Raw genomic sequence first — 57,671 nt, 5'->3', positions numbered from 1 at the left:
CGCTGCATCGACCAGCTCACGGACGTTCGCAAACGACACGTAGTCGTTTTCGACGTTCAGGTCCTTGGTGATGTTTTCCCACAGCTCGACGGCCATTCCGGTGTAGCCGTCCGCGCTGCGCATGACGAATGGCGGACTCAGGTGGACGCCGACCCTTACCCGTTTGGGGGCGCCGCCGGTCGCGGTATCGGCAGATTCACCGCCGCCGCCTGTTCCACCCGTGTCCTGCGCATGGGCGAGTGGACCGCTTCCGGCGATCCAAATCCCGGCCAGGATGACCACCATGAACAGACGCGAGATCAGGTTCTTACGCACGGTCCAAAATCCTCATCAACAGCCGCTCTCTCACCAAGACCCGCCGGATCGCCAGCCCCGGGGTTCGATCCGCGAGCGGAAGGGCGAACCGGCGCCACAACGGCACCGGCACGCGTCTCCGCCCGATCGCTACCTCACTTGCCCAGAAACTTGAAAGGACGTGCCGGCTGGAACTTCCCGGTCGCATCGCCCGAATAGGTGTGGCTCTGGTCCGGGCCGAGATCGAGCTTCATCACCTTGCCGGTCTCCGCGGAGAGATCGAGCTGCTTAAGGTCGACCCAGAAGGTGTTGGGCGTCAGCGCGGACTCGAAGAAGTAGAGCTTGCGCGCATGGTCGGAGAGCGTGCGCCAGCGGGTCGAGGAGATGTTCGGCTGATCCGGGGTCGAAATGCCGTAGGGGACAGAGACGTTGCGGATGACGGACATCGCACCGGCGACCGCCATGTTCGGATCGTCGAACTTCGGGATCGCGTCGACATAGAACGAGGCGCGCGCGAAGCGGTCCGCGGCCCGGTTCGTCCCCGGCAGGAAGACCGTGCCGCCGATCTGGTTCCAGTAATCATCGAGGGCGAGCTGCTTGTCGAAGGTCGGCGAGTTGGTCATCACCTGATACGACCGGCTGTGGTGGATCACCTGCTTGCCGTCGATGTACTCGACGATGGCGCTGTCGCCGGTGGAATCCGACATCGAAAGGTGCAGGGTGGCGAGCCGCTGCTCGCCGGGCACGGCGTCGGTGACGATGGCGAACGGCTCGCTCTCCAGCGCCTCGACCGCCTCGGCCACGGTGGCGAAATTATCGAGCACGTACTGCGCCCAGGCGGCGATCGTCAGGCCAGGCTTGTCGCTTTCGGACGACGGATACTCCGACTCCACCAGCCACAGCACGTTCGCCGCCAGGCCCTTCTCGTTCAGACCGTCGGTCGTGGAAATATCGTATCCGGACGCGATGACGCTGCCGTATTTCGAGGTCCAGGTGATCGAGTTTTCGCCAGCTTCGCCGTTGCGCTCCATGCCACGCGGGAAGACCCACAGATTGGTGGCGACATCGACCTTCCAGTCCATCGACCGGGCCGTCAGAACGGTGTCGCCGGCACCGAGATAGACCAGCCGGGTACAGGCGATGGCCTGCATCGGCGCGGTCGTGACCGCCAACGCGAGACCGGCGGACACTGCCGCGTTGATCAGCCTGCGGGCTCTGGCGGTGTGGCGATTGGCTGGCATGCGATATCTCCGTTATTGCGCGAGAAAGCGGCTGCGGCCGCAGGCATCAGACTGCGGCGACATGACCGGTCGGGCGGCGGCTCGAGGGCCTGCCCCTGTAGCGTGTGGAAGAAAGCCCGACAGAAGGATCCGAATAGCGAACCCGACTGATATCGCAGCGCAATGCCACACGCAAATGACGAAGGCTTTCGTTCAAGCCGCCCCCTCACCCCGCTTCGGCATCGGCGCTTTCACGCATCATCAGCACCGCGCCGATCAGGAATCCCAGCGCGCCGAGCCCGAGGTGAAAATTCGCCACTGCCGCGATCCAGGCCGGCTCCGCTCCATCCGGAACATAGGCGAGAATGCCAGCCGTCATGAAGGCGATGCACCCCAGCAGATTGACGAAGACGATCCACCACGCCAGGTCGTTCGGCTTCCAGCTCCAGTAGCCGTGGCTGGTCTCGATGAAGGCCAGATAACCGGAGACCAGGAACAGGATCGATCCCACCAGGCCGGGCATCCAGATCGTGAGATCCTGCACGTACCAGCGGCTCGGCGCGTCGATGGCATCGAAGGTGTTGAAATTGAAGGCGACGGTACCGACGAACTGCGTGACCGAGCTCAGCCATCCCAGGCTGCCAGGGCGCCATCCGATCAGGGATACCGTCCGCCTTGTCTCCTGAGCCCCTGCATCGGCGGCGAACTCGGACGCGTTCGCGGCCTGAAAGTTCTGGAGAAAGCCAGCGATCGTGAAGGGGATGGACCCGGCGAAGAAGACGATGTTGATCGGCCCGTCGGGCGGAACGCCGATCTGGCCGTGAACGAAGGTGAGCACGCTGCCCAGCAGGAACAGGGACGCACCGACGGCAAACAACAGACCCGTGTACCAATTGTAGGCCTGCGTCTGCCAGAACGGGACACTCGTCGGGTCCAGCCCGCGGGCGGCGCGGTTCAGCCCCTTGCGATGCTGCCGCGCGCGCCAGACGATCTGCCGCCCGCGATGCCGGTAGCTTCGGAAGGTGACGAACGGCCAGGGTCCCGCGCTGCGCATCGGAACCCTGGCCGCGTGTTCACAGTGCGCGGTCATTCCAGGCGGAGGCGGCGACGGTGCACAACCGTCGCGTTTCTCAATGGTGGAATCCGCTCGCCTCGTCGCTGGTCAGCGGCGTGTGGATCGGATGGGCCTTGAAATAGGCCAATGCGGCCTTCATGTCGTCCATCAGCGCGGCGCACAGATCGAGGCTGACGCCGTTGCGCACGAGAATCCGCTGGATCGCCTGGTCCTGGCAATTCGCCGGCAGGGTGTAGGCCGGCACCTGCCAGCCGCGAACCCGAAGCCGGTCCGCCAGATCGAACAGCGTGAAGCCCGGATCGTTGCCCTCCTTCAGCTTCCAGGAGACCGCCGGGATGCCGCGGGTCATGTCGCCGTCGAAGACCACCTCGAAGGGGCCCATCTTCGAAATCTCGTCGGCAAGGTACGTCGCGCTGCGATAGCAGGCGGTATGGACCTTGCGGTATCCCTCGCGGCCGAGCCGGAGGAAATTGTAGTACTGGCAGACGATCTGACCGCCGGGCCGCGAGAAGTTCAGCGCGATATCGCGCATGTTCCCGCCGAGATAGTTGACCCAGAACACCATGTTCTCGGGAAGGTCCTTCTCCTCCCGCCACAGAACCCACCCCACGCCGAGCGGGGCGAGCCCGAACTTGTGGCCGGACGCGTTGATCGAGCGCACCCGCGGCAGCCGGAAGTCCCACATCAGATCCGGGGCGCAGAAGGGAGCGAGAAAACCACCGCTCGCCCCATCAACATGGATCGGAATGTCGAGGCCCGTTTCCGTTTCGAGCTTGTCCAGCGCGTCGCTCACCGCCTTCACCGGCTCGAATTCGCCCGTAAAGGTCACGCCCAACGTCGGAACGACGCCGATCGTGTTCTCGTCGCAGCGGCTCAGCACCTCTTCGGGCGTCATCAGCAGCCGCCCGTTCTCCATGGGGATCTCGCGATGCTCGATGTCCCAGTAGCGGGTGAACTTGTGCCAGCAGATCTGCACCGGACCGGTGATCAGGTTCGGCTTGTCGGTGGGCTTGCCTTCCTTTGCGCGGCGCGCCTCCCACCGGCGTTTCATCGCCAGGCCGCCCAGCATGGCGGCTTCGCTGGACCCGGTGGTGGAGCAGCCGACCGCCCCCTCCCCGTCCGGGGCGTTCCACAGATCGCCGAGCATCCGCACGCACCGCGCCTCCAGGTCGGCTGTCTGCGGATATTCGTCCTTGTCGATCATGTTCTTGTCGATGCATGCGTCCATCAGCCGATGGACCTCGGGTTCCTCCCAGGTCTGGCAGAACGTGGCCAGGTTCTGGCGGGAATTGCCGTCGAGCATCAACTCGTCGCGCACGGCCGCATAGACGCGCTGCGGATTGCGCTCGCGCTCGGGAAAGGTCGATTTCGGAAGCACCGTGGCGAGTTCGTCGGCACCGTAGGTCTCGTCGTTCGAAGCGTCCTGCTCTTCAAGAAGGTGATGTCGGTTCATTCCAGCGTACTCTTGGCGTGACGGGGGATGCGGGCGCCGCCCGCATGTCGAAGATATGGAAGGAGATGCGCCTCAGGCGCCCATCAGGAGGTCGGTGGCCTCGGCCTCTGCTCCGCCCAGACGATCGAGCGGAAGCACCTTGGGCTGTTTCAGCCCGGCGAGCGACTTCAGGTCGAACCGGGAGAAGTTCAGGCTCCGGTAGTCGCGCACGAAGAAGAGCGTGCGGGCAAGGTCCGAGAGATTGGTCCACGAGGTAAACTCGGTCGCATAGGCGGCCTTGCCGCCCTGGTCCAGCCCGGCCACCTCAAGATGCGAGCCGCTCCCGTCGGGATAGTCGATGGTGACGCCCCGCGGCCGGTCGAAATTGTTCATCACGTGGGCCAGCGTCTGCACAGCCTGGTCGGGCGTCGCCGCCTTCTCGGTGAACTGGGCGTAATACGCGGCGCGGACGAACCGTCCGACAGACGTATTGGACGCGGGCAGTCCCGCGGTCGCGATGCCGGAATCCGGCTGAGTGGCCTTGTAGGTCCCGAAGGTCGCGCTCGTTTTGTCGACATTCGTGAGGAACGTGTAGTTGTCGAGATTGGTCAGGTGCCAGCCGAACTCCGGGCCGTTGGTCATGACGCCGACCGGATTGTCGTGCACCGTCATTGCGCCCCGGTTGAACTCGATGACGATCGACGCGCCGGACGCGTCGTGCACGACGTAGTGGAACGGGGATTCCACGCCGCCGAGGATGGCCAGCGCTTCGAGCAGGACCGGCTGATCGGCGAGCGCGGCCTTCACGTCCTGCACCGTGGCGAATTGCGCCAGCGCCCAGGTGCCGAGATCGGACGCCGACAGAACGGCCCGCGTCTTGTCGACCGCCTGCTGGGTGCCGCCCGCCGCCGGATAGGACAGCAGGCTGAATGTCAGCCCCTTGTCATTGAGCCCTTCGAGAACCTTGAGGTCGCCGATGCCGATCGGCGCGTCGGCCGTCGGCACGCGATCGGGCATCGTCACCGCCAGAAAGCCGTGCGCGGAGGTGTAGGTCAGCGCGGGATGCCCCTCGGCCTGCGACGTGAACGCGGCGCCGGCGGGAAAGTAGGCGATCTGATAGGGCAGATCGACCGTCAACTCGAGCGTACGGCCAAAATAGACGTTGTCGGCCGCGTCTCTATAGGTAAGGGAGGTGCACATGTCGGGTCATCCTGGACGTCTGGGGAACGCTTCTCCCGCACGCGCGCCGACAAGCCCGATCCGGCATCTCGGGTGCCGCATCAGTGCGGCCCGGGTCTCGTCGGCGGTTACGGATTTCAAGTGCGCTGGAGAGTAGCTGTTGCAGTGGCGAGTGTCCTAAAGCTGTCGGCCATGACGGCAATCGGTGTCAAGTCACCGACGGGGAATTTCGACCGCGCCGCCGGATACCAACCGGGCGTTCGCAACGGGCTGCATGCGATGCGCCAGATCAATTCCGCAACGCCTGATCGGGAGATTCGCGCGATGTCATCGCACCGAGGGAAAAGGCCAGCGACGACGCCGCCACGAGCGCCGCGGCGTGCGCGTCCGACCGGGCCTGTCGCGCGTCCAGAAGGCCGGTTGCCGCCGCGGTCGCGTCGGTGATCGTGCCCACGCCGTTGCGGTAGGCCTCGAACGCGGCATCGTGTGTCACCGTCGCCGCACCAACCAGCTCGCTGGCGGCGACATAGGCCTCGAGCGCCGATCGCAGCGTATCGGAGGCGACCACGATCTCTCGCACCGCGGTGTCGCGGGTCTGTTCGAACCGGGCGTGCGCCGCCGCCGACGTCGATTCGGCCCGGCGAAGATTGGCCTCCCGGAGACCGCCGTCGTAGATCGGGATCGTGACGCCGGCCAGAACGCCCGACGTGCTCGCCTGGGCCCCGAACTTCGGCAGGTTGCCGGTCTGGAGGCTGGTGTTGTCGGTGGCGACCACGGCGCCGAGATAGACCTTGGGCAGGAAGTCGGCCTCCGCCGCGCGCGCATTGGCCTGGCTGGCCTTGACGGCGGCATAGCTGGCCAGGACATCCGGCCTGCGCGACAGCGCCGCCTCGATCACGTCGTCGGTCGGCAGCGATCGGGCCCGAGGGAGCCCGCGCCCCGCCGACGATGCGATCTTGATGGTCGACTTCGGCGAGATGCCCACGGCGCCGAGCAGGTCCTGGTAACTGTCGCGCAGGCTGTCCTGCGCCTGCACCAGGCGAAGATTGGACTGCGCCGCGAGCTGCCTGGCCTGGGCGACCTCGATACTCGTTCCGGTGCCGTTTCCGTATCGCGCCTCGGCGGCCTGCTGGAGCTGCCGGCTGTTCGCCAGGGCCTGTCGGGCGATCGCCAGATTGCCCTGCGCCGCCCCGTACAGATAGTAGCTTCGCGTCACGTTGTAGATCAGCGCCTGATGGGTGCCGTTGAACCCGACATTGGCGGCGTAGGCGGTGTGTTCGGCGGCTTCCTGCAGGGCCTGTCGCTGACCGAAGTCGAAAACCAGCCATTGCAGCGCGAGGTTCGGCGCTATCCCGTTGGCGGTGGTGCTGATGTAGTCGGTGCCGCCCACAAGGTTCGGCACCGGCGTGACGACGGCCTGCTCGCCGCCGATGACATTGGCCGTGATGAGCGGCAGGAAGCTGGCCTCGACCATGCCGACCGCCAAAGCCGCCTGACGGGCCTCCTCCCAGGCGATACGCGTCGCCGGATTGGTGCGCTGCGCCAGGTCGATCAGCTCCGGCAGCGTGTACACCCGACCGGACTGGATGCCCGCCTCGAGACTGGCGACGGCGGGGTTGGCGGGAATGGAGTAGTCCCCGCTGCGCACCGCCGAGGCTTCCGGATTCCACGGCTGTGTCGGCGACACCGGGACTTCCTTCAGGCTGTCGTTCATGCAGCCGGCAAGGAGCCCCGCAATCAGTAGCAGGCCGCCGGTTCGCGATACTCGGGCACAGACGATCTTAAGCACGACGTTCCTTCAAGCCCTTGCCAGCCGCTCGATCCGCTCAAGGCGTTCATCAAGATCGCCATGAGCGGCGCGCGATCCGGAATTTCCATTGGTGGAGATCCTCGCCGACGACGGATCCTCCTCGCCGACTTCGGCGGCGAGCGTACGGAGGCGGCCTGCCACCCCCTCCCCGTCCCCATCGGTCACGAACAACGACGTGGCAAGACCGCGCGTTTCGGCGATCAGTTGCCCGGTCCGCCCGACCATGTCGCCCGACGGCCGGAGCCGGCGGGGCTCGAAGCCGACCGTCTCCAGCACCCCCGCGGCGTCCGCCAGTTCGGCGTGCGCCGTTGCCACGTCCTCGATCCGGGCCAGCCGTGTTTCGCGCGGCCGGCTCGCGAGATCGGCGAGCGTATCGAGACCCGCGGCCAGCTTCTGCCGCACCGCCTTCATCGCGCTGACCGGCCAGACCTGGGTGAAGATCAGATAGATCACGGCGTTTCCGAGCAGAATACCCGCTATCCTGTCGCTGGCCTGGGACATCTCGAAACTGGGGCCGAACCCGTTCAGTATCGTCAGCAGGAAAGCCAGCGCAATCTGGACGCCGGCGTAGCTGATCCGCTCGTTGCCCGACGACACCCACGCGGCGGGCAGGACGCCGGCGAAGACCAGCACCATCAGCCCGCCGACGGAGGTCAGGTTCGGCATGACGAACAGCAGCGCCAGGACCCCGAGCGCGGCGCCGATCAGGCAGCCGCCGATCCGCAGCGCGAGCTTGCGGACCGTCTCCCCGGTGGAGCCGAGCGCGGCGACATAGCAGGTGATCATCGCCGTGTGTATCCCGTCCCACTGGACGCCCGTGTAGATGAGATAGCAGATGATCGCCGCGGCCGACGTCTTCAGCGCGAACCGTTGATGATCGGGGTTGGTGAAGGCATCCGGCGCCAGGAACGGGATCTTGCGCGGCCGCGGATCGCCGCCGCCGTTGGGGGCGGCCAGATGCGCCAGGGCCTGCCGGATCTGGCGTTCGGGCTCGGTACCGACACCGCCATCCGCCTTGCCGCAGCCCGGCGACGGATCGGGAAAGCGGCCGGCTGCAATGGCGTCAACGGCCTTTCGCAGCGCGTCGGCCAGGATCGCCAATCGCTCTCGCGGCGCGCAATCGGTGATCGCCGATACGGCCACGAGAACGCGATAGCTCGTCTCGACCGCGCCGTTCAGCCAGGTTGACCGCGCCGTGGGGACGAGATGCAGCGCCTTGACCAGCTGCATCTGCTTGAGCGCGTCGTCGTTGCCCTCCCCCAGCAGCTCGGCGACGGCATCCGCGCTGTCGGCGCCGTCCAGCCGATCCGCCGCGCGTCTCAGCCGCTCGACGATCTTGTTGCGAACATGCGTCTGCGCCGGGATGCCGAAGACCAGATTGAAGACGACCATCAGGATCATGGGCATGGACGCCATCTTCCAGGCCATCAGCAGGCCCTGGTCGGCGACCTGCCCGACCGGCACGTCGGTCACCAGCGTCATGATGAACGCGATGATGAGACCGACGATCGCGGCCTGTTCCCCCAGCGGCGTCGCCGAGCCGAGAAACAGGAAGATGTAGGACGCGACGAACATGACGGTCAGACGCCAGGCCGCGCTGTCGATCGTCGCGTCTATGATCGGAATCATCAGCACGACGACGAGCGTGGCCAGCAGGACGAGGCCGATGGCCGTCACGCTGGTCTGCACCGCGTCGGGCTTCATCAGGAAGATCACCAGATAGCAGCTGATCGCCGATTCCGGGATCTTGAGGACCATCGCCGTGGCCGCCACCAGCGAACACAGCAAGGCGACCCGCCAGGCCATCCCGGCACGACCGGGTGCGGGCTGAAGGTCGATCCAGGCCTGTCGGGCGACGGCGGGCCAGAAGGCGCTAGCAGCGTTCGCCATGATGCACGATCGACACCGCCGACGCCCCCACACGCATCAGTTCGACCGGCGGATCGACCAGTCTGATCCGCACCGGGAACCGTTGCTGGACACGCACCCAGTCCAGCGACTTGGGAACGATCGGCAAGGCGCTCGGCAGATTGATCTGCTCCTTGGAGCTGATGCCCCAGCCGATCCCTTCAACCACGCCCTTGATGGCATGATGTCGATCCGACAGCGCATAGACGGTCGCACAGTTCCCGACCGAAATGGCCGGCAAGGTGGTTTCCGTGTACGCGGCGCTCGCGAACCATGTTCCCGTGTTGATCAGCGTGAACACCGATTGCGCCGGCAGCAGGTACCCGCCGGGCGACACCGTGAGGCCGACGACGCGACCGTCGTGCGGCGCCCTGATGACCGTACCGGCCAGCTCGTGCCCGGCGATCGCCAGCGCCGCCCGGCGCGCCAGGACGAGGGCCTCCGCGGCGGCCTCGTCGCTCACCAACGCCTCGGCCGCCTCGACCTGCCGCAGGGCCTCGTTGAGGCTGACCTCCGCATCGCGTTTCGCCGTGCGGGCATCGTCGACCTGCTGCGCCGACACGTAGCCTTTCGGCTGCATCGGCAGGAGCCGGTCCAGCGTCTGGGTCGCCAGCTCGAGATTGGCGCGCGCCCGCTCGACCTGCTCGATCGCGATCGCCGCGTTGGCCTGCTCCGCCCGGATCGTCCGCGACTTGTCGTTGCGCGCCGCCTCGGCGATGGCGAGGTCCGCCCGCGCCTGCTCAACCGCGAGGCGATACGGTTCCGCGTCGAGTTCAAGCAGGACATCGCCCCTGGCGACGAAGTCGTTTTCCCGTACGTGAATCGACTTGATCCGGCCAGCCACCGAGGACGCGATCCGCACGACGTCCGCGCCCAGCGTGACGTCGTCCGACATCGGATTGGCGGTGGAGATCTCATAGCTCCGGAAAGCCGCGACGCCGGCCCCGGCGATCACCGCGAGGCTGACGACCGCACCGAGACCTGCCGCCAGGCGAGGAGACAGACGGGCCATCGGTTAGCGCCCGAACACGACGAGAGAGAGCACGAAATTGAGCCCGACGGCCATGGTCATGTAGACCGGCACCCGCCATTTCAGGATATCGTCCAGCCCGATCAGCACGAATACGGCCCGCAGCAGCACCGTCAGCAAGACGCCGCCGATCACGCAAAGCAGCCAGGCCGGAAAGAAACTGCCGAACATCGGTATGGACGGTGCGGCACCGACTGCACGGTCGGGGGCCAGAAGCAGCCCCCCGACTACCGGCGCCACCCACATCGTGCGTATCGAGAAGCCCGGCGCGGGCCGCATTGACGGTGGCGTCGTTTTCAGCATTTCAGACAACCGGATGGCGTTTGCCGTAGATGTTCGACTGTGAGATGGCGGGTTTGCGTTGGTCTGGCGGGCACTGACTTTGCGGAGACTTCGAGCACTCCGTATCGCATTTTCGGCGCCATTCTCCAATGCCGCAACCGGCATAGCGCGCATGCACCTTGCCGTGACGACGCGACCGTGATCCAACTGCTACGGCAAGAGAGCCCGCCCGGTGGCGGGCTCCTTCCATCGGTCCTGTATCTCTGGACGCTAACGGCGAACGACGTCGGCGGACGTTGTCGGCGGATGTTGTCGGCGGCGGCGGTCAGAACCGCAGGGTCGCGCCGATCACCGGACCGCTCATATCGACGTCCAGGACGGCGCCGTTGTCGCGGTAATCGAACGTCATGTGCCGATAGCCGGCGGACAGAACGAAGGTATCGGTCACCTGATAGTTCACCGTTCCCAGGACCTGCCATGTCGACTCGGCCCCGCCGCCACCGCCCACATCGGCATAGGCAACGACCGACCATTTCGGTGACAGCGCAACGCGGGCGCGCGCACCGACGATCGGATCGGCCCAGCTATTCGTGCTCGATGCCGACAGACCGAGAAGGGGCACGTCGACTTTCGCCTTGATACGCCAGGCCCGGACACCGGCCAAAAGGTCGACCGCAAAGGCCGGCTCGGCAACGACCGTGTAGCCGGCCGCGGCGGTGAAGGAGGCCTGCGTGACCTTGCCCTCTATGCCGATAGGAACCGGCACCAGGCCCGTGATCGTGTTGCCTTCGGACAGCTCCGCGCACGACAGATCCCCGAACAGCACGAAGCGGTTGTAGCGGGCGGTGCCGTTCAGGAAGAACGCACCGTCGAGATCGTCGAGTACATCGCCGATGGACTTGCTGACACTGAAGGTGGGACCGCCGGCCAACGGACGGACGTCACCGCTCATGCCGGACAGCCAGGCATAAGGCGTGATCTGGAACCGCCAGGTGTTGCTGGTCCATTGATCCGCCGCCGGGGCCTCGACCGGGCCCGACGTGTCGCCCGCGATATCTGCCGCCGTGGCGTTGCCAATCATCGTCAGGGCCAGGGCGGCCCCGAATATACCTGTCCTCAGCATCAATGCCTGCTTTCGTGGAAGAAGCCGTTTGTCGTGATGGCCCGAAGCCGGTTGCGGGGTTCAGCCGAAAACCCCACTTCCCCGCAGGAGGCGCAGGCAGGCGAGATCAGCTGAAAACCGGCTTGATGACGCCAGTTCGGCCTTAATAGGAAGTGCGCAGGAGGAATGTCAAACACCGTCCCGTCGCGCGCCGGTCGCACGATGCGACAGGGTGCGAAGCGGCGGCCCGACGTTGCCGGATCGGCCGGAGCGCCGGCCGGCCCGTCTGCCCCGCGCGGCGCAGACGAACGTCCGCTTCCGGCCCGACTTGCCGCTTTCCGCTCTCAATCCGGGATCCCGGCATCACGCAGGCTCTGGATCACCGTCGCCCGCCACTCCGGGTTCCGCATCGGCAGCGCCCGTTCATAGATGGAGGCGCGCGTGGCGGGATTGACCGCCATGAGCCGCCGGGCGGCGGCCTTCGCCTCGTCCGGTCGGCCGGCCACCGTGAAGGCCGTGATCAGCACCCAATAGGTCGAATCCCATTCGGGATTCAGCGCCAGCGAGCGATTCGCGTACTCCACCGCCTCTTCCGCCCGTCCGCCGAACAGTCGCCCGATCGCCGTCATGGTCAGATAGCTGAAGAAGCTCGGGTCCTTGGGACAGAGCATCATGGCCTGCTCGACGAAACGCAGCCCCGTCTCGGGATCATCGCCGAAGATCAGTCCGGTCCCGGCCATCGCGTTCACGAACCCGGAGCCCGGGTTCATCCGCACGGCGCGCAGGAGCGCATCCATCCCCGCCACATAGTCCTCGCGCAGCATCACCAGCACGAACCCGCCCAGCACCACCGCCTTGGCGTCGTCGCTGCCCACGGCCAATGCCCGGCGGGCGTAGAACACGGCCTGGCCGAGATCGTCGTCGCCATACGGCTCCCATGCGCGCGTGATCCGCTGCACCAGGCACCACCCGGCATGGGCCAGCGCCGGGGCGTAATTCGGATCCATCGCGATGGCGCGACCAAGCAAGTCAAGCGCCGCTCGATTGTCGTCCGGCTGGATCCTGTAGATATGGGGCAGAGCCTGAAGATAGAGGTCGTAGGCGCCCATGTTCTCGGCCGGCTTGCGGCGCGCGCGTTCGATCTCCGCCTTGCGCATCGTCGGCTCCAGGGCACCGACCACGTTTGCCGTAATCCGGTCCTGCAGTTCGAACACGTCCTCCAGCCGCCCGTCGAACTTGTCGGCCCAGAGATGCGCGCCCGTGGCCGCATCGATCAACTGGCCGGTAATCCGGACACGGTCGCCCGCCTTGCGGACGCTGCCCTCCAGCACGTACCGCACCCCCAGGTCGCGGCCGACCTGCCGGATCTCCACCGCGCGGCCCTTGTAGACGAACGTCGAGTTCCGGGCGATGACGAAGAGTTCCTCGAAGCGCGAGAACGCCGTGATGATGTCCTCGACCATGCCGTCGACGAAGTATTCCTGCTCCGGGTCGCCGGACATGTTGGAGAAGGGCAGGACCGCGATCGAGGGCTTGTCAGAAGCCGCGGAGAGCGTGGCCTCGGCCGGGGATAGCTCGGGCACGGCCGAGGCGCCGACGTTGAGAGCGAAGACCCGGACCGGCTCGGCGATGTTCTTCAGGTTATTCTCGCCCAGATCGGTCACCGCCACATCCAGGCGCGAGCGGATCTGGCGATAGGCGTCCTCGGACAGGCAGATGGCGCCGGGAGCCGCCAGCCCCTCCAGCCGGGCGGCAACGTTGACGCCGTCGCCCATCAGGTCGCCGTCGCTTTCCTCGATGACGTCGCCGAGATGGATGCCCATCCGGAAATCGATACGCCGGTCGTCCGCGACGCCGGCGTTGCGCTCGTGCATGGCGTCCTGGATCTCGATGGCGCAACGCACGGCCTCGACCACGCTGCGGAACTCCACCAGCGCACCATCGCCCGTCCGTTTCACCAGACGGCCGTTGTGGACCACCAGGGCCGGATCGATGACATCGCTCTGGATCGCGCGCACCCGCGCCAGGGAGCGCTCTTCATCGACGCTGGTCAGGCGACTGTAGCCGACGATGTCGGCAACCAGGATCGCGGCAAGCTTGCGGTGTCCGGACATGGCGCGCTCTCTCACCCACCATCATTCTGGGGCAAGATCGACGCGGGTGCGAACTGCCTCATTCAGGAAAAGCTCTTGATCAGATCCCAGAACTCGCCGCGGTCGTTGGTGCGCGGAAAGGGTTCGTCCGGGACAGGCACGCCGAGGAAGGCACAGAGGGGACCCCAGCCGTCCTTGACCTGATACACCAGCAGCCGGTCGGCCGGTATCTCCGCCTTGACCGCCGCGGTATGGGCGTTAAAGGCCGCTTCCAGCCCCTCCAGGTCCGCCCCCATCGGGATCCCGGTCTGCCGGATGACTTCGCCCCCCATCGCCAGCCATTCGCGCAGGTGCTCGGGGGCCTCGTCGGTCCCGGAAATCAGCTTGTAGATCGTCGCGTCGAAACTCTCGGCCCAGGTCCGCGGATCGCGGTGGCTCAAGACGAACTTCGCTTCGGGATAGGCGGCATTGAGCTCGCGAAAGAACCTGGCGGTCGGCCAGTCGACAGCGCTCTCGTATCCTTCATAGATCGCCGGCCAGTCGGCACGGCCCACCAGCGCCGCCTGCCAGAGCGGCAGTTGCACCGGCAGATGCTTGACGACCTCCTCCATGTGATGGCAGGGCCCGAAGCCCAGCGCACTGATGGCAAGCTTGAGCGAGTACGTGCCGGTCCGACCTATCCCCGCACCAATGACCTTGAGCGACATCCCTACCTCACTCCCAATGTTGACGATCGAACTCACGAAGCCGCGCGGGGAACCGCTCCTCGTGGCACCGCCTCCAGCGCGCCTGGATGCGGCTACCGGTTCTTTTCGAACCCTTCCATCAGCGCGGCGGACGGATTGTCGATGCAGAAATCCATGATTTTGTCGGTCGCCTCGCGGAAGGCCGGTCCGTTGAAGACCATGTCGGCTTTCGTGCCGCTGACGTAGCCGTGGAAGTACAGCAGGGTATAGGCCTGTTCGTCTCCGCCCATCTTGAGCATCGTCCGGCAGTCGATGTCCTGCATGTTTATGACGGGCTCGTCCTGCGCGGCGGCGGGCAAGGCGCACGCGAGGCCCGCGAAGGCGGCGAGCGCGATTTTCGGGAAACGTCCAGTCATTTCCGGTTCCTCCCCTCGTGTATCCGTGTGCCCGGGAATTCCGGCTCGGTATTCAGTAGCGGATCACGCCGTTCATGCATTCGCGGTAGGCGGTGTCGTAGCTGACGCCGCGCTGCACGCCGCGGGTCACGGCGCCGGTCGTGGCGCCGATGGCGGCCCCTCTGCGGGCGCCCTTGCTGCCGTTGACGATGCCGCCGACGATGGCGCCCCCTGCCCCGCCCCTGACGGCGCCACCGACGGCGCCGCCCCTCGAATAGGCGTAGGACGCCCGGCGGGCGTACTCACTGCAGTAGGATGCGGTATAGGCCTGCGCATAGGCGCGGTCGGAGTGGGTCGGAACCGCTATGAAGCCAGCCGACAGCACCGCGAGTACCACAGTCGAAAAGACCAGTCTGAAGACCGCGGACATGTCCCGTGCTCCCTTCGTTCGTCGAGGGCGAAGGCCGATGCCAATGGGGAGACGCAGCAGGCGGCGCCCGTCTCGACGCCCCCCGATTTCAACGCCTCGTTGCTCGCTCAGCGTTTCAACCTGATCGACAGACCTTCCAGGTTGATCGACAGATCGACGCCCAACTGCGTCCCGATCAGTTCGAGCGTGACGCCCTTGCCGTTGACCATCACCGCGGCCTTGCCGCCGGCCGCAACCGCCAGACCGGCGCCTGCAGCCGAGTAGACGCCCTCGATGTCCTCGGGACTGTTGATGTTCTTGACGTTGCCAGTGAGGTTCACCACCGACAGCGTTATCTGCCATCCGGCGCTGATACCGCCGATCGACAGCGGATAGGACTGCCCCTCGTACGTGAGCGTTCCCTTGCCGCCGGTCCCGCCGACCACCAAGGCGGCTTTGAGGAGTTCCATGGAGATCTTGCCGGTGCCGGCATGGGCAGTCATGGCGCCGGCGAGCACGCCGGACAACACCACGAATGCGCCCAAGGCCGCGAGAATCCTGTTCCGCACCATCGTGTCCTCCCTTTGCTCAACATCAGAAAAACGCAAATCGCGGCCGCCCAAATGCCGCCAACGATCTTCGGCGACGGCCGGACCGATTACTTTTTCAGAATTATCGTATTACTTTCAGCACCCGCAGTTTTTTGTCAACCGGCGTAGTTGTTGCGAGGACTTCCCCGCAGGGTGCGGCTTATGAATTCGAAGCAAGAGGCAGCCCCGGCAGAGATACTTCGAACGCCCCTGCGCCGTCGCAATGCCTCGAATACGGACATGGACGAAAGCGCCGATCGGACGAGGCGGGAATGACCTGCCGGCGACCTCGGATATCCGAGGTCAGAAGGACTCCTGGCTCTTTTTCAGGATTGATTTCCCGACGAGGAAGTCAAAATCCACGCCCAGATGCGCCTGTTGAACGGACCGGACGAACATCTGTCCGTAACCGCGTTCGAAATGCGGCTCCGGCAGCGTGAGTTCCGCTCGTCGCCGCTCCAGTTCGTCTTCCGCGACATCAAGCTCCAGGCGGCGGCCGGGAACATCCAGGACGATTTCGTCCCCGGTTCGGACAAGCGCGAGCGGTCCCCCGATCGCCGCTTCCGGCGAGACGTGCAGGACGACCGTGCCATAGGCGGTCCCGCTCATGCGTCCATCGGAGATACGCACCATGTCGGCGACGCCTTTGGCGATGAGCTTCGCGGGAAGCGGGAGATTGCCGACCTCGGGCATGCCCGGATACCCCACCGGCCCGGCGCCCTTGAGGACGAGCACCGTGTTTTCGTCGACATCGAGATCGGGATCATCGATGCGGGCGCGGAGGTCCTCGACAGTCTCGAACACGAGCGCCCGGCCCCGATGCGCCATCAGATGACGGGAGGCGGCAGACGGCTTCAGCACCGCCCCTTCCGGAGCGAGATTGCCGCGCAGCACCACGATTCCCCCCTGCTCCGAGACAGGGTTTTCCATGCGCCGGATGACGTCGTCGTTGTAGCACTCGGCATTCACGAGGCGGTCGGCGAGCGTACCATCCTCCACGGTCCGCGCATCGAGATAGAGCCGGTCCGCGATGCGCTTCATCACCGCCGGCAAACCGCCCGCATAGTAGAAGTCCTCCATAAGGAACCGGCCGGACGGCTTGAGGTCGACCAGACAGGGCATGCCGTTTCCAAGCCTGTCCCAGTCCTCGAGCGACAGCGGTACGCCCAGCCGCCCGGCCAGCGCCAGGAGGTGCACGACCGCATTGGTGGAGCCGCCGATCGCACCGTTGACGACGATCGCGTTTTCGAAGGCCGGGCGCGTGAGGATGCGGGAGATCGATACGCCGCCGCGCACCAGCGACACGATGCGCCGGCCGGCGTCCTCGGCCAGATGCCGCCGTCGGCTGTCGACAGCAGGAATCGCACCGTTCATCGGAAGCGCGATACCCATGGCCTCCGCGAGCAGTGCCATGGTCGACGCCGTGCCCATCGTCATGCAGGAGCCGGCCGACCGGCTCATGGCAGCCTCGGCCTCAGCGTAATCCGCCTTGCTCAATTGCCCGGTTCGATACTCCTCGTCGAAGCGGAAGACGTCCGTGCCGGAGCCGAGCTCACGGCCCCTGAAGCGTCCGTTGAGCATGGGCCCGCCGGAAACGAGAATGCTCGGGATGTCACAGCTCGCCGCGCCCATCAACAAGGCCGGCGTGGTCTTGTCGCACCCCGCGAGCAGCACGACGCCGTCGATCGGATTGGCGCGGATGGTCTCCTCGACATCCATGCTGACGAGGTTGCGGAACATCATCGTGGTGGGTCGCATCATCGGCTCGCCGAGGCTCATCACCGGAAACTCGAGCGGGTAGCCGCCGGCCAACAGAACGCCGCGCTTGACGTGTTCGGCGAGGTCTCTCAGGTGACGATTGCAGGGATTGAATTCCGACCACGTGTTGCAGATGCCGATTACGGGCCGGCCGTCGAAGAGCTCGGGCCCAAATCCCTGGCTGCGCATCCAGCTTCGCGGGATAAATCCGTACTTGCCTTCACGGCCGAACCATTCCGCACTGCGCAGTTGCGGATGGCCTTCGGACTTCTTTTCGGACACGGCCCCTCCTCCCGGAGGCGGCAGCCTCCGACGGTTTCATCATAGTGTGCAGGTATTGGCCGGGAGCAGCGCTCAGGCCACGGCCCCGCGCCTTCGCACACGCTTCACGACCATCATGATCAGAGGTGACAGCCAGATCAGGATGGTGATCACACCGATGGTTCCGGCGATCGGACGCGAGAAAAGCTGCAGGAAGTCGCCCTGGGCCTTGATCATCGAGGTCAGGAAAGTCTCCTCGAGCATCCGTCCCAGCACGATGCCCAGGAGGGCCGGCGCGATCGGGAAGCCGTTCTCCTCCATGAACCAACCGACGACACCGAACACGAGCATGGTGACGATGGCGACGAGCGTATTGTCCATCGCGAACGCACCGACCACGCAGAAAAGCAAAATCACCGGCATCAGATAGGAGCGCGGCACGTCGAGAAGATAACGCGACAGCTTGATGGCGGTGTAGCCCAACGGGATCATCAGCAGGTTCGCCAGGATGAACGACAGGAAGATGCCGTAGATCAGCGTGGGCTGATTTTCGAAGATCTGCGGGCCCGGCGTCAGTCCCTTCATGAACAGGACGCCGATGACGATCGCCGTCATGGAATCGCCCGGGATGCCCAGCACCGTCGCCGGCACGTAGCTTGTCGACACGCTCGCGTTGTTGGCGCCGCCGGCCGCGACAATGCCCTCCAGGCTGCCCTTGTCGAATTCCTCGCGATTGCGCGTGGTCTTTCGCGCCAGGGCGTAGGAGATCCACGCGGCGATATCGGCACCCGCGCCGGGAAGCGGCCCCGTTACCGTTCCAACCACGATGCCGCTCGCCAGATTTCTACGACTGCGCCAGAGTTCGGGCATCAGTCCCTTGAAGATATTGCCGATCTTGGTCGTCGCCATGGGCGGCAGGGGATCACGCGACAAGGCGAAACGCAGGATTTCGGCGATCGCGAACATGCCGATCAGGGTGGCCACCAGCCCTACCCCGCCGTACAGCGCGGTGCTGCCGAAGGCGAAGCGCGGCTGACCCGTCACGGGAAACAGGCCGATCATGGCGACCAGGAGACCGAGAAGGAGCGAGATCATCCCCTTGAGCGTACTGCCTGGCGCGATGAACGCCGCCGAGGTGAGGCCCAGGCATACAAGCCAGAAGTACTCGTAGCTGCTGATGTTGAGGGCGAAACGGGCGACAGCCGGCGCGAAGAACATCAGGAAAATCGCACCGACCAGTCCGCCCACGGCCGAGGTGACGACGCAGGCGCCAAGTACCAGTTCGCCCTTTCCGCGCATGGTGAGCCGGTAGGCTGCGTCGGTATAGGCCGCGGACGACGGGGTGCCGGGGATGCGCAACAGCGCGGACGGGATATCGCCGGCGAAGATCGCCATCGCACTGACGCTGACGATGGCGGCTATAGCCGGCAACGGGGGCATGAAGAACGTCACCGGCACGAGAAGCGCCACCGCCATCGTTGCGGTAAGGCCCGGAATGGCGCCGACAAACAGTCCGAATATCGATGAAAGCAGAATGACGAGCAGGACGTCGGGGGACATGAGCGCCAGGAAAGCGGCGTAGATCACCTCCATGAAAGGACTCCCGCGTAGGGCTCGAGAAGCCCCCACGGCAGAGGCACCAGCAGCATGTCCTGAAAGGCGAATTTCACCACGAGCGTCGTCACGCCCGCAAGGATCAGCGAACGGACAGGCGACCGGGTGAATTGAAGCAGCGTCGCGAAGACGACCACGAAGCCGGCAATCACGAAGCCGAGGAAATTCGAGAAGAGGATGTAGAAGACGAGCACGCCGAGAACCACGGCGGCATTTGCCATGTGGGTCGGGGAGCGGACCCAGCTGCCCATGACCACGAGCGGCTGCACGTCGCGCTGCCGCCAGCCGTTCACGAGGAGTAGCCCCCCCGCCACGACGAGCGCGTACCCGATGATGGAGGGGAAAAATCCCCCTCCATAACCGGTGCCGAAGAAGGGTTTCGGCTGCATCGAGGCGGCGACGATAGCCAGGATGCCGATGCCGGCGATGATGGGGCCCATGATGATGTCGGACACTTTCATCGAAACCTCACTTCGCCACCCTGTTGTCCGCGTTCGAGGATAGGTGCGTGTCCTACTGGATTGCGCCGGCCGCCCGAAGAACGGTTTCGGTGTCCGCCTCGTGGGTCTTCATCCACTCCAGCAGACCTTCCCTGTCGGCATAGCGAAGGCCGAAACCGCGCTCGGACATCTTCTTCTGGAAGTCCTCGCTGTCGTAGATTTCCTTGGTGGCGGCCTCAAGCTGGACAACGATCTCGTCCGGCAGGCCCGCCGGTCCGGCAAAGGCGCGGAAGACACCACCGGGAGCGGCACCGGGAATCTGCTCGCCCGCCGTCTCGACGTCGGGGAACGCGTCGAGACGCTCCGGCGACAGAACGGCCAGAGGCCTTACTTCTCCCGCGTCGATGAGCGCGGCCGCCTCGGGCAGAGACGCCGTCAGGATGTCGACGCCGCCGGCGACCAGTTCCTGCAGGCCCGCGGCCGCGCCGGCGCTGGGGACCCAGCGCAGCGTCTTGATGTCGATATCGTTGTCGATCAGGACCTTCGAGAGGGCACTGCTCCAGCTGCTGGGGCAGACCGCGCCGCAGCCGATGGTGATGGACTGCGGGTCTGCCTTGAGCTTTTCGACGACATCGGCGAGCGACTTGAATTCGCTGTCGGCCTTCGTATGCACCGCGGCGTAGTCGAAATTGTACTGCGCGATCGGCGTATAGGAGCCGCTCGACAGGTCGCCCATGCCGAGCAGACGGAATGGCGCGTAGTTGAACAGGATACCGATCGTGTAGCCGTCCGGCTTGGCGTTCGCCAGTTCGGTGATGCCGGCGATGCCGCCGCCTTCGGCGCGGTTGACGACGTTGAACGGCTGCCCGAATTTCTGCTCCAAGTCAGCGGCGAGCCACCGCGCCGTCGCATCGGTGCCGCCGCCCGCGCCTGCCGCGACGATCACCGTGACCGGGCGGTTCGGCCAGTCGTTCGCTGCGGCCGCGGTCACCGCCACGCCGGCGGCCATCACGCCTGCAATCGTGATGCCGAGTATGTTCTTCATGTAACGTTCTCCCTTCAGGTTATTGATTCAGCTGGAAAATCCCCTCAGACGGACAACGGACTGTGCCACCAGTGGTCGAAGGGGTTTGAGTGAAGGATCGCGTCGATGGTCTCCTGCGAGATCCGCGGCAGACGGGTGCCTTCGACGAGATGATTGATGTTGCGCAGACCTTCGATCGACTCGCCGACCTGGGCGAAGGGGAAATCCGTGCCCCAGAAGATCTTGTTGCGGTCGGTGATCACGTACTCCTGGGCCGAGACCAGGGCCTGGTAGAACTGCCACGGGCGGTAACAGAGAGCCGAGACCTCCGTGTAGACGTTCGGACGCTTGCGCGCGACGACGATGCATTCGTCGATCCACGGATGGCCCATATGCGCCATGATCATCTTGAGATCGGGGTAGCGCTGCGCGACCGCGTCGACATGGATCGGACGGCCGGCATCCAGCAGCGTGTCCCGCGCGAACGTGGTGCCCATGTGCATGGTCAGCGGCAGGTCGTGCTTCTGGCAATAGGCGTAGACGGGATCGAGCCGGGGATCGTCAAGCGGCACGCTGTTGTAGATCGGGCCGAACTTCACCCCCTTCAGCTTGAGGGTTCCGATCGCGTGCTCCAGCAACTCCATACAGTCGGGGCGGCGCGGATCGACGCAGGCGAAACCGACGAACTTGTCCGGATACTTCTGGACCGCGGCAGCCGTCACCTCGTCGTTGCCATCGACGCCGACCGAGTCGCCATAGCGCAGGGAAAAGATGATCGCCTTGTCGACGTCCCGCATCGCCTCGTAGAGCGTGTCTGCATCCGCAGCCATGGAAACACCGCCGGGCCGCGCGCCACCGCTGAGGTCGACTTCCGGTGGCGAAAACTGATCGGCGTTGAAGACGTTCACATGGCAGTCGACAATCATGGGAGCGGGTTCCGTCGAGATGGTTTCCAGGGAATTCGTGGCCGGCTTTTCAGGGGTCCGCGTGGGGCGGCCCGCGGGACCATGCGCGGCCCGAAGCCAGCTCCCCCGCGACTGAACTTGATGGTCAGCACCATATTGCCCCCCTGCTGATTTAACGATACACCGATCTCACGGCTTGTCAAACGCGCGATGCACGGATCTTGCAGTCCGGCAAAGGGGATTCGGGTGTCAGGAGGGCATACGTGTCGATTTTCCAGGCTGGAAATCAACCGGCAGGACGATCTCGCGTTTTTTGAAGTGTCCTGCCTGCAGGCGGGCGATCAGTTCCTTGGCCGCGCGCTCTCCAAGGGCGTGGGCAGCGGACCGGACCGTCGTCAGGATCGGGTCGACGTAGCGCCAGATTTCGAAGGCGTTGAAGCCGGTGATCTGTATCTCCTCGGGGACGCGAAGGCCGGTCGCCCGGCATGCCTTGATGGCGGCGATGGCCATCTGGTCGTTGCCGCCGATGATCGCGTCGGGAACGGGGCCGGCCTCAAGCGCGGCGAGCGTCGCCTGATAGGAGACGTCGAAGCTCTCGTCGCCGCAATCCACGATCCTCAGCTCCGGCAGCCCGGCGTCCGCGAATGCCGACGCGGCACCGTCCATGCGCGCGCGCATCGCCGGCCATTCCACATGCGGCATCAACATCCAGCCGGATCGAACGCCCCTTTCCACGAGATGGCGCCCGACCTGCCGGCCTCCGTCGAAATCGTCCTGGCTGATGATGGCGCAATCGGGCTGGTCTGGAAGGTGGTGTTCCTGCAGCAGCACCAACGGAACACGCAGGGCCGAAAGCTCGCGCACGAACCAGTCCCGCTGCACCCGGTCGCCCGACAGGATCGCCACCATTCCATCCGCCTCGATGTCCTGGAACAGCCCCGTCGTGCGGAAGTCGGACGGCTTCATGCCGCGCAGGATCAAACTGTAGGAATTGGCCGTCAGATAGTTCGTCAGCCCCGTCACCTGCGCGGTGATGAACAGGTCGCTGAGGAAGTCAGGATCCTCCACGACGATCAGCATGCCGATGGTCCATTGCTGCGACAGGCGCAGCCGGCGCGCGGCGACGGACGGCCGGTAGCCGAGTCGTTCCACCACCTCGCGGATATGGTTGGCCGTCGCCTCGGAAATGCGGCCGCGCCCGTTCAACACGTTCGAGACGGACATCGCGGAAACGCCGGCCTCGCGGGCAACGTCCTTGATGGTCACCGCGCGACCGGTGGCGGGCTTCGTCGGTTTTCCCACGTCTTTCATCCTTTTCGGCGCTGCGGTGCAATCATTCCGCCCCGCGGACGCCATTCCTTCTTCCGGCCACCAGGAGCGTACCAATGAACGACACGACTATCACGACCGTCCACTGCCACCTCTTGACCCAGGATCTCAGCCGCTCCGCCATCCGGTGGGCCGGCGGAAACATGCGCTACTGGAACACCGCGCTCATCGAGGTCGCTACGGCCGGCGGCCTGCGCGGCTTTGGCGAAGCGTATTATCCCGGGCTGAGCGCGCCGTTGGCAACACGCGCCCTGACCGAAAACTTTGCGCCGCTCCTGATAGCCGAGGATGCCACCGAGGCAACCGCGCTTTTTCACCGGATGCGTTCGAAGTCGCTTGCGTGGGGCAAGTCCGGATTGCCGCTGATGGTCGCCGGCTCCATCGAGGTCGCGCTGTGGGACATCAAGGCCCAGGCGCTCGGGGTGCCGCTCCACCAGCTTCTCGGCGGCAAGGCCCACGACGCCATCACCGTCTATGCCAGTGGCGGCACCGATGCACCGCGCGATCAGCTCGTCGCGGAGATGGAGAGCTACCTTGAGCGCGGTTTTCGCGCCGTGAAGATCCGGATCGGCCGGTCCGTCGCCGAGGATGTCGAGAAGGTGCGTCTGTGCCGCGACGTCCTCGGGGCGGATGTCGAGCTGATGGTCGACGCGGTCATGGGGCACAACCCCAATCCCTTCTCGGCAAAGGAAGCGCTCGCCCGAATCAATGCGATCGAGAAATTCGACATCACGTGGTTCGAGGATCCGGTCGCCAACAGCGACTACGCGGGCTGCGCCTACGTTCGGCAGCATTCCCCGGTTCCCGTCGCGGCGGGCGAAACGGCCGTCGGGGTGAACGATTTCCTCCCCTATTTCGAACATGGCGCGCTCGACTGGGTACAGCCCGATCCCACCCACTCGGGCGGTATCGGCGAATGCATGGCCATCGCCGCCCTGGCGCGGGCACACGGGGTACGCGTGATCTACCATTCGTGGGGCATGGCACCGTGCCTGGCGGCGAATTACAGCCTCGCCTTCGCCGATCCGCACGCGCGCTATCTCGAGTATCCCACGCATGGCCTGCCGCTGGTCGAGGAACTGGCGGAGACGCCGTTCCGACTTGTCGACGGCAAGTTCGCGGCACCGACGCAGCCGGGCCTCGGCGTCAAGCTGACCGACGACATCCTGGCCCGCTACGCCTTCGTCGAGGGCAGCACGTTCTGGCCATGACGCCGGCGCCATAACACCGGGTCCATGACCCCGGGGCCATGACGCCGCCCCACCCGACCCACCAGCAGACCAATACAAGCACGATATGAGCATCCACCTCCTCCAGACCTTCGCCATGCCGGAAAGCGCGGAAACGGCGCTCGCGGACCGGTTCGTCGTCCACAAGCTTCATACCGCCGATGACCCGGAACGCCTGTTCGACCGGGTTGGCACCAGCATCCGCGCGATCGCGGGTGTCGGTGTCCCCAAGCCGCTCATGGACCGGCTGCCGGCCCTGGAGATCATCGCCAATTTTGGTGTCGGCTACGATTCCATCGACGTTCAGGCCGCGAAGGCGCGAAACATCAGGGTGACCAACACGCCCGACGTCCTGAACGACGCGGTCGCCGAACTGACCATCGGTCTGATGCTGTCGCTGGCGCGCCGTTTGCCTCAGGCAGACCGATATGTTCGCGAAAACCGTTGGCCCCTGGGCAATCTGCCGATCTTTCGAGAACTGGGCGGCACTACGCTCGGTATCGTCGGTCTCGGCCGCATCGGCAGGGAGATCGCAACACGCGCGCAGGCCATGAAGATGCGTGTCGTCTACCACGGGCGCTCGCACCAGCCGCGCCAGCCCTACGTTTTCTATCCGGACCTCGTGGACATGGCGCGCGACGTGGACTGGCTCGTCGCCCTCACGCCGGGCGGGGCAGGCACGGAGAAACTGATCAGTCGCGCGGTGCTCGAGGCGCTCGGGCCTGACGGCATGTTCGTCAACGTCGCGCGCGGTTCGGTCGCCGACCAGGACGCCCTCATCGACCTGCTGGCAAACGGCGGCCTGGGTGGCGCTGCCCTGGACGTGTTCGCGGACGAGCCGCACGTCCCCGAGGCCCTTCGGAGGATGGAGAATGTCATCCTGTCGCCGCATCAGGGCTCGGCGACCCGGGAGACCCGGGATGCGATGGGGGCGCTGGTCGTGACCAATCTCGACGCGCATTTTTCGGGAAAATCACTTTTGACGCCTGTGGCGTGACAAAACCGCCCATTTCCACCACACATCGCGTTGACTTAACGTTAAATCTTTGTCATTTTCGCTCCGTATCGCCGACCGAGGAGATACGCCCCGCCGCCAGGCGGAGGCTGGGGAAATGTTTCAACGCACAAATCGAAAGACGAGGATATGGCAGAAGATCTGCGAAATACCGTTGAGAGGCAGAGCCAGTACATTGCGGGCGGCACGATGTCTCTCAATCGCGCCATCAATCCATCCAAGCTCTTCGTGCGTGCCAAGGGCGCGTATCTCTACGACGTCGACGGCAAGGAATACATCGACTACCACGCCGGCTTCGCCCCCTACCTGTTCGGGCACGGCGACCCGGAGGTCGACGAGGCGGTCATCGAGGCCATCCGTTCCGGCGCGTCCCTCATCGGTGCGGGAACGATGCCCTGGGAAGCCGAGATCTCCGAACTGCTCGTGGAAAGCGTTCCAGGCATCGAGCAGCTGCAGCTCACCAGCACCGGCTCGGAAGCAGTGGGCTATGCGCTGCGTCTCGCCCGCGCCCACACCGGCCGCGATGTCGTGGTGGTGATGCAGGGCGGCTACAACGGCTGCTTCGACTATGTCAGCTACAACCTGATGGACCCGGCATCCTTCGTCGAGCCGCACAAGCCGGGCGAGGAATATCCACTCAGCGTCACCACGGCCGGTGTGCCGAAGGTCATCGACGAGGTCGTCCGCGCGATCGAGTACAACGATCTCGAAGCCGCGGAGCGCGCGCTCGCCAAGGGCGACGTCGCGGCGATCATCCTCGAGCCCATCCTGCAGAATATCGGCATCGTAAAGCCCCTCCCCGGCTATCTGGAAGGGCTGCGGGCCCTCTGCGACAAATACGGCACCGTGCTGATCTTCGACGAGGTGAAGACCGGATTCCGCCACGCGCTTGGCGGCTATCAGTCGTTGTGCGGCGTGACCCCCGACCTGTGCACCTTCGGCAAGGCGGTCGCAAACGGCTATCCGATGGGCGTCATCGGCGGCAAGCGCGAGATCATGAAGCTGTGCAGCGATCCGTCGCCGGAGAAGCGTGTGGCCGTGGCCGGCACCTATAACGGCCATCCGGTGAATGTGGCGGCAGCCAAGGCGTGTCTGACCCGCCTGAAGACCCGCGAAACGGAAGTCTACGGCGAGCTGGAGCGTCTTGGCGCGCGGCTCGAGACGGGGCTCAAGCAGGTATTCGAGACCCGCAATTACGCAACGAGCATCGTGCGGCAGGGCTCGGCGTTCGCCGTCTACTTCATGGACCATGCGCCGGTGAACTGGCGCGACATCGCGCTCAACCACGATGCCCAGCGCGACATCGCCTTCCGCCGCGCGCTGATCGAGGAAGGCGTGTTCCAGTTCCCGGTGATCACCAAGCAGGGAAGCATCTCCCTGGCCCACACGGATGCGGATATCGACCGCACCATCGAGCTGGCCGAAAAGGTGGTCTCCACTCTCACCTGATTGGCGAACGGAATGGAGCATGCCTGCCCCCAGGCATGCTACAGACCGTAGCGCGCACCCATAAGATCCTTGAGGAACAAAAGGCCATGAAGCTACTTCGATATGGTGACCAAGGGGCTGAAAAGCCCGGGCTGCTCGACAGTGACGGCAATATTCGCGATCTCTCCGCGCACGTTTCCGATCTGGCCGGTGCGGCACTCCTGCCGGAAAGCCTGTCGCGGATCGCCGCGCTCGATCCCGCCGCATTGCCGCTCGTTTCTGACAGTCCGCGCGTCGGCCCCTGTGTCGCGGGAACCGGCAAGTTCATCTGCATCGGCCTGAACTATTCGGATCACGCGGCCGAGACCGGCGCGACCGTCCCTCCCGAGCCGGTGATCTTCATGAAAGCGACGTCCGCGATCTGTGGGCCGAACGACGACGTCCGGATCCCGCGCGGGTCGGAAAAGACCGACTGGGAAGTCGAGCTCGGCGTCGTGATCGGCAGGACGGCGAAGTACGTGAGCGAGGCGGAGGCCCTCGATCACGTTGCCGGCTACTGCCTCGTCCATGACGTGTCGGAACGCGCCTTCCAGGCCGAGCGCGCCGGCCAATGGACCAAGGGCAAGTCCTGCGACACGTTCGGCCCCATCGGGCCCTGGCTCGTGACTCCCGACGAGATCGCCGACCCGCAAAACCTCGCGATGTGGCTCAACGTCAACGGCGAAAAGATGCAGGACGGCTCGTCCAGCACCATGGTCTACGGCGTCGCCTTCGTGATCTCCTATCTGTCTCAGTTCATGTCGCTGCAGCCCGGCGACATCATTTCGACCGGAACGCCTCCAGGCGTCGGCATGGGCCTCAAGCCGCCGCGCTATCTGAAAGACGGTGACGTGGTGGAACTCGGCATCGAGGGGCTTGGAACACAGAAACAGCGTTTCGTCGCCGATGCGTAGAAACGGGCAACTCCAAAACTCCAAACAGAAAAGGGCTCCACTCGTCTGGAGCCCTTTTTTCGTTCCAGATCGCGTCCGCCGCGATCAGTCCAGCCCCAACAGGGCCAGACTGTCGCGATGGATGATTTCCTCGATCTTGTCGAGCGGCACGCGCGGCATGCGCGTGCCGTCCACGATGTCGTTGACGGCGCGCAAGCCGGCCATCGTCTCCGTCGGTGTGGTCACGGGGAAATCGGACCCAAACAATACCTTGTCGAGGATGCTCCACTCGGTGGCCTTTATCAGGGCTTCGTAGTGGGTGTACGGACGATAGAACAGGCCGGAAATGTCGGTGTAGACATTGGCGTGCTTGCGCACCACCACCGTCGCATCCACCGTCCAGGGATGGCCCATGTGGGCCATGATGATCTTCAGATCCGGATAGCGGCTGGCGATTTCGTCGACGGTCAAAGGATGGGCGGCCGGTATCGGCGCCGATTTCACCGCCGACGTGCCGGTGTGGAAGAGGATCGGCAGCCCGTGGCGCTCGGCATACTGGTAGACCGCCAATGCGCGGCGGTCGAGCGGGTCGTAGGCCTGGTAGTTGGCGCCCAGCTTCACGCCGCGCAGGCCGAGATCGACGCGGCTGCGCTCCATCTCGTCGAGCGCGTCGACGTCGTATGGGTGGACGCACATGAAGCCAATAAGTTCGTCCGGATAGGCATGGACGAACGTCGCCGTGAAGTCGTTGGCCTTCTCCGCCACGTCGCCATGGTCGCGCGGGCCATTGGTGCCGCCGACCCGTTCGCCGGGCTCCCAGGCGATTCCGAAGACGATGGACTTGTCCACCACCGACTGCGACTGGCGATACTCCGCCCAGGAGTAGTTCGACGGACGCGCGGCATCAGGCCGCCAGGAGGTGTTGATCGTGCGCCGGTCTTCCGGGACTGCGTTCCGGTATTGCGGCGTGTGGGTGTGGACGTCGACAATCATTCCCATGCTCTCCGTTGACGCGGCGGCGGTGGATGTCACCCGATCGGCCCCCAAGGCAATTAACGGCCAATCTCGGTGCCTTGCAGCCTAATTATGCGATAAGTTTAACGTTATATCTAGTCGAGTACACGCAGCGGATTGATGGATACGCGTACGGCCCAGGATGCGGCCGGCCACCGTGCGTGTTCGGCTTCGGCGGGTCTGGGATCGTCGTCCGGCGACAGACCCGCCCATAAGTAACCAACTGGTTGACAGATCGGCGGGCGCCGGTGAAGGTACGCCTGCGTACCCATAGCCGATCGAAGAAGAAATTCATGAGCCGTATCGCAGAAGATGTTCCCGTTGCCGAGCGACTGGAAAACCCGGCCCTGCTTATCGTCGACATGCAGAACGATTTCGTGCGCGTCGGCGCGCCGCTCGAGGTTCCCGATGCCCGCAAGACGGTCGCGAACATCGCGCGCCTGGCGACCCGGTTCCGCGCGATTGGCGCGCCGGTGATATACACGCGCTTCCTCGCGCGGCAGGAGGAGGACCTGCTGTGGCTGTGGTCGCCGCAATGCACCGACGAGACGCGGTGCTGCTGGCGCGGGATCAGCCGTCGCTACGAGGATGCGAGCGGTGAGCTCGAGTGCACCGACATCATCGCCGAACTGGCGCCCGTCGGCGACGAGCCGGTCATCGACAAGTACGGCTACGGGTCGTTCCACGCCACGCAGCTGGACGCCACGCTACGCGCTCTGGGTGTGCGCTCCCTCGTCCTGACGGGCACCGTGACCCAGATCTGCGTCGAGGAAACCGGCAGGGAAGCCTTTCACCACGGCTACCGGACCACCATGGTGGCAGATGGCGTGTCCTCCTTCGCGCCGGACCTCCAGGCCGCCACGCTGAAGAACTTCGCCATGAAATTCGGCTGGGTCGCGACGTCCGACGACGTGCTGAAGGCGCTGCCGGCCTGACGGTGCCCGCGCGGCCCGGCCGCGGCGACCAGAACGCAAAACGGCCCGGGCATTGCCCGGGCCGTTGCTGTTTGGTGGTTGCGTTCAGAGCGTGCAGCCGGCCTGCGGCGGCGTCGGAGCGGTATGCTTCTTGATCTCGAACTGCGCGTTGTCGGTCACCTGGGCAACATAGTTGCCCATGACGACGTGGTTCGTGTCGGCCTCGACGCGCATCATCCCGATCGGACCGTCGACCTCGACCTGGCTGATGGCCGCGACCACCTTCTCCGGATCGAGGCTGCCCGCCTTCTTGACCGCCTCGGCATACAGCATGGGCGTCTGGTAGCAGGAAATGCCGATATAGTTGATCGGCTTGTCGGCGCCGAACTTGTCGGCGAAGGTCTTGACGAACGCGTTGTTGGCCGGCGTGTCGACCTGCTGGAAATAGCCCTGCGAGGCGATGATGCCGGCCTGCTCGGCCGGGCTGACCGCGCCCAGCATGACGTCGTCCCATGCATGGAAGACAAGCGGCTGCTTCATGTCGAAGCTGCGGTACTGCTTGACCGCTGTGATGGCGTCATCGGCCACCAGCATGAAGCTGACGATGTCCGGATCGGCTTCCTTGATCTTGGCGAAGGACGGCCCGAAATCGCTCATGCCGAAGGGCACGAACTCGGCGCCGACCAGCTTGCCGCCGCGTGCCTCCAGACCCGCCTTGAGCTGATCCGTGCTGCCGCGCGGCCAGCTGTAGTCGTGCCCGATGACATAGACGGACTTGCCGACATTGTCGGTCAGATACTCCGCCAGCGGATCGATCTGCTGGCTGGGAACCTGGCCGGTGTTGACGAGCAGCGGCGAGCAGTCGCCTCCCTCGTAGTAGGTCGGGTAGATGAAGAGCTTCTTGGCGCGCGAAGTGACGCTGAGCGCGGCCGTCCGCTCGAAGCTCGCCAGCGTGCCCAGCACCAGATCGACATTGTCCTTCGCGACTAGCTTGCGGGTCTTGTCGATCGTGGCCTTGGCGTTGGTCTCGTCGTCCTCGACGATGGAGACGATCTCCCGCCCGCCGATGCCGCCCGCCTTGTTCAGTTCGTCGAGCGCGATCTGATAGCACTGGAGCTGCACGGCGCCGAGGATCGCTTCGGATCCGGTCAGCGGCGCGATGAAGCCGATCTTGACCTGATCGGAGGCACGCAGGATGGCAGGCTTTGCAAGGGTGCCGAGGGCAACGGCTGCACCGATACCCTTGAGCGCGTTTCTTCTCGAAATAGGCAATCGCGACATGGTTCTCTCCTTCTGTAGCAGGCTTTCTTTGGCTCCCGTCTTCTAAAGCGCGAGATACCTCTTCAGGACCGCATCATCCCTGAGTTCGTCGACCGGCCCCTGATGCACGATCTGGCCCTTCTCCATGACCAGGCACCGATGGGCGGCCTGAAGCGCAAGCTCGATGTTCTGTTCCACCAGCAGCACCGAAACGCCGGTTTCTCTCGCCAGCCGGCCGATCAGCTCGCCAATCTCGTGGACAATGTTCGGCTGAACGCCCTCGGACGGCTCGTCGAGCAGCAGCATGGAGGGCCGGCTGACCATGGCGCGGGCGAGCGCGAGCTGTTGCTGCTGCCCCCCGGACAGCGCCCCGCCGGGATTGTTGATGCGCTCGCGCAACGCCGGAAACGGGGCCAGGGCCTCGGCCAGCGGCAACGGCTGACGGTCTCCCGCCGCACGCATCCCGGCGGCGATGTTCTCGCCCACCGTCAGTCTCGAGAGGATCCCGCGCCCCTGCGGCACGAGCATCATTCCGCGTCGCGCGATCTGATGCGTGCGGAGCGTGTCGACGGCCTCGCCGTCGAGTTCGATTTGCCCTCGCCGCACCGGCAACATGGCCATCAGCGAACGCAGCAAGGTCGTCTTGCCGACGCCGTTGCGACCGATCAGGGCCACGACCTCGCCTTTCGCGATCGAGAACGTTACGCCCCGGATGACCGGAACCGGACCATAGCTCGCCGTAAGGTCGGTAACGTTCAGCATCTATCTGCGCCCCAGATAGACGTCGCGGACAAACTCGTCTTCCGCCACGTCCTCGAACGAGCCCTGGGAGATCAGCCTGCCCTGGTGCAGCACCATCGTGTGCACGGCCAGCGATCGCACGAACTCCATGTCATGCTCGATCACGATCACGGCGGCCGATTCCGAAATCCGGCGTATCAGCGACACCGTGCGTTGCGTTTCGTCGGGCCCCATTCCCGCCGTCGGCTCGTCGAGCAGCAGCAGGCGCGGCTTGGTTGCGAGCGCCATGCCGATTTCCAGCCATTGCCGCTGCCCGTGTCCCAGCGTGCTGGCCTCGATACCGGCCAGCTCGGCCATTCCCAGCAAGGTCAGGATTTCGGCGATGGCGCGTTCGTCCTGCCGGTCGCGCTGGGCCACGCGCAGATTGTCGCCGACGGTGAGGGTCGGAAACACGCTCGGCGCCTGGAACTTGCGGGCGACGCCGCTCCGCGCGAAGGCGTGCACCGGCCGACCGGCGAACTCCCGGCCGTCGATCAGGATGCGGCCGGTCGACGGCCTCACCGTTCCCGTCAGCACATTGAAGAAGGTGCTCTTGCCCGCACCATTGGGCCCCACGATGCAGTAGATCTGGCCGGGCGCGATGGTCAGACTGACCCCGTCTACGGCCACGACGCCACCGAACCGGACGGAGATATCGATTGCCTCCAGGATGGGCCGGCTTTCCATTGGCCTACCTCTTGCCGCCGGCGAACATGCCGAACAGCCTGCGGATCGGTCCGAGCAGTCCGTCGGGGAAGACGAAAACCATGGCAATGAAGAAGCCGCCGAGCATCAAGGGCCAGAGGGCGTAGCTGTAGCTGCTGACTTCCTGCTGAAGCCGGATGACCACCACGGCGGCGACAACCGGACCGATCAGGCTTCCGCGGCCACCAAGCGCGACGTAGACGATCGCCTGGGTCGTCAGCAGGAGCCCGACGAGGTCGGGCGCCACGAACCCGGCAACCGACGCATAGAGCCCCCCGGCGAGCGCTGCGAGGCCGCCCGAGACGACGAACACCAGCAGCAGGTGCGCCGAGGTGTTGTAGCCGAGCGCCTGGGCCTTCACCTCGTTGTCCTGGATCGCGGCCAGGATGCGGCCGTACTGGCCCCGGCATGCCAGCCAGATCGCCCCGAGCGCAAGAACGAGGATCGTCGCGACAACCAGGTACTGGCTGAGCGAGTCGTCGGCGACCACGCTCCAGGACCCCAAGGCGATGCCGGGCGGCGGCGCGCCTATCAGGCCCGCCTCGCCGCCGGTCACGCTGGCCCAGGAGGTTGCGATGTTGCGGCAGACCAATGTCAGCGCCAGCGTGACGACCGTGAGATAGGCTCCGCGCACGCCGCCGAAGATCAGGAAGTATCCGACCATCACCGAAACGGCGAAGGCCAGCCCGATGCCGACGGCGATGCCCGCCAGGGCGCCATTGTCGCCGGGAACCATCGGCCCGATGATTCCGACGGAGTAGGCCCCGATGCCGAAGAAGGCCGCCTGCCCGAATGACAGGATGCCGGTCTTCCCCCAGAGAAAGTCCAGACTGAGCGCCAGCAGCGCGAAGATCAGCGCATCGCGCGCGATATCCATCTGGTAGGAGGACAAAGACAGCGGATAGAGGACGAGCGCGCCCAGCACAAGTACGCCGAAAGTGGTCAGCACCCTCGACCCGCCGCTTGCCGCGGCAGCCGCTTGCCCTTCCGTTTTGACAGATCTGCCGACGGTCATGCCGGCACCAGGCCGCGCGGGCGGAAGCGAACGATGATGACGGCCACGATCAACACCAGCGCCTGCGACAGCGTGCTCGGGATCTGGTAGTCGAGCACGGTACGCAGCCCGCCGATCAGGCCACTACCGGCCACCGCTCCGGGCAGGCTTCCCGTTCCGCCGACGATGACGACGAAGAACGACGGCGCCAGGTATTCCGCCCCCATGGTGGGAACGATCTTGCTCATCGGCGCGATCAGGGCGCCGGCGAGCGAGGCTATGGCCGAGGCTCCGGCGAAGGCGATCATGAACACCCGCCGCGTATCGATGCCCAGTATTTCTGCGACTTCCCGGTTCTGTATGACGGTGCGCAGATCCAGGCCGAAACGTGTGCGCGTCAGCAACAGCGCGGCGCTAAGGGTCACGACGATCGCGGCGGCGATCAGTATCAGGCGATAGCTTGGATAGTTGACACCGAACAGGTCGAACGTGCCCTCGACCGGGGCGATCACGAGCTGCGGACTCGGGCCGAAGCCAAGCAGCAGCCCCTGCTGAATGATGAGGCTCACGCCCCAGGTCACCAGGATCACGCCAAGCGGACGATCGTACAGGTAGCGGATCAATCCGCGTTCGAGCGCGAGGCCGAACAGCGCGCCGACGACGGCGGCGGCAAACACACCAAGCCAGAAATTGCCGCCGAACGCCTGCACGAGCGAAACAGTGAACGCGCCGATGGTGACGAGCTCGCCATGCGCCATGTTCAGGATATTCATCAGCCCGAACACGATGGCGAGCCCGAGCGCGACCAGCAACAGAATGCTGGAGGTGGTCAGGATGTTGAGGACCAGCTCAGGAGTCACCGCGCTTCGCCCCCAAACCTTCGACAGTCCACATGTCCCCCCTCCCCGATCGCCTAAAGCGCAGCGCTCACCGACTTGAGTTCGGCGTAGGCCCTGATGGCCTCGAACCCGCATTCGCGTCCCTGGCCGGACTGCTTGGCGCCGCCGAACGGCAGTGCCGAGTCGAAAGCGCTGTGGGAGTTGATCCACACGTTGCCCGCCTTGATGCGGCTGGCCATCTTGTGGGCGACGCTCAGGTTGCTGGTCCAGATCGACGCGGCCAGCCCGTAGGGCGTGTCGTTGGCGGACCTGGCGATCTGATCGAGATCGTCGTCATCGAACGACATCGCGCAGATGACCGGTCCGAAGATCTCTTCCCGGACAACCGACATCGTGTGATCGGTATTGGCGAGGATCGTCGGCTCCACGAAGTAGCCGGCATTGCCGATCCGCTTGCCGCCGGACACCACGCTGGCGCCCGACTTGCGTCCTTCGTCGATGTAGTACGAGACCCGCTGAAGCTGCTCGTCGGAGATCAGCGGACCGAGTGTCGTGCCGGGCTGCAGCGGATGGCCGGCTTTCCACCCAGCGCCCTGCTCCGCCAGCCCCTCGAGAAGCCTGTCGTGGACCGACTTGTGGACGTAGATGCGCGTACCAGCGGTGCAAACCTGCCCCTGGTGATAGAAACCGGCGCCCGCGATCCCGGGAATGGTCTTTTCCATGTCCGCGTCGGGAAAGACGATGACCGGCGACTTGCCGCCAAGTTCGAGCGTGATCCGCTTCATGGTCCCGGTCGCGGCGCGGGCGACGATCTTGCCGATCTCGGTCGACCCGGTGAACGCGATCTTGTCCACATCGGGATGGGCCGCGATCGCCGCGCCGGCCGTATCACCGAAGCCCGTGACGACGTTGACGACGCCGGGCGGGAAACCGACCTCCTCGATGATCTCGGCAAGGCGGATGCTCGACAGCGGCGTCTGCTCGGCCGGCTTGATGACCACCGTACAGCCGGTGGCGAGCGCAGGCGCCAGCTTGTAGGACAGCAGAACCTGCGGGAAGTTCCATGGCAGGATCAGACCCGCTACGCCGACCGGCTGCCGCAGCGTATAGGCCAGCACGTCGCCACCGCCGGTCACCTGGATCTGCTCGCCGTTCAGCTTGCTCGCCCAGCCGGCCATGTAGTGATAGGTCGTGTAGACTTGGCTCATGTCGCCATGGCGGGCAAAGGCGAGCGGCTTGCCGCCGTCGATCGCCTCGATTTCCGCCAACTCGTCGGCCAGTTCCTCGATCCGCATGGCAAGACGCGTGATCAGCTTGCCGCGCTCGATGGGGCTCATGGACGGCCAGGGACCGCTCTCGAAAGCCTTGCGCGCAGCGGCAACCGCAAGATCGACATCGGCTGCATCCCCCTCGGCGACCGTCGCCAAGGTCAGCCCGGTGGCCGGATCCTCCACGGTGGTCGTCTTGCCGGAAACCGAGTCGACCCATTCGCCACCGATGTAGTGCTTGTGTCGTCGCGAAAGGAACTCGGAGACGACCGGACTAATCAGGGACGGAACGTTGGAAAGATCCATTTCTATCTACCTTTGGGTTAGGCCTGCAGCATCGTTGCGCGCGCGACAGCGTCGATCGGCACCGTCCTGGGAAAAATGGTATTGCAAGCTTCCGGATTAATCAACCAACCAGTTATTTGGTAATGACTGGATGCCATGTCCGGCCGGAATACGCGCTGGCTTCAGGCCAGCCAGCGATCCAGATTGGCGGCGACGAAATCATCGTCGGAAAGATCCTTGTGCAGCCGGTATACGCGGTCGATCTCCGCGTCCTGCCCGGCGCCCAGGGTCTCTTCTGGGTCGAGACACCAGATGCCCTCGAGCAGCCCCTGCCGGCGCAGCACTTCATGGCAGCCGGCAATACAGCCCTTGAAGTTGTTGGCGACGTCGAAGAACGCCGAATTGCAATCGGTGACGCGGGCGTCGAGCGCCAGCAGATCGGAGTCCAGCACCCCAGAGGCGACAGCCGACCTGATGCGGGCGTGCAGATCGACCGCCGACTTCGTCCACACCGACCAGTGGCCGAGCAGTCCGCCGCGGAACCGCATGATGACGTCGTCATCCCCGCGCCGGATGGCAAACGGCAACGCGAGATCGAGGAGAATATGGTCGTCGTTCCCGGTGTAGAGGATGACGCGGTCCTCGGCACCGGCATCTACCACGCCGCGCAGGACTTCGAGCGTCGAATATCGATTGAACGGCGCGACCTTGATCGCCACGACATTGTCGATCTCGGAGAACCGGCGCCAGAAATCCGCGTTGAGCGGCAATCCGCCCACCGCCGGCTGGAGATAGAATCCGATGAGCGGAATCTCCTGCGCCACCTGCCGGCAATGCTCTATCAGTTCGTCGGCAGACAACCCTTTCATCGCCGCCAGGCTGAGCAGGCCAGCATGATAGCCAAGGCTCGCGGCGAGGCGCGCTTCCGCGACGGCCTGGGCGGTCTTGCCGGCGAGCCCGGCGACCATGACGAGCGGGCGCTCCGTCCAGTCGCGGGCCGTCTCCATGGCAAGCGACAGAACCGGCTCGTAGAGCCCGGCTTCGCGGATCTCGAACTGGGTCGTGTGCACGCCGACCGCCAGGCCACCGGCGCCGGCGTCGACGTAATACCGGGTCAGCGCGCGCTGACGGCGCGGATCCAGCTTGCGCCCGGAATCAAGCGCCAGCGGATGCGCGGGAATGACCGTTCCCGCGCTCAGCGCGCTCATCACGTCTACCGGCAGATCCGAACGATGCAATCCCATATTCCGCCCCTATTTTCAGCGTCCGCGCCCGCACCGAAACCAGCCGCCGACGGCGGCATCGTGCCGGGCCACGGACGACACGCCTGTCGTGACGCCATCTGTCGACAGACATTGGAAATGACGGCGGAAAAATTGTCAACCAACTAGTTAGTTTTTTCGCAATGCGGCCAGCGCGAACTCGATGACGTGCTTGCGCCGAAGCGCAATCGCCTCAGGCGCATTCAGCGTCTTGCCGAAAATGGCGGACAGGGTGGGATTGTTGGAAAAGTAGAAATAGGAGATGCCGGCAATCGAGATGTAGACGTTGACGGGATCCATGTCGTCGCGGAAGACGCCGGCCTTGGCGCCACGCACCAATGTCTCGCGCAGCAGCTCGACGAGGGGCCAGTGCATCTCGGTCAGCTCCTTGGATTGCGCCGCGTGCGGGGCCCCCTGCGCGTTCTCGTCGCTGACCAGCTTTATGAACTCGGGATGCTCGGCCAGGTAGTCGAAGGAATAGCCGACAAGGGTACGCATCGCCTCGACCGGCGTCAGGTTGCCGAGGTCGAGTGCCCGCTCCTTCTCGCGGATTTCCGAGTAGACCGTTTCGAGCGCGATCCGGTAGAGGTCGTCCTTGTTGCCGAAATGGTGATAGAGCAGCTGCTTGTTGACGCCCGCCTGGTTGGCGATTTCGTCGACGCGGGCGCCCGCGAAGCCCTTTTCCGCGAATTCGCTGATGGCCGTGGACAGCAAGGCCGCTCGGGTGGCAGCGGCATCGCGCGGCCTTGACGGCCGCGCCTTCTTTGCCTGCCTCGGCCGGCGCACAGCAGCCGCCTTGCTGACACGTCGTTTCACCGCCTCACGGCTCGTGTCTTCGCTCATCTCAGACCCATTCCTGATTGCACCAGACTATCGTTGCCTCACGCGCCAACTCAATCACGGCGCGGGATGCCGAAACGCGAACGCTTGACCCTGACGGGCACGCGTTCGCCCCCCTGTGCTTGCTTGCCCGCCGCCAATCGGCCCCGCCGGACCACCGCGACGTCGAACGCCGGTCCGCTAAGGCCATGGCGATGGCCATCGCTTGTTGACCGGCAAACGTCGCCCGTGATAACCAACCATATAGTTACTTACGCGACCGCGGACAATGCAACCGATACGACTCGCCGCCTCTGTATACTACACGCTGCCGCCGATTGTCTGGGCGCTCCTAGCCGCGATCTCCTTCGGGACGCTGACCAACCAGCAGTTCCGCACCCCCGACAACGTCATGAACATCCTCGAGCAGTCGGCCACGCTAGCCTTCCTGGCGATCGGTCAGGCCTTCGTCATCGCCGGCGGACTGATCGATCTGTCGGTGGGCCAGCTCGTCGGCCTGGTCACGGTCATCGCCGCCATGTCGTTCGAGGCCTTCCCGGGCTGGGGCGCCGCCGTCATTGGCGGATGCCTCGTGTTCGGCGCGGCGATTGGACTGATCAACGGCGAACTGATCAATCGCCTCAAGATGCCGCCGCTAATCCTGACGTTCGGCACGCTCAGCGTGCTGCAGGGCTGTATTTTCATGCTAACCGATCGCAGCGTCGGCACCACGATTCCCGCGATCGACTTCCTTGCCCACGGCCGCGTGCTGGGCATTCCCGCGTCCACCCTGCTGGTCCTGATCGTGGCCGTCGTCGCGTTCTACGCGCTGCAGCGCTCCGTCTTCGGCTGGCACCTGCTAGCGATGGGCAATAACGCGTCATCATCCAGAAAAGCTGGTCTGAGCATCCGCGGCCTTACGCGCGCCGCCTACGCGATTTCCGGCTTGTGCGCCGCGATCGCCGCACTGGTGCTCACCGGCCGGCTCGGCACCGGCTTTCCCAACGCCGGCAGCGGCCTCGAGCTCGACGCCATCGTCGCCGTGGTGCTCGGCGGCACGCCACTCAAGGGGGGACGGGTCAACGTGATTGCCATCGTCTGCGCCGTTCTCTTTCTGGGAACGATCAACAACCTTCTGAACCTCTATCAGGTCCCGGCATTCACGCAGATCCTGATCAAGGGTGTCATCGTCATCCTGGCCATCCTGTCGGATCGCCCACGATGGGCAACGAGCGCCGGATGAACGCGAAAGCCGAACGCAGCCCGCTGGCGGCCAGCCTGCCCTCCCTCGACAAGGCGGCGGTCTGGATCGTCCTAATCACACTGCTCGTCGCGGCCGGCATGGTCTCGGACGCGTTCTTCAAACTGAACTACCTGGGGAACCTCCTGCGCCAGGCGACCCCGATCGGCATTACCGCCATCGGCGTCACCTTCGTCATGCTGATGCGCGGTGTCGACCTGTCGGTTGGCGCGACCGTGTCGATGAGCGCCGTTGTCTGCGCCCTGGTCATGGACGGCAAGGCCGAGAACCTCTGGATCGCACTCGTCGCCACCTGCGCGGCCGGCGCGGCCGTCGGCCTGGCGAACGGCCTACTCATCACCTACGGACGCGTCTCCTCCTTCATCCTGACGCTCGGCATGTCGATCGTGGTCTACGGCCTCGTTCAGATGGGCACCGGCGGCACGGCACGAGGCGTCACCTCGCCGGGCTTTCGCGAAGCGCTGAACGGGCGCATCGGCAACGTCCTGCCGGTGCTGGTGATCTGCTTCATCGTCGCCGTGCTGATCGGGATTTTCATACAGTCGAGAACCCGTTTCGGCCGCAACGTGTATCTGGTCGGCGCCAATCCCGAGGCGGCACGACTCGCCGGCATTCCCGCCAATCGCACGACCGTGATCGCCTACTGCATTTCGGGCCTGTTCGCGGCGCTTGGCGGCATCGCCCTGCTGGCGCGCACGGGGGTGTCGGGCACCAATCCGGGCATGGGCATGGAGTTCGACGTGCTGGCGGCCGTGATCCTCGGCGGCACGACCTTCGCCGGCGGCCGCGGCGGCGTCGGCAGCACCTTCGCCGGGGTCCTCGTCCTCTTCATTGCGCTGAACCTGGCCAATATGGCCGGCCTCCCCTTCGCCGCCCAGCTGACGATCAAGGGACTGATCATCATCGCAGCGTCTGCCGCCCATTCCTGGATCGGCCGGCGCGGCGGTGGACGCATAGACGAATAAACAAGATTCAACAGGGAGTACTGCACATGAGAAGCCTATCAAGACGACTGGCGACGTTAGCGGTCATGCTCGTCGCCGCCACGCTGACGATCCCGGCGATGGCACAGGAGCTCGACCTCACCAAGAAGTCGACCTACGACCAGATCATGTCCTGGGCCAACGAGCCGCTGGACACCGCCCCCTACAAGAAGGACGGCGACCTGAAGATCGGTATTTCGGCCGGCTATCTGAGCAATGCGTGGATCAACTTCACGGCCCAGATGATCAAGCACGAGGCGTCGCTTCATCCCGAGATCACCGAACTCAAGATCACCGACGCGGGCTTCAATCCGACCAAGCAGGCTGCCGATATCGAAGACCTGCTGACCAGCGGCGTCGACGCGATCCTGTTCTGGCCGGTGGACGAGAAGGCGATCCTTCCGGCCCTGAAGAAGGCCCACGACCAGGGCGTCGTGACCATCAACATCGGCTACAACTTCATGCGTGACCCCGCTGTCACCTCGAACGCCTATGTCAACCAGTGGGGCTATACCGAGCAAGTGGTCGACAACTTCATCGAGTCGCTCGACGGCAAGGGCAAGATCTTCGCGATGCTGCCGATCGCCGGCTCGTCGGCCGCCGTCGTTCAGCTCGCCGTGCTCGAGGAAAAGCTGAAGGACTATCCGGACATCGAACTGCTCAGCGCGGAATACGGTGACTGGGACCGCGCCAAGGCGAAGCAGCTCACGGAGAACCTGCTGCAGCGGTTCCCCGAAATCGACGGCGCCTTCTCCCCGGCCGGCCAGATGTCCATGGGCATCTACGAGGCGTTCGACGAAGCCGGCCGTCTCGAGGAGCTGACCCTGTCTCCCGGCGACGACTACAACGGCTGGGTCAAGCTGGTCGCCAAGGAAGGCAAGTGGGGATCGGTGACGAGCGGCCTGGATGTCGGTCGTGCCGCCGTAAAACAGGCGGTATCCATCCTGACGGGCGCTCCGACGACGACGGCCGCGGTCGTTCCGACCCGTTATCTGTCGCCGGAAGAGGCATCCAAGCTCCATGAGTCGGACAAGCCCGACGACTGGTTCAAGACCGACCTGCCGGCTGAATTCCTGCCGCAATAAGGGATAGATCGGTCATGGCCTTGCTGCAGACGCGTGCACTGACCCGGCGGTTTCCCGGTGTCCTCGCCCTCGATGGCGTTGATTTCTCCGCCGAGGCCGGCGAAGTGCACGCCGTCTGCGGCGCCAACGGCGCCGGCAAGTCGACCCTCATGAACATCCTGTCCGGCACGATTCCAGCGACGTCGGGAGACGTCCTGCTGGACGGCGTGCCGGTCGAGTTTTCCTCGCCCGCCGACGCGCGCAGCGCCGGCATCTCGATCGTCTATCAGGAGTTCAGCTCGATCGCCGAACTGACGGTCGCCGACAACATTTTCCTCGGCCACGAGTTCCGCAAGTCGTTCGGCATCGTAGATCGCGCACGCGCTTCGCATGAGGCGAAGGCGCTGCTCGCGCGCTACGATATCGACCTCGATCCGGACGCCGTCGTCGGCCGCCTCGGGGTCGCGGACAGCCAGCTTGTCGAACTCGCCAGGGCGCTGGCCAGCGACGCCCGGGTTCTGATACTCGACGAGCCGACCGCGGTCCTCTCCATTTCCGAACAGGCTAAACTCTTCAACGTCATCCGCACGCTCAAGGCGCGTGGCCTGCTGGTTCTCTACATCTCGCACCGTCTCGAGGAAATCTTCGAGATCGCCGACACGGTCAGCGTCATGCGCGACGGTCGGCACGTGGCGACACGCGACAAAGCCGATCTCGACCAGAAACAGCTCGTCGAGCTGATGACGGGGCACGAAGTGCTGGCTCCCCTTTCACCGCCCGAACCCAAGGAAGGCGGCAAGGTCGTCCTCTCCATGCGCGGGCTGACGGGCGATGGCAGCGACATCGACCTCCGCGAGGGCGAGATCCTCGGTCTGGCCGGGCTCGTCGGTGCCGGCCGCACCTCGATCGCGCGTCGCCTGGCGGGGCTTTTGCCGCGTACCGGCTTCACCGCCGAAATGAATGGCGCGCCGCTTCCCGATGACGCGGCCGCCGTTTTGAAGGCGGGGCTCGTCTACCTGACCGAAGATCGCAAGACCGACGGCATCTTCGGGCCCCTTTCCATTCCGACGAACGCCACGGCGGCCGCCCTCGATCGGTATTCGTCGGCCGGCATTCTCTCGCTGCGGCGCGAGCGGAAGGACGCAGCCGCGATCCTGAAACGGTTGCGCCTCGTGGCAGGGTCGCTCGACGTGTCCATCGCCTCGCTCAGCGGCGGCAATCAGCAGAAGGTGCTGTTTTCACGCGCGCTGCTGGCGAAACCCAAGGTCCTGATCTGCGACGAGCCGACGCGCGGCGTCGATGTCGCGGCCCGCGAGGATATCTACCAGCTGCTTCGCGATCTGGCCGGCGACGGCGTCGCCATTATCGTGATCTCATCCGAACTGGGCGAGGTGCTGGCACTCAGCCATCGTATCGCCATCGTGCGCCACGGCGAAGTGCAGGCGATGATGGATAACGATGGTTTGAGCGAGCATGCGCTGGTCGCCGCCGCGACGGGCACCGAAGCCGCTTAGAAAGTGCGCACGCCGCTCGGCGCCGCGGTCGGCCGCGGCGGGATCCTGCGGCCTTCAGCCGAATTCGGGTCCGATCGCGACCATCAGCGCCGACGGCTGCCCGGGAAGCGCGTCGCGGTCGAGTATCATGCGCTCGAAGGTCCGGAACGCCTCGAAGCCGTGCGCCTCCAGAACCGGGGCGAGCGCCGATCCGGCATCGAGCAGATCGACGATTACCGGTCCCTCGGCGATTGCGATCGCCTGCTCCAGGAGCGCCTTTCCGGCGTCCGCGCTGCCGGCGACCAGAGGACCGATCTGCATCGCCTTGCGGCCGCGACGCACGATCGCGAAATCGTCGTCGGAGCTCACGACGAACGATCCGTCGCGGTCCATGAAGGATTCAAGCAGGATCCCGCGGTCGCCGCCGAAAACATCGCGGTCGCGCTCGAGAAGCCGTTGCCGCAGCCGGGGCGTCACCGGCATCGCGCCGCCCTTGCCCTGCCCCTGCCCGCGCCAGCGCACCATGGCGCACTGCGTCGCGAAGCCGAGCTGACCGTAGACATGCGCGCCCTCCGGCGTGGCATCGAGCAGGGACGCGGCGCCCCGCGCCCTCAGAGCGGCAATGCACCGGTTCATCAGGTGCGAGGCCAGGCCTCGGCGGCGCCAGTCGGCCGTCACGAGCACCATGGAAATCCAGCCGATGCCACCATCGAACGGCAGGACGGCGGCTGAGGCCACAAGGCGATCGCCGGCACGCACGCCGTAGGCCTCGCCACTTTCCATGAAGATCCGCCAGTCGTCCGCGGTCTGGTTCCAACCGGCCTCGTCGGAGAGTGCCAGGGCGCCGACCATGTCGTCCGCCGACAGGACGATCTCGCGGAGACCGTCAGTAAGCGCCACTGCGCACCTCGTACTTGGTCGGCTTGCCCAGGCTGCGACGATCGGAGGCGACCCAGTCGGCCACCCAGTCCAGCATCGACATCAGCGACACATGCGGATAGCCGAAGAGCTGGACTGCGCGGGCGGTGTTGGTGACCCACGAAAAGTCCGATTCCTCGCCGACGAATGTGGGCTCCTTGCCCATGCGCCGCCCCAGTTCCTGGGCGAGCCAGCGCACGGAGATGATCTCGGGGCCGCTGACGTTGAGCGGCACCGCCGGCGACTGGCAGTGCAGCAGGCAGCGCAGCGCCTGCGCGCAGGCATCGCCCTGCCAGATCAGATTGACATGCCCCATCGAGACGTCGATCGGCTCGCCGTTGCGGATCTTCTGGGCGATGTCGTGGATAACGCCATAACGCAGATCGATCGCGTAGTTCAGGCGGTAGATCAGGCAAGGCGTGCCGTTCAGCCCGGAGAAGTACTCGAACATGCGTTCGCGGCCGAGACAGGTGATGGCATATTCACCGGGCGGATTGGGCACGACCTCCTCGGTGCTGCCCCCCTCCTTCACGTTGGCGAACGGGTAAACGCAGCCCGTCGAGAAAACGACGATGCGCGAACCGGGAAAGGCTTCAGCGACGAAGGTCGGGACCTGGACGTTCATCGCCCAGGTCATGCCCGGGTCACTGTCGGCGCCGAACTTGAAGCCGGCCATGAAGATCACGTTCTCCAGCTTCGGAAGCGCCTGGACGGCCTCACGATCGAGCAGGTCGCAAACGACCGGCTCGACGCCGTAACCGGCGAGTTCGTCCATCAGGCCCGGGGAGGAGAACCGGGCGACGGCGACGACCCTCTTGTTCGGAGCGGCGCGCTTGGCCATGCGCGCGACCGTCGGCCCCATCTTGCCGCCGGCGCCAAGGATGAGGATGTCACCCTCGAGCTTGGCGAGGTCCTCGATCAGCTCCGGGGTCGGAGTCGACATGAAGTCGTCGAGAGAGGCCTCATCTGCGAAACCGCTGGGCAAACTCGGCATGGTCATTTTCTCATCAGTCTCCGTAACAACCGTCGACGCGCCGCCGCAAAGGCAGCCGGCAACGCCTCTGTGAAATCCGCGATAACCCTTAAGCGCAGACCGGCGGACGCCGGCCGGCCCATGGCATGGCCTGCTCGAGAACGGTGGCCAGCGCCAGAACGGTCGCCTCGTCGCCATAGCGGCCGACCGCCTGGACGCCGATCGGCAGACCCGATTTCGACTGGCCGAGCGGCAGCGACATCGCCGGCTGTCCCGACATGTTGAACGGGAACTGGAAGACGGCGTCGGACCACTTGGCGTTGTAGGCGTCGAGATCGGTCGCGGACATGTCGTAGTAGCCGACGGGCCGGGGCAGCTGAGTCAGCGACGGCGTCAGGAAGACGTCGTAGTCCACCAGATCGGCGGTTATCTGACGGCCGATCTGACGCACCGCCTCGACATCCGAGATGTGACGGATCCCGCTCGTTGCCTGGCCGCGCTCGATAACCGCCCAGGTTATCGGCTCCACGTCATCCTTGGTCACCGGTCGGCCGACTACCGCCGAAAGCCACTCGAAGATGGCCGCGGTCTGCACGCAGCTCATGTCGGTATAGGTCTTCCAGGCCTCGTCCGCGTCGAGGGGCATGTCGTGCTCCTCGACGATGTGGCCCATGCCTTCGAGGACACGCACGGTATTGAGCACCACCGCCTTGACCTCGGGATCGATCGGACGCCCGTCAGGCGGCGTCACCGAGTATCCGATCCTGAGCGCCTTCGGTGTCCTAACCGACAGGTCGAGCCAGCTGCTCTCCGGCACCGGCGGCGTATAGGGATCGCCCGGGAGGAAACCGGCCACGGCATCGAGATAGGCCGCGGTATCGCGGACCGTACGCGAATTGCACAGGAAGTACGCCCCGCCGTGCCAGACGTCGGCCTGCGGCGCCATCGTGACGCGGCCGCGCGACGGCTTGAGGCCGAGCACGCCACAGCAGGAGGCCGGCACGCGGATCGATCCGGCGGCATCACTGGACTCGGCAATCGGCACCATGTGCGACGCCACGGCGGCGCACGATCCACCACTCGATCCGCCGGCCGTGACATCGGCGCGCCACGGATTGACGGTCGGGCCGTACAGCGTCGGTTCGGTCGATATCGACCAGCCGTTTTCCGGCGCGTTCGACTTGCCGACGAGCACGAACCCGGCCTTCTTGATCCGCGTCACCACCTCGGCGTCGGCGTCGGCCACCACGTCCTTCAGGTAGGCGGACGAGTTGGTGTTGGGCGCACCCTTCCAGGCGGTCGCCAGTTCCTTGAGCAGGTAGGGCACGCCGGCGAACGGCGCGTCCCGATCGACCGACGTCGCCGCGTCGCGTCCCATATCGTAGAGCTTGTGGATCACGGCATTGAGCTCGGGATTGAGCTTCTCGATGGTGACGATCGCCGCCTCGACAAGCTCATCCGGCGACACATCGCCATTCCTGACCATTTCGCCCAGCGCCAGCCCGTCGGCTTCGACGTACTCGCGTACGAGACTCTCGGTGATGTTCGTCATGCGTCGCCCCTATTGCTGGATGAAGTCCGCGCCACGTTCGGCGACCATGAGTACGGTGGCCATGATGTTGCTAGCCACAACGTCGGGAAACACGGAGGCATCGCAGATACGCAGCCCGTCCAGGCCGCGCACCTTCAACGTCGCCGGGTCCGTAACCGCCATGTCGTCCGTCCCCATGCGGCAGGTGCTCGTGGGATGGTAGATCGATTGGCACTGGGCGCGCACGAACTGCGCGATTTCCTCTTTCGTCTTCGCTTCACCGGAGGGGAAAGCCTCGCGCAGCCTCAACGGCGCCAGGGTCTTGGTCGCGGCAATGCCGCGGCTCAACTCGACGCCGCCAACGAGGGAGCGCATGTCCTCGCCGTCCGGATCGGACAGGTAATTCGGGTCGATCGCCGGGTGCATCAGCGGATCGGCGGAGCGCAGCGTCAGCGTGCCGGAGCTCTTCGGACGCTGCAGCACGTTGAACATCGACAGGCCAGGCACTGTCGACATGTAGCGGGCATGGTCCCGATGGGGTGTAGCGATCCCGTAGATCTGCAGGTCCGGTTCGGCGAGGCCCGGCCGCGAGTTGGCGTGCCCGCCGCTTGTCGACCAGGGATTTGCCATCGGCCCGGTGCGGCTGTCGCTCCACTCGGCGGTCGCCTGCTCGAATTCGGCCGCCGTCATGCCGCCGATTCCGAACTTCTCGTTCGTGACGAAGGTGACGACGCAATTGAGGTGATCCTGCATCGACTGCCCGACGCCCGGCAGGTCATGGACGACCGCGATGCCGTGCTCCGTCAGGTGGTCGGCCGGTCCGATCCCGGACAGCATCATCAGATGCGGCGTGTTGATGGTGCCGCCGGCGAGAACGACCTCGGCATCGGCCATCGCGGTCTCCGGCTTTCCGTTGCGGAGATACTCGACGCCGCGCACCCGTCCGTTCTCGACGAGGAGGCGCGTGACGAAGGCCGACGTCACGACGGTGAGATTGGGCCTGGCGCGGACAGGATCGAGAAAGGCGGTCGCCGGACCGTCACGCTCCCCGTCCTTCATGAACACCTGGAAGAAGCCGCAGCCATACTGGTCGCCGCTGTTGAAATCCGGGTTGTACGGCAGTCCGTATTCCTGCGCGGCCTCGACCCAGAGTTCCTCGGCGGGATCGTGGTCGGGCACGTCGACCACCGGAAGCTCGCCGGAACTGCCGTGGACCGGAGACTCGGCAAGGCGGGGATTGTTCTCCGACTTCCGGAACCAGGGCACCACGTCGTCCCAGCCCCAGCCCTCGCAGCCCTTGGAGCGCCAGCGATCATAGTCCGACGGCGTTCCCCGCATGTAGACCAGCGCGTTGGTCGAGCCCGAACCACCGAGCAACTTGCCGCGCGGCCAGGCGATGCGCCGGCCAAGACAGTTCGCCTGGGGGACCGTGTGGTACTTCCAGTCATATTCGGTGTCGATGAGACTGATCCAGGCGCCGGGCATCCGCGCCGCGACCGGCATTCCGTCGGGGCCCGCCTCGAGCAGCAAGACCTTCCGGTTCTCGTCCGCGCTCAAACGGTTCGCCAGCACACAGCCGGCAGCCCCCCCTCCAACGATAATCGTGTCAAAGCCGGCCATTGCAGTGCTCTTCGCTTCCTCGCCTGTTATGCTTCGGCCGGCCGTGGCCGAACCGTTTCGACGCCGGCCACGCAATGCGGAAAACTGGCGTCGTCGAAAGTGTATCGGCGACGAGGATTGACTGTCAACCAACCGGTTGGTTTTAACAATCGTGACGGGGCCCCGTCCGATTGATCCGCAGCGGACGGTCACTTGCCGAGAGCGCACGAAAGACACGGCCTGTCGCAATCCGGGCCAATCGCCATCAGGGCTGCTCGAACGGCGCCCGCGCTGCCGGCCGAGGTCACGCCGGAATTGCCGGTTCGCGAGATATCGCCATCCACCTGACACAACGCACGGATTGAAGGTAGCGCGGCTCCTGCGCAATCCGAATCGCCCACCATTCATCTCAAGGAATTGAACGCGGTGTGTCGGGCAGTCGAGGATGGCACCTATGAAGCGCTCGGAGCCCGGCGTCTCGGTCTGTGCGCCGGCGGACAGATTGCTGGTGATTGGCGCCGATCCGCACTCGCAACTCGGGGAGAGTTGCATTGAAGCCGTGACCGGTGTTAGACCTCCCACACCTTCCCACCCCCGCAGAGATGAAATGCGGCCGTCTTGGCGACGGTAGCGCTGCGGCAAAATAATTTTGGCGCAGCAATGAGGTAGTGTTCGGCGTGAACAATACAGAGGCTCAACAAGAGCAAAACGACGCACTAAGCGTCAATAATCTTTTCAAGGTATTTGGCGACGACCCCAAACGCGCCATAGAGCTCTACCGGAGCGGCCTCTCGAAAGACGAGATCTTCGAAAAGACCGGGATGGCAATGGGTGTCACCGACGCGAGTTTTTCGGTTCGCGAAGGTGAGATTTTCGTTGTCATGGGACTTTCCGGGTCCGGAAAATCGACTCTGGTGCGCATGCTCAATCGGCTCATCACGCCCTCGGCCGGCGAAATCATGGTCAACGGCAGTGATATTGCTGCGATGTCGGAGAAAGAGCTGAACGAGTTCCGGCGCAGCCACATTGCGATGGTGTTCCAATCCTTTGCGCTGATGCCGCATATGACTGTGCTGCAGAATACGGCCTTCGGACTCGAACTTGCCGGCGTTCCACAGGCGCAACGCGAAGACCGGGCGCGTGCTGCGCTCGATCAGGTAGGTCTCGCCGCCAACGAGAACAGCTATCCCAACGAGCTTTCGGGCGGGATGCAACAGCGTGTCGGCCTTGCCCGGGCTCTCGCCAACGACCCCTCGATACTCTTGATGGATGAAGCGTTCTCCGCACTCGACCCGCTAATCCGAACCGAGATGCAGGACGAGCTTCTAACCTTGCAGGAGGAGCACAAGCGGACCGTGATCTTCATCTCCCACGATCTGGACGAAGCGATGCGCATCGGCGATCGGATCGCGATCATGGAGGGTGGGAAGGTCGTTCAGGTTGGAAGACCCGACGATATCCTGAGCAATCCTGCGAACGACTATGTGCGGTCCTTTTTTCGCGGCGTGAACGTATCGAATGTGCTGACGGCCGGTGACATTGCCGTCAAGAAACAGGTCACCGTCTTCGATCGCGACGCCAATCTGCGTGGCGCGATAAAGCGCATCGCCAGTGCCGATCGCGACTTCGCCTACGTGATCGACAAGAGGCAGCACTTCCACGGAATCGTTTCCGCCGCCTCGCTCGAATCCGAATTGAAGAGCAACAGCCCTGAATTGCACCGCGCATTTCTGCCGGGCATCGAGCCGCTGCCGGCGGATTCCAAAATCGGCGAGATCATTACCGCCGTTGCTCAAGCCCCGTGCGGCTTGCCTGTAGTAGACGCCGAGGGTCGATATCACGGCGTCGTTTCGCGTAGCCTTTTGCTGGAGGCGCTGAACAGAGAAGGTACCGAGTATGGTTGAGGTCACTTCTCACCAAGCCGAGTCGATCGCCAACGCCCCGATCATCGTCGCTCAAGAGTCGAACCCGTGGGCGAGTGGATCGGGACCTAGCGGTGCGGAAGGGACCGCGTCCGACGGCGCGGCAAATCCGTGGGGCGGAGCCGGCGGGGCGGAAACCGGCGGAGAGGCGCCTGCCGGCGCCGATTGGCTCACCCAGGCCGCACCGCCCGAGGAAAAGAGTTTCGACGTCCTACATCCATTCGATCACACGATAATTCCACTCGAGGATTGGGTGGAGTGGCTTCTCGACTGGGTGGTGGCGAATTTTCGCCCGGTCTTTCAGGCGATCCGCTGGCCGATCGATAGCGTTCTCACGACAATAGAGGCTGCGCTCCTCGGTACTCCGGCAATTATCATGCTTGCGCTGATTGGACTGCTGGCCTGGCAGGCGGCAGGCCGCCGGCTTGGCATCGGTGCCGTATTGTCGCTCATCTTTGTCGGCCTGATCGGCGCGTGGGAAGAAGCGATGGTGACACTCGCGCTCGTCATCACGGCTGTAATCTTCTGCGCGATCATAGGCCTGCCGGTCGGCATCTGGCTTGCGCGAAACGACCGCGCCGCGCGTTTCGTGCGTCCAGTGCTCGACGCGATGCAAACGACGCCCGCCTTCGTTTATCTCGTGCCGATCGTGATGCTATTTGGCATCGGCAATGTGCCAGGCGTTGTCGTGACGATCATATTCGCGCTGCCGCCACTCATCCGTCTGACAAATCTCGCAATCCGGCAGGTTCCCGGTGACCTGATCGAGGCGGCCCGAAGCTTCGGCGCGTCCGACCGGCAGCTCCTTTTCAAAGTGCAGCTACCGATCGCGATGCCGACCATCATGGCCGGTGTGAACCAGACCTTGATGCTGGCACTTTCAATGGTGGTCATTGCCTCGATGATTGCCGTGGGCGGCCTCGGCCAGATGGTGCTGCGGGGCATCGGGCGGCTCGACATGGGGCTAGCCACGGTCGGAGGGCTGGGCATCGTGATGCTCGCGATTATCCTCGACCGCATGACGCAAGCGCTCGGTGTCTCCAAGCGCGATCGCGGCAACGTCGCCTGGTACGAAACGGGTCCTGTCGGTCTGGTACGCCGGTACACGACATGGAACAGCGCCGGTCGCCGGCAGGCGAAAGTAGAGAAAGCCTGAACCTGCCTAATCAGTTCTCGTGCAGCGAAGCCTACTGGATTTCGCCACACGTGATGACCGGGCGCGCGCCATGCCGCGGCCGCCCGGAAACCAACCACTGGGAGAATTACGATATGCAACATTCGAGTCACGGCAAGACACTGCGCCGCCTCGCTGCGAGTGTCGGCCTTGCCGCCCTCGTCGTTTCGGGCGCAGCGGTTGCACAGGAGCAGCCCGGCGACGGGGTTACGGTGATCCCGCTCAAGTCCTCTATCGCCGAGGAGACTTTCCAGACTCTGCTGGTCATGAAGGCGCTGGAAGAACTCGGGTACGATGTCCAGGACATCAAGGAACTCGAGTACGCTGCGGCCCACGTCGCGATTGCCAATGGCGACGGCACCTTCCTTGCCGACCATTGGGACCCCTTGCACACAGACTTCTTCGAGGAAGCCGGTGGGAAGGGAAAGATCTACCGCGAAGGTGTCTACTCCCCGGGCGCGTTGCAGGGCTACCTGATCGACAAGAAGACAGCTGACGAGCACGGCATCACCAACCTTGGTCAACTCAAGGACCCGGAGATCGCCAAGCTTTTCGACAATGATGGTGACGGCAAGGCCGACCTTACCGGTTGCACGCCCGGGTGGGGCTGCGAGCAGGTCATCGAGCATCAGCTCGATGCGTTCGAACTGCGCGACACCGTTACCCACAACCAAGGCTCTTACTCGGCCATTATCGCAGACACGATCACACGCTACAAAAACGGCGAACCGATCCTCTACTACACCTGGACCCCATACTGGGTGTCGGGCGTTCTCGTCCCCGGCAAGGATGTGACCTGGATCGAAGTCCCGTTTTCCTCGCTGCCGGGCGAACGCACCGACGTCGACACCGCGCTTGCCGACGGAACGAACTACGGCTTCCAGGCCAACGACCAGCGCATCGCCGCGAACCGTGAGTTCGCCGAGGCCAACCCCGCTGCGGCGAAGCTGTTCGAGATCATGGAAATATCGGCCAACGACATTAGCGCCCAGAATCTCCTGATGCGTGATGGCCAGGACGGCGAGGCCGACATCGAACGGCACGCGGACGCCTGGATCGCGGGCCACAAGGATCAGTGGAACGCCTGGCTGGAAGAGGCGCGCGCCGCAGCCAATTGAATGATACCAACCGGAACCGCGCCGACACCGGCGCGGTTCCAAGCACCTGTCCGGAATTTCCTGCTTGAGGCCATGATGATGGAGAGAAGACTCATCGCGTGGCCATTGAGTACGAGGCATTTCGGACCAACCGTTTTGAGCGCGCCCCTGGCGAGGTCCTTGCGAAGGATGGTCTGCTCGACGGTCCGACGAATGTGCTAGCTGGGCACGTTCTCAACGCCGAGATTGGCCAACTCGTCGTCGAGCGCGATTTTCTGGCCAAAGCCTTCGATCGCTGAACCTGGATCGGAGGAAAATGACGATTGATCCCGATCACAAACGGCTCTCAACCCGCGGCCAGTGCAAACTGGTCTCGATCTCACGGGCCTCATTCTACGGCCAGCCGGCCGGCGGGAGCCCGGAGAACCTCGCACTGATGCGCGACATCGACGAGACCTTCCTCACCCACGCGTTCAGCGTCTGGCCCGCGCAGCCGATCCTGGACGCGATCGACATGATCGCGGCCCACCGAGAGGGATCTACATGCTCGTGATCCAAAACCGGGCGCACCGCACGCTGGCGCACTTCCGGGGAGAACGTGTTCGTCGTCTTGCAGATGATGGCTCCACCTTCCTAGGCGTTGAAGCCTGCGACAAACCCGGGGCGGTTCAAGGTCACTCGGCCGATGACCCGGCGCTGTACTGATCCGTAAACGCAAACGGCGGGCCGGAGCCCGCCGCGCATTCTCTAAGACGAGAATTTTGTGCACTTCAGAGTGCTTGTTAACGGGTGGCCCTCGATCTCTAAGCGGCTAGCTTAAGTCACCCTAGGTCATTCTGCACGTCCGCGCCGGTTTGACAATCGGATTTCGACAACCGCTAATTGAGTAAGCGAGACGCTGTTTGCGATACCATCGGACATCGTTTCGGCGTGTCCTGAGGGCCGTCGCTCGCAATTGCCAGCGAACCAGCTTGCGAAAGGGGGCGACCGAAATGACCATCCCGTATCGCCTCGGCCTTGACCTCGGGACCAACTCGATCGGCTGGTGCGCGCTCCGGCTGGATGCCGGCGGCAAGCCGTGCGGCGTGCTCGACGCGGGGGTCCGTATCCTCACCCCGAACGAGGAAGCCGGACGAGACCCCCAGTCAAAGGCCTCCCTGGCCGGCGACCGGCGTGCCGCGCGCGCCATGCGTCGCAGGCGGGACCGCTTCCTGAGGCGACAAAAGCGCTTGATGAGGACGCTCGTCGATGCCGGACTGATGCCCGCGGACACGCGCGAGCGGAAGGCCCTCGAGACGCTCGATCCTTACTGGTTGCGCGCCGCCGCGCTCGATCAGCCGCTCGAGCCGCACGAACTCGGCCGGGCGATCTTCCACCTGAACCAACGTCGCGGTTTCAAGTCCAACCGCATCGCCAATTCCGACGACCGCGAAAAGGGCGCGACGAAGACCGGAATCCGTGCCCTCGAGACCGCCCTGGCCGACAGCGGCGCGCGCACCCTGGGCGAGCTGTTGGCGCGCCGACACCGGCGCGACAAGCACGGCAACCGGCTGGGCGACGGAGACGGTTTTGCGACCCCGGACGCTGTCCGGTTCAGACCCCATGCGGAGGGGACGAAGGTCCTCTACGACTTCTACCCGTCCCGCGACATGATCGAGCTCGAACTCGACCGTATCTGGGCGGCACAAGAGCCTCATCATCCCCAGTTGACTGACGACCTTCTCGCGCGGCTGAAGCGGATCATCGTCGGGCAGCGCCCGCTGAAGAAACCGGTCGTCGGTCGCTGCACCCTGCGGCCGGAGCCGACCGTCATCGCCCCCTTCGGGTTCGAGATCGACCTGGGCGAGCGGGCACCGAAGGCCCATCCCCTGTTCCAGCGGTTCCGGATCCTGCAGGACGTCGGGCAGTTGCGGGTTTCGCGCGCGGGCCAGCGGGAGCGGCACCTGACCATGCAGGAGCGCGATGCCATCGCCGCGCAGCTGATGGCGAACAGCGGCAGCATGGTCGACTTCGACAAGCTGAGAAAAAAGGCAAGGCTGCCCGATGACGCCCGGTTCAACTACGAACTGGCCGGCCGCAAGGGCTTCCAGCCCGACCAGACGGCCGCCAGGCTCGCTGCGAAAAAGGCCTTCGGCAAGACCTGGAGAAGTTTGCCGCGCGATCGCCAGGCCGAAGTCGTCGAGCGGCTGCTGGCCATGGAGGACGAAGGCCAACTCGAGGACTGGCTCGTCGGCACGTTCGGCCTGAACGCGGAGACCGCCGAGGCGATTTCCGGAACCCGCCTGCCCCAGGGGCACGGCCAGTTCGGCCGCTCGGTGCTGGCGGACCTCGTCCACGCGATGGAGGAAAAGGGGGCCGAAACACATGATCCCGCGACCGGCGAGGTCTACCTCCGCCCGTTGACCTATGACGAAGCCGTCCGGGAGATCGGTCTTCACCACTCCGACCTGCGTCCCGGCGAAAAAGCTGCCCGACTGCCCTACTACGGCGAGGCGCTGGTCCGCCATGTCATCTCAAAGCCCGACGCGCCGGAGGGCAGTCAGGAGGGCATTGGCCGGGTGCCCAATCCAACCGTCCACATCGGGCTTAACCAGCTTCGCAAGCTCGTCAACGCGCTGATCGCCGTTCACGGCCCGCCGGCCGAGATCGTTGTCGAGCTGGCGCGCGAGTTAAAGTTGAACAAGAAGCGCAGGGACGACATCCAGCGGGAGAACCGAGAGAACGAGAAGGCGAACGATCGTCGTCGTGCGGAGCTGGAGGCATTGGGATACGCCGACACCCACGGCAATCGGCTTCTTCTGCGGCTCTATGAGGAACTGCCCGCCGACGAACGCGTCTGCGTCTACAGCGGCACGCCGATCTCCAGGGAAATGCTGTTCGACGGCTCCGTCGATATCGACCACATCCTGCCGTACTCGAAGACGCTGGACGACGGTTTCATGAACAAGGTGCTCTGCACCCGCCGGGCCAATCGCGAGAAAGGCAACCGCCCTCCCGCCGACGTCTGGTCGGGCGATGCGTTGCAGGAGATCGTCGAGCGCGCCGAACGGCTGTTTGGCAAAAAGGCCTGGCGGTTCCAGCCCGATGCGATGTCCCGTTTCGATGCCGAGGGCGGCTTCATCGCCCGGCAGCTGACCGACACGCAGCATATGGCCCGGCTCGCCAAGACCTATCTGGAGCAGGTTTGCGATCAGGTCTGGGCGCCGCCCGGCCGCCTCACCGCCATGCTGCGGGCCAAATGGGGCTTCAACAGCCTGCTGCCGGATCACAACTATGTCGATGCCAACCATCCGAAGAACCGCAAGGACCATCGCCACCACGCGATCGACGCGTTCGTTCTGGCCTGCACCGATCGCGGCCTGCTGCAGCGCATCGCGCGCGCATCCGGCCGCGCCGAGGACCTGGACCTCGATCATCTCTTTCCCAAGGACAGTTTCCCGAAGCCCTACGAGGGCTACCGCGACGATCTGGCCGCCCGTCTGGCGACGATCGTGGTCAGCCACAAGCCCGATCACGGCCTCGCGCCCGGTGACCGCGACAACGTTCACGTCACCTCTGGCCAGCTTCACGAGGAAACGGCCTATGGCCTGGTCGACGAGGAGATAGACGGAAAGACCTACAATCTCGTCACCCGGAAACCGATCGGCGCCCTGACCCGGGGCGAGATCGACCGCGTCCGCGACAAGGACCTGCGCGCCGACCTGCAGCAGGTCGCATACGAGGCCGAGCAATCGGGAGCCAGGCTGGGTGACGCCCTCGCCGCGTTCGGCGAGACACGCGGCATCCGCCGTGTCCGGATCCTGAAGACCGAGAAGTCGGTTCGGGTCGTCCGTCATGGCGACGGCTTCACCAAGGCCTATTCCCCCGGCGACAACCACCGCATCGAGATATACGCGTTGCCGGACGGGGAATGGGCCGGGGAAGGTGTCACCGTTTTCGACGCCAACCAGCCGGGCTTCGCGCCGGAATGGCGCAGGCGTCACCCGGCCGCCCGCCTCGTCATGCGGGTCCACAATGGCGACCTGATCGAGGCCGACTTCGGAAACGGACGCCAGATCGCCCGCGTCTATCGGCTCGAGCCGTCCGCCAAGCGGGTCCGGCTCGCCCTGCACAACGAGGCGGGCGCCATCGACGTTCGCCACAACGATCCGGACGATCCGCTTCGCTGGATATTCGGCACGTACGCACGCCTCAGGGCCGGCGGGGCCCGCCGCGTGCGGGTCGACCCGATCGGACGCGTCGCGCCGGCTGCGGAGAACCGATGATGGCCGGCCGCGTGGTGGAAATCGCCGAGGACGGCCGCCATCTAGCGAAGTCGCGCGGTTTCCTGACCGTCAGCGCGGACGGCGCGGAGATTGGCCGGGTGCCGCTGGACGACATCGCGGCCGTCGTTGCCAGCGCCCACGCCATCACCTATTCCAACACCCTGCTCGTGGCGCTCGCCGAGCGGGGCGCGCCGTTGGTCGTTTGCGGTGCCAATCATCGGCCGGCGGCGGTCTTGTGGGCGGCCGACGGGCACCACGACCAGGCCGGCCGCATGAGCGAGCAGGCCGCCGCCCCTCTACCCCTCAAGAAACGTCTTTGGGCGCAGGTCGTCAGCGCCAAGATCGAAAGCCAAGGCGCGACCCTCGAGTCTGTCGGCGCGCCGCATGAAGGCTTCGCCCTTCTCGCGCGCAAGGTCAGGTCCGGCGACCCCGACAATGTCGAGGCGCAGGCGGCCCGCCGCTATTGGCCGCTCCTGTTCGGTGAGGACTTCCGGCGGGAGCGCGCCGGGGGCGGCGTCAATGCGATGCTGAACTACGCCTATACGGTGCTGCGGGCGGGCACCGCGCGCGCCATCATGGCGGCGGGGCTCCATCCCAGCCTTGGCCTTGCCCATCGCCAGCGCGGCAACGCCTTTGCCCTGGCGGACGATCTCATGGAACCGTTTCGGCCAGTCGCCGATCTGCTGGTACACGATGTTGTTTCCGGCGGCGCGACGGAGGTGGACAGGGAGACGAAGCCCGAGCTTGCGCGGATACTGATCACGGACATGAGCTCGGGCGACGGGGTCAGCCCGGTCGCAGCATGTCTGGAGCGCCTCGCTTTGTCGGCGGCGCGCTGCTTTGCCGGCACGGCGCGCAAGCTCGATCTGCCGCGGCGGACATTGCCCCTGGAGGGATGATCCGATGACCGCCCGGCGACCGGCATTGAGCGGGTACCGGATGATGTGGCTCTATGTGATGTTCGATCTTCCCGTCGGCACCGCCGCCGAGCGCAAGGCGGCGGCCAGGTTCCGGAAATTCCTGCTCGACCGGGGCTTCGAGATGGCGCAGTTTTCGGTCTATCTTCGCTTTGCCGAAAGCAAGGAGGCGGCCGAAACCCACATCGCCCGCATACGGGACGCGTTGCCGCGGAAGGGCAAGGTCCACATCGTCGCGATAACCGACAAGCAGTATGGAAACGCACGAATCTTCGCGGGACGAAAACGGGAACGCAGCGCCGGAAACCCGGATCAGCTCGCGCTCTTTTGACGCCGACGCGCGGCTTTTTCTTGTTCTGCACAAGGAAAAAGCCCCTGAAAATCAGGGGCTTGTCCAAGGGTCTATTGTAGCCGCTTAGAGATCGAGGGCCAGCCGCAACCGCGCGGGCTTTCAGGAGGTCATAGGCCTCATTGTAGCCGCTTAGAGATCGAGGGCCAGCCGCAACAAAGGCATCAACACGGTTCGCAAGCGCCTAATTGTAGCCGCTTAGAGATCGAGGGCCAGCCGCAACCCGTCGCCCTCGACCGGCACACGCACGGTTATTGTAGCCGCTTAGAGATCGAGGGCCAGCCGCAACCGGGACGGACGGGAATGTCCGACTGGTGCGATTGTAGCCGCTTAGAGATCGAGGGCCAGCCGCAACGCTGGAGGCCGACGAGGCCCGTCGTCTCGTATTGTAGCCGCTTAGAGATCGAGGGCCAGCCGCAACGCCGCAATATTCGCAGTAGCGCCAGCGTAGATTGTAGCCGCTTAGAGATCGAGGGCCAGCCGCAACATGCAGGTGAGCTGGGGCAAGGCGAAGGCGATTGTAGCCGCTTAGAGATCGAGGGCCA

The 57,671-nt window shown here is 64.8% G+C and carries 50 protein-coding genes, 1 pseudogene and 1 CRISPR repeat array (1 of these 52 running past the window's edge); of the genes and pseudogenes, 16 read left to right on the top strand and 35 right to left on the bottom strand.

Annotated elements, in window-relative coordinates; all coding sequences use genetic code 11:
• The 21 genes from MUB46_RS13985 to MUB46_RS13885 form a co-directional block, all read right to left on the bottom strand.
• A protein-coding gene (locus MUB46_RS13985) for a transporter substrate-binding domain-containing protein (protein WP_261616552.1) crosses the window boundary here: on the bottom strand, positions 1–315 show its beginning. 831 nt of this gene lie to the left of the window's left edge; the window shows 315 of its 1,146 coding nt (coding positions 1–315); it begins with the start codon at positions 313–315; its stop codon lies beyond the left edge, outside the window.
• A gap of 134 nt (positions 316–449) precedes the next feature.
• Positions 450–1,445 (bottom strand): linear amide C-N hydrolase, encoded by a 996-nt coding sequence (locus MUB46_RS13980; protein ID WP_425256272.1) that lies wholly within the window; start codon positions 1,443–1,445, stop codon positions 450–452.
• A 295-nt stretch (positions 1,446–1,740) separates the two neighbouring features.
• On the bottom strand, positions 1,741–2,568 hold the full coding sequence (locus MUB46_RS13975) for a hypothetical protein (RefSeq protein ID WP_261616550.1): 828 nt from the start codon (positions 2,566–2,568) through the stop codon (positions 1,741–1,743).
• 76 nt (positions 2,569–2,644) lie between these two features.
• Complete coding sequence (gene gad / locus MUB46_RS13970; protein ID WP_261616549.1) at positions 2,645–4,042, bottom strand: glutamate decarboxylase; 1,398 nt, start codon at positions 4,040–4,042, stop codon at positions 2,645–2,647.
• Between the two features lie 72 nt (positions 4,043–4,114).
• Entirely contained in the window at positions 4,115–5,221 is a 1,107-nt protein-coding gene (locus tag MUB46_RS13965; RefSeq protein WP_261616548.1) for a linear amide C-N hydrolase, read from the bottom strand.
• A 268-nt stretch (positions 5,222–5,489) separates the two neighbouring features.
• Positions 5,490–6,989 carry a TolC family protein gene (locus MUB46_RS13960; RefSeq protein ID WP_261616547.1) on the bottom strand — a complete coding sequence of 500 codons (1,500 nt, stop codon included), beginning with the start codon at positions 6,987–6,989 and terminating at the stop codon, positions 5,490–5,492.
• A gap of 9 nt (positions 6,990–6,998) precedes the next feature.
• The gene (locus tag MUB46_RS13955; RefSeq protein WP_261616546.1) at positions 6,999–8,900 is read right to left on the bottom strand and encodes an FUSC family protein; all 1,902 of its coding nucleotides are present in this window, start codon (positions 8,898–8,900) and stop codon (positions 6,999–7,001) included.
• Positions 8,884–9,930, bottom strand: a complete 1,047-nt coding sequence (gene mdtN, locus MUB46_RS13950) for a multidrug transporter subunit MdtN (protein WP_261616545.1) — start codon at positions 9,928–9,930, stop codon at positions 8,884–8,886. Before mdtN ends, MUB46_RS13955 begins: the two co-directional genes overlap by 17 nt.
• A gap of 3 nt (positions 9,931–9,933) precedes the next feature.
• A complete protein-coding gene (locus MUB46_RS13945; RefSeq protein ID WP_261616544.1) occupies positions 9,934–10,227 on the bottom strand; it encodes a YtcA family lipoprotein in 294 nt (97 codons plus the stop codon).
• A gap of 328 nt (positions 10,228–10,555) precedes the next feature.
• Positions 10,556–11,353, bottom strand: a complete 798-nt coding sequence (locus MUB46_RS13940; protein WP_261616543.1) for a porin family protein — start codon at positions 11,351–11,353, stop codon at positions 10,556–10,558.
• Between the two features lie 323 nt (positions 11,354–11,676).
• Complete coding sequence (locus tag MUB46_RS13935) at positions 11,677–13,446, bottom strand: adenylate/guanylate cyclase domain-containing protein (RefSeq protein WP_261616542.1); 1,770 nt, start codon at positions 13,444–13,446, stop codon at positions 11,677–11,679.
• Between the two features lie 62 nt (positions 13,447–13,508).
• Positions 13,509–14,132 carry a sulfotransferase family protein gene (locus tag MUB46_RS13930; protein WP_261616541.1) on the bottom strand — a complete coding sequence of 208 codons (624 nt, stop codon included), beginning with the start codon at positions 14,130–14,132 and terminating at the stop codon, positions 13,509–13,511.
• Between the two features lie 92 nt (positions 14,133–14,224).
• On the bottom strand, positions 14,225–14,527 hold the full coding sequence (locus MUB46_RS13925; protein ID WP_261616540.1) for an HdeA family protein: 303 nt from the start codon (positions 14,525–14,527) through the stop codon (positions 14,225–14,227).
• Between the two features lie 52 nt (positions 14,528–14,579).
• Positions 14,580–14,936, bottom strand: a complete 357-nt coding sequence (locus tag MUB46_RS13920) for a hypothetical protein (RefSeq protein WP_261616539.1) — start codon at positions 14,934–14,936, stop codon at positions 14,580–14,582.
• A 107-nt stretch (positions 14,937–15,043) separates the two neighbouring features.
• Positions 15,044–15,460, bottom strand: a complete 417-nt coding sequence (locus MUB46_RS13915) for a hypothetical protein (protein WP_261616538.1) — start codon at positions 15,458–15,460, stop codon at positions 15,044–15,046.
• A gap of 348 nt (positions 15,461–15,808) precedes the next feature.
• Positions 15,809–17,545, bottom strand: a complete 1,737-nt coding sequence (locus tag MUB46_RS13910; RefSeq protein WP_261616537.1) for an IlvD/Edd family dehydratase — start codon at positions 17,543–17,545, stop codon at positions 15,809–15,811.
• 72 nt (positions 17,546–17,617) lie between these two features.
• Positions 17,618–19,117: a tripartite tricarboxylate transporter permease gene (locus MUB46_RS13905; protein WP_261616536.1), complete on the bottom strand. Its 1,500-nt coding sequence runs from the start codon at positions 19,115–19,117 to the stop codon at positions 17,618–17,620.
• On the bottom strand, positions 19,108–19,599 hold the full coding sequence (locus tag MUB46_RS13900; RefSeq protein WP_261616535.1) for a tripartite tricarboxylate transporter TctB family protein: 492 nt from the start codon (positions 19,597–19,599) through the stop codon (positions 19,108–19,110). The genes MUB46_RS13905 and MUB46_RS13900 overlap by 10 nt, the downstream gene beginning before the upstream one ends.
• A gap of 52 nt (positions 19,600–19,651) precedes the next feature.
• Positions 19,652–20,623 (bottom strand): tripartite tricarboxylate transporter substrate binding protein, encoded by a 972-nt coding sequence (locus tag MUB46_RS13895; RefSeq protein ID WP_261616534.1) that lies wholly within the window; start codon positions 20,621–20,623, stop codon positions 19,652–19,654.
• Positions 20,624–20,667: 44 nt separating this feature from the next.
• The gene (locus MUB46_RS13890) at positions 20,668–21,528 is read right to left on the bottom strand and encodes an amidohydrolase family protein (RefSeq protein WP_261616533.1); all 861 of its coding nucleotides are present in this window, start codon (positions 21,526–21,528) and stop codon (positions 20,668–20,670) included.
• Positions 21,529–21,756: 228 nt separating this feature from the next.
• Positions 21,757–22,809: a LacI family DNA-binding transcriptional regulator gene (locus tag MUB46_RS13885; RefSeq protein WP_261616532.1), complete on the bottom strand. Its 1,053-nt coding sequence runs from the start codon at positions 22,807–22,809 to the stop codon at positions 21,757–21,759.
• Between the two features lie 83 nt (positions 22,810–22,892).
• On the opposite strand from MUB46_RS13885, the gene MUB46_RS13880 reads away from it, so the two are divergent.
• From MUB46_RS13880 to MUB46_RS13865, 4 genes are all read left to right on the top strand, one after another.
• A complete protein-coding gene (locus MUB46_RS13880) occupies positions 22,893–24,047 on the top strand; it encodes a mandelate racemase/muconate lactonizing enzyme family protein (RefSeq protein ID WP_261616531.1) in 1,155 nt (384 codons plus the stop codon).
• A gap of 85 nt (positions 24,048–24,132) precedes the next feature.
• A complete protein-coding gene (locus MUB46_RS13875) occupies positions 24,133–25,062 on the top strand; it encodes a 2-hydroxyacid dehydrogenase (RefSeq protein WP_261616530.1) in 930 nt (309 codons plus the stop codon).
• 207 nt (positions 25,063–25,269) lie between these two features.
• Entirely contained in the window at positions 25,270–26,529 is a 1,260-nt protein-coding gene (locus MUB46_RS13870; protein ID WP_261616529.1) for an aspartate aminotransferase family protein, read from the top strand.
• 86 nt (positions 26,530–26,615) lie between these two features.
• On the top strand, positions 26,616–27,461 hold the full coding sequence (locus MUB46_RS13865) for a fumarylacetoacetate hydrolase family protein (RefSeq protein ID WP_261616528.1): 846 nt from the start codon (positions 26,616–26,618) through the stop codon (positions 27,459–27,461).
• An 84-nt stretch (positions 27,462–27,545) separates the two neighbouring features.
• Here the strand turns inward: MUB46_RS13865 and MUB46_RS13860 are convergent, their stop codons facing one another.
• Entirely contained in the window at positions 27,546–28,433 is an 888-nt protein-coding gene (locus MUB46_RS13860; RefSeq protein ID WP_261616527.1) for an amidohydrolase family protein, read from the bottom strand.
• Between the two features lie 314 nt (positions 28,434–28,747).
• Between MUB46_RS13860 and MUB46_RS13855 the strand changes: the two genes are divergently transcribed.
• The gene (locus tag MUB46_RS13855; protein WP_261616526.1) at positions 28,748–29,389 is read left to right on the top strand and encodes a cysteine hydrolase family protein; all 642 of its coding nucleotides are present in this window, start codon (positions 28,748–28,750) and stop codon (positions 29,387–29,389) included.
• Positions 29,390–29,473: 84 nt separating this feature from the next.
• Here the strand turns inward: MUB46_RS13855 and MUB46_RS13850 are convergent, their stop codons facing one another.
• The 8 genes from MUB46_RS13850 to MUB46_RS13815 all read right to left on the bottom strand — a co-directional run bounded on the left by MUB46_RS13850 (position 29,474) and on the right by MUB46_RS13815 (position 37,604).
• On the bottom strand, positions 29,474–30,649 hold the full coding sequence (locus MUB46_RS13850) for a substrate-binding protein (RefSeq protein WP_261616525.1): 1,176 nt from the start codon (positions 30,647–30,649) through the stop codon (positions 29,474–29,476).
• A gap of 42 nt (positions 30,650–30,691) precedes the next feature.
• On the bottom strand, positions 30,692–31,390 hold the full coding sequence (locus MUB46_RS13845; RefSeq protein WP_261616524.1) for an ABC transporter ATP-binding protein: 699 nt from the start codon (positions 31,388–31,390) through the stop codon (positions 30,692–30,694).
• Positions 31,391–32,095: an ATP-binding cassette domain-containing protein gene (locus MUB46_RS13840; protein ID WP_261616523.1), complete on the bottom strand. Its 705-nt coding sequence runs from the start codon at positions 32,093–32,095 to the stop codon at positions 31,391–31,393.
• Between the two features lie 4 nt (positions 32,096–32,099).
• Positions 32,100–33,062, bottom strand: a complete 963-nt coding sequence (locus tag MUB46_RS13835; protein ID WP_261616522.1) for a branched-chain amino acid ABC transporter permease — start codon at positions 33,060–33,062, stop codon at positions 32,100–32,102.
• Between the two features lie 62 nt (positions 33,063–33,124).
• On the bottom strand, positions 33,125–33,967 hold the full coding sequence (locus MUB46_RS13830) for a branched-chain amino acid ABC transporter permease (protein ID WP_261616521.1): 843 nt from the start codon (positions 33,965–33,967) through the stop codon (positions 33,125–33,127).
• A gap of 53 nt (positions 33,968–34,020) precedes the next feature.
• Entirely contained in the window at positions 34,021–35,520 is a 1,500-nt protein-coding gene (locus MUB46_RS13825; protein ID WP_261616520.1) for an aldehyde dehydrogenase family protein, read from the bottom strand.
• A 161-nt stretch (positions 35,521–35,681) separates the two neighbouring features.
• On the bottom strand, positions 35,682–36,707 hold the full coding sequence (locus MUB46_RS13820; RefSeq protein WP_261616519.1) for a dihydrodipicolinate synthase family protein: 1,026 nt from the start codon (positions 36,705–36,707) through the stop codon (positions 35,682–35,684).
• Between the two features lie 183 nt (positions 36,708–36,890).
• Positions 36,891–37,604 (bottom strand): TetR/AcrR family transcriptional regulator, encoded by a 714-nt coding sequence (locus MUB46_RS13815; protein ID WP_261616518.1) that lies wholly within the window; start codon positions 37,602–37,604, stop codon positions 36,891–36,893.
• Positions 37,605–37,869: 265 nt separating this feature from the next.
• Here MUB46_RS13815 and MUB46_RS13810 point away from each other — a divergent pair, with 265 nt between their 5' ends.
• From MUB46_RS13810 to MUB46_RS13795, 4 genes are read left to right on the top strand one after another with little or no spacing between them, the layout of a single operon-like run.
• Positions 37,870–38,823, top strand: coding sequence for an ABC transporter permease (locus MUB46_RS13810; RefSeq protein WP_261616517.1), 954 nt, complete (start codon positions 37,870–37,872; stop codon positions 38,821–38,823).
• Positions 38,820–39,806 carry an ABC transporter permease gene (locus tag MUB46_RS13805; RefSeq protein ID WP_261616516.1) on the top strand — a complete coding sequence of 329 codons (987 nt, stop codon included), beginning with the start codon at positions 38,820–38,822 and terminating at the stop codon, positions 39,804–39,806. The genes MUB46_RS13810 and MUB46_RS13805 overlap by 4 nt, the downstream gene beginning before the upstream one ends.
• 26 nt (positions 39,807–39,832) lie before the next feature.
• The gene (locus MUB46_RS13800; protein ID WP_261616515.1) at positions 39,833–40,909 is read left to right on the top strand and encodes a substrate-binding domain-containing protein; all 1,077 of its coding nucleotides are present in this window, start codon (positions 39,833–39,835) and stop codon (positions 40,907–40,909) included.
• Between the two features lie 14 nt (positions 40,910–40,923).
• Positions 40,924–42,402, top strand: coding sequence for a sugar ABC transporter ATP-binding protein (locus tag MUB46_RS13795; protein WP_261616514.1), 1,479 nt, complete (start codon positions 40,924–40,926; stop codon positions 42,400–42,402).
• Positions 42,403–42,456: 54 nt separating this feature from the next.
• On the opposite strand, the gene MUB46_RS13790 is transcribed toward MUB46_RS13795, so the two are convergent.
• From MUB46_RS13790 to MUB46_RS13775, 4 genes are all read right to left on the bottom strand, one after another.
• Entirely contained in the window at positions 42,457–43,281 is an 825-nt protein-coding gene (locus MUB46_RS13790) for a GNAT family N-acetyltransferase (RefSeq protein ID WP_261616513.1), read from the bottom strand.
• Complete coding sequence (locus tag MUB46_RS13785) at positions 43,268–44,299, bottom strand: NAD-dependent epimerase/dehydratase family protein (protein WP_261616512.1); 1,032 nt, start codon at positions 44,297–44,299, stop codon at positions 43,268–43,270. The genes MUB46_RS13790 and MUB46_RS13785 overlap by 14 nt, the downstream gene beginning before the upstream one ends.
• Before the next feature lie 82 nt (positions 44,300–44,381).
• Complete coding sequence (locus MUB46_RS13780; RefSeq protein ID WP_261616511.1) at positions 44,382–45,824, bottom strand: amidase; 1,443 nt, start codon at positions 45,822–45,824, stop codon at positions 44,382–44,384.
• A 9-nt stretch (positions 45,825–45,833) separates the two neighbouring features.
• Positions 45,834–47,423, bottom strand: a complete 1,590-nt coding sequence (locus tag MUB46_RS13775) for a GMC family oxidoreductase (protein WP_261616510.1) — start codon at positions 47,421–47,423, stop codon at positions 45,834–45,836.
• Positions 47,424–48,079: 656 nt separating this feature from the next.
• Here MUB46_RS13775 and proV point away from each other — a divergent pair.
• The 4 genes from proV to MUB46_RS24340 all read left to right on the top strand — a co-directional run bounded on the left by proV (position 48,080) and on the right by MUB46_RS24340 (position 51,894).
• Positions 48,080–49,306, top strand: a complete 1,227-nt coding sequence (proV, locus tag MUB46_RS13770; RefSeq protein ID WP_261616509.1) for a glycine betaine/L-proline ABC transporter ATP-binding protein ProV — start codon at positions 48,080–48,082, stop codon at positions 49,304–49,306.
• Entirely contained in the window at positions 49,299–50,480 is a 1,182-nt protein-coding gene (proW, locus tag MUB46_RS13765; protein ID WP_261616508.1) for a glycine betaine/L-proline ABC transporter permease ProW, read from the top strand. The genes proV and proW overlap by 8 nt, the downstream gene beginning before the upstream one ends.
• A complete protein-coding gene (gene proX, locus MUB46_RS13760) occupies positions 50,435–51,616 on the top strand; it encodes a glycine betaine/L-proline ABC transporter substrate-binding protein ProX (protein WP_261616507.1) in 1,182 nt (393 codons plus the stop codon). The genes proW and proX overlap by 46 nt, the downstream gene beginning before the upstream one ends.
• A 98-nt stretch (positions 51,617–51,714) precedes the next feature.
• Positions 51,715–51,894 carry a hypothetical protein gene (locus MUB46_RS24340; protein ID WP_425256266.1) on the top strand — a complete coding sequence of 60 codons (180 nt, stop codon included), beginning with the start codon at positions 51,715–51,717 and terminating at the stop codon, positions 51,892–51,894.
• 112 nt (positions 51,895–52,006) lie between these two features.
• On the opposite strand, the pseudogene MUB46_RS13750 reads toward MUB46_RS24340, so the two are convergent.
• Positions 52,007–52,213: pseudogene (locus MUB46_RS13750) on the bottom strand (transposase); the annotation flags it as partial.
• 374 nt (positions 52,214–52,587) lie between these two features.
• Between MUB46_RS13750 and cas9 the strand changes: the two are divergent.
• Genes cas9 through cas2 form a run of 3 tightly spaced genes read left to right on the top strand, consistent with a single transcriptional unit; the run spans position 52,588 to position 57,108 of the window.
• Positions 52,588–55,860, top strand: a complete 3,273-nt coding sequence (gene cas9 / locus MUB46_RS13745) for a type II CRISPR RNA-guided endonuclease Cas9 (protein WP_261616506.1) — start codon at positions 52,588–52,590, stop codon at positions 55,858–55,860.
• Positions 55,857–56,759: a type II CRISPR-associated endonuclease Cas1 gene (gene cas1, locus MUB46_RS13740; RefSeq protein WP_261616505.1), complete on the top strand. Its 903-nt coding sequence runs from the start codon at positions 55,857–55,859 to the stop codon at positions 56,757–56,759. Before cas9 ends, cas1 begins: the two co-directional genes overlap by 4 nt.
• Before the next feature lie 4 nt (positions 56,760–56,763).
• A complete protein-coding gene (gene cas2, locus MUB46_RS13735; RefSeq protein ID WP_261616504.1) occupies positions 56,764–57,108 on the top strand; it encodes a CRISPR-associated endonuclease Cas2 in 345 nt (114 codons plus the stop codon).
• Positions 57,109–57,181: 73 nt separating this feature from the next.
• Positions 57,182–57,613: a CRISPR direct-repeat array (repeat unit 36 nt; unit sequence ATTGTAGCCGCTTAGAGATCGAGGGCCAGCCGCAAC).
• Between the last annotated feature and the right edge of the window lie 58 nt (positions 57,614–57,671).

Origin of the sequence: Microbaculum marinisediminis, assembly GCF_025397915.1 — a bacterium.
Classification (GTDB): domain Bacteria; phylum Pseudomonadota; class Alphaproteobacteria; order Rhizobiales; family Tepidamorphaceae; genus Microbaculum; species Microbaculum marinisediminis.
The sequence above is the reverse complement of the archived record's forward strand: the minus strand, read 5'-3'. Positions and strand labels throughout refer to the sequence as shown.

Coding starts and splice junctions, on each gene's coding strand:
- MUB46_RS13925 (WP_261616540.1), bottom strand. CDS start 14,527: ATGACTGGACGTTTCCCGAAAATCGCGCTCGCCGCCTTCGCGGGCCTC.
- proW (WP_261616508.1), top strand. CDS start 49,299: ATGGTTGAGGTCACTTCTCACCAAGCCGAGTCGATCGCCAACGCCCCG.
- MUB46_RS13795 (WP_261616514.1), top strand. CDS start 40,924: ATGGCCTTGCTGCAGACGCGTGCACTGACCCGGCGGTTTCCCGGTGTC.
- MUB46_RS13805 (WP_261616516.1), top strand. CDS start 38,820: ATGAACGCGAAAGCCGAACGCAGCCCGCTGGCGGCCAGCCTGCCCTCC.
- cas2 (WP_261616504.1), top strand. CDS start 56,764: ATGACCGCCCGGCGACCGGCATTGAGCGGGTACCGGATGATGTGGCTC.
- MUB46_RS13890 (WP_261616533.1), bottom strand. CDS start 21,528: ATGATTGTCGACTGCCATGTGAACGTCTTCAACGCCGATCAGTTTTCG.
- cas1 (WP_261616505.1), top strand. CDS start 55,857: ATGATGGCCGGCCGCGTGGTGGAAATCGCCGAGGACGGCCGCCATCTA.
- MUB46_RS13965 (WP_261616548.1), bottom strand. CDS start 5,221: ATGTGCACCTCCCTTACCTATAGAGACGCGGCCGACAACGTCTATTTT.
- MUB46_RS13900 (WP_261616535.1), bottom strand. CDS start 19,599: ATGAAAGTGTCCGACATCATCATGGGCCCCATCATCGCCGGCATCGGC.
- MUB46_RS13955 (WP_261616546.1), bottom strand. CDS start 8,900: ATGGCGAACGCTGCTAGCGCCTTCTGGCCCGCCGTCGCCCGACAGGCC.
- MUB46_RS13825 (WP_261616520.1), bottom strand. CDS start 35,520: ATGGATCTTTCCAACGTTCCGTCCCTGATTAGTCCGGTCGTCTCCGAG.
- cas9 (WP_261616506.1), top strand. CDS start 52,588: ATGACCATCCCGTATCGCCTCGGCCTTGACCTCGGGACCAACTCGATC.
- MUB46_RS13875 (WP_261616530.1), top strand. CDS start 24,133: ATGAGCATCCACCTCCTCCAGACCTTCGCCATGCCGGAAAGCGCGGAA.
- MUB46_RS13860 (WP_261616527.1), bottom strand. CDS start 28,433: ATGATTGTCGACGTCCACACCCACACGCCGCAATACCGGAACGCAGTC.
- MUB46_RS13800 (WP_261616515.1), top strand. CDS start 39,833: ATGAGAAGCCTATCAAGACGACTGGCGACGTTAGCGGTCATGCTCGTC.
- MUB46_RS13980 (WP_425256272.1), bottom strand. CDS start 1,445: ATGCAGGCCATCGCCTGTACCCGGCTGGTCTATCTCGGTGCCGGCGAC.
- MUB46_RS13815 (WP_261616518.1), bottom strand. CDS start 37,604: ATGAGCGAAGACACGAGCCGTGAGGCGGTGAAACGACGTGTCAGCAAG.
- MUB46_RS13880 (WP_261616531.1), top strand. CDS start 22,893: ATGAACGACACGACTATCACGACCGTCCACTGCCACCTCTTGACCCAG.
- MUB46_RS13845 (WP_261616524.1), bottom strand. CDS start 31,390: ATGCTGAACGTTACCGACCTTACGGCGAGCTATGGTCCGGTTCCGGTC.
- MUB46_RS13785 (WP_261616512.1), bottom strand. CDS start 44,299: ATGACCATGCCGAGTTTGCCCAGCGGTTTCGCAGATGAGGCCTCTCTC.
- MUB46_RS13780 (WP_261616511.1), bottom strand. CDS start 45,824: ATGACGAACATCACCGAGAGTCTCGTACGCGAGTACGTCGAAGCCGAC.
- MUB46_RS13855 (WP_261616526.1), top strand. CDS start 28,748: ATGAGCCGTATCGCAGAAGATGTTCCCGTTGCCGAGCGACTGGAAAAC.
- MUB46_RS13935 (WP_261616542.1), bottom strand. CDS start 13,446: ATGTCCGGACACCGCAAGCTTGCCGCGATCCTGGTTGCCGACATCGTC.
- MUB46_RS13865 (WP_261616528.1), top strand. CDS start 26,616: ATGAAGCTACTTCGATATGGTGACCAAGGGGCTGAAAAGCCCGGGCTG.
- MUB46_RS13820 (WP_261616519.1), bottom strand. CDS start 36,707: ATGAGCGCGCTGAGCGCGGGAACGGTCATTCCCGCGCATCCGCTGGCG.
- gad (WP_261616549.1), bottom strand. CDS start 4,042: ATGAACCGACATCACCTTCTTGAAGAGCAGGACGCTTCGAACGACGAG.
- MUB46_RS13775 (WP_261616510.1), bottom strand. CDS start 47,423: ATGGCCGGCTTTGACACGATTATCGTTGGAGGGGGGGCTGCCGGCTGT.
- MUB46_RS13850 (WP_261616525.1), bottom strand. CDS start 30,649: ATGTCGCGATTGCCTATTTCGAGAAGAAACGCGCTCAAGGGTATCGGT.
- MUB46_RS13945 (WP_261616544.1), bottom strand. CDS start 10,227: ATGCGGCCCGCGCCGGGCTTCTCGATACGCACGATGTGGGTGGCGCCG.
- MUB46_RS13840 (WP_261616523.1), bottom strand. CDS start 32,095: ATGGAAAGCCGGCCCATCCTGGAGGCAATCGATATCTCCGTCCGGTTC.
- MUB46_RS13905 (WP_261616536.1), bottom strand. CDS start 19,117: ATGGAGGTGATCTACGCCGCTTTCCTGGCGCTCATGTCCCCCGACGTC.
- mdtN (WP_261616545.1), bottom strand. CDS start 9,930: ATGGCCCGTCTGTCTCCTCGCCTGGCGGCAGGTCTCGGTGCGGTCGTC.
- MUB46_RS13940 (WP_261616543.1), bottom strand. CDS start 11,353: ATGCTGAGGACAGGTATATTCGGGGCCGCCCTGGCCCTGACGATGATT.
- MUB46_RS13920 (WP_261616539.1), bottom strand. CDS start 14,936: ATGTCCGCGGTCTTCAGACTGGTCTTTTCGACTGTGGTACTCGCGGTG.
- MUB46_RS13930 (WP_261616541.1), bottom strand. CDS start 14,132: ATGTCGCTCAAGGTCATTGGTGCGGGGATAGGTCGGACCGGCACGTAC.
- MUB46_RS13975 (WP_261616550.1), bottom strand. CDS start 2,568: ATGCGCAGCGCGGGACCCTGGCCGTTCGTCACCTTCCGAAGCTACCGG.
- MUB46_RS13895 (WP_261616534.1), bottom strand. CDS start 20,623: ATGAAGAACATACTCGGCATCACGATTGCAGGCGTGATGGCCGCCGGC.
- MUB46_RS13810 (WP_261616517.1), top strand. CDS start 37,870: ATGCAACCGATACGACTCGCCGCCTCTGTATACTACACGCTGCCGCCG.
- proX (WP_261616507.1), top strand. CDS start 50,435: ATGGAACAGCGCCGGTCGCCGGCAGGCGAAAGTAGAGAAAGCCTGAAC.
- MUB46_RS13870 (WP_261616529.1), top strand. CDS start 25,270: ATGTCTCTCAATCGCGCCATCAATCCATCCAAGCTCTTCGTGCGTGCC.